The organism is Bacillus sp. FSL H7-0578 (genome assembly GCF_038630855.1).
GTDB lineage: Bacteria > Bacillota > Bacilli > Bacillales > Bacillaceae > Bacillus > Bacillus safensis.
The window spans coordinates 229,634-287,304 of the sequence record NZ_CP152045.1 but is presented as its reverse complement, the minus strand read 5'-3'; the positions used below and the strand labels follow the sequence as shown (position 1 = coordinate 287,304).

The 57,671-nt window shown below is 41.9% G+C and carries 55 protein-coding genes (2 of these 55 running past the window's edge); 27 read left to right on the top strand and 28 right to left on the bottom strand.

Going from position 1 to position 57,671, the window contains the following annotated elements:
- The 4 genes from MHB41_RS01590 to MHB41_RS01575 all read left to right on the top strand — a co-directional run.
- On the top strand, window positions 1-547 hold the 3' portion of the coding sequence (locus tag MHB41_RS01590; protein WP_024424362.1) for a DUF4352 domain-containing protein. The gene continues 515 nt to the left of window position 1, outside the view; only the last 547 of its 1,062 coding nucleotides appear in the window; its start codon lies off the left edge, out of view; the stop codon is at window positions 545-547.
- 845 nt (window positions 548-1,392) lie between these two features.
- Window positions 1,393-2,280 carry a S8 family serine peptidase gene (locus MHB41_RS01585; RefSeq protein WP_340899424.1) on the top strand — a complete coding sequence of 296 codons (888 nt, stop codon included), beginning with the start codon at window positions 1,393-1,395 and terminating at the stop codon, window positions 2,278-2,280.
- 15 nt (window positions 2,281-2,295) lie between these two features.
- Window positions 2,296-3,162, top strand: a complete 867-nt coding sequence (locus MHB41_RS01580; protein ID WP_073978645.1) for an SAR2788 family putative toxin — start codon at window positions 2,296-2,298, stop codon at window positions 3,160-3,162.
- Between the two features lie 16 nt (window positions 3,163-3,178).
- Window positions 3,179-3,730, top strand: coding sequence for a hypothetical protein (locus tag MHB41_RS01575; RefSeq protein ID WP_073203664.1), 552 nt, complete (start codon window positions 3,179-3,181; stop codon window positions 3,728-3,730).
- Between the two features lie 56 nt (window positions 3,731-3,786).
- Here the strand turns inward: MHB41_RS01575 and MHB41_RS01570 are convergent, their stop codons facing one another.
- Both MHB41_RS01570 and MHB41_RS01565 read right to left on the bottom strand, forming a co-directional pair.
- Window positions 3,787-4,962: an ABC transporter permease gene (locus MHB41_RS01570; protein ID WP_340899426.1), complete on the bottom strand. Its 1,176-nt coding sequence runs from the start codon at window positions 4,960-4,962 to the stop codon at window positions 3,787-3,789.
- A complete protein-coding gene (locus MHB41_RS01565) occupies window positions 4,962-5,702 on the bottom strand; it encodes an ATP-binding cassette domain-containing protein (protein WP_041116533.1) in 741 nt (246 codons plus the stop codon). Before MHB41_RS01565 ends, MHB41_RS01570 begins: the two co-directional genes overlap by 1 nt.
- A gap of 166 nt (window positions 5,703-5,868) precedes the next feature.
- Between MHB41_RS01565 and MHB41_RS01560 the strand changes: the two genes are divergently transcribed.
- Window positions 5,869-6,570, top strand: a complete 702-nt coding sequence (locus tag MHB41_RS01560) for a LytTR family DNA-binding domain-containing protein (RefSeq protein WP_025092773.1) — start codon at window positions 5,869-5,871, stop codon at window positions 6,568-6,570.
- Window positions 6,571-6,581: 11 nt separating this feature from the next.
- Window positions 6,582-7,547, top strand: a complete 966-nt coding sequence (locus MHB41_RS01555) for a GHKL domain-containing protein (protein WP_046313731.1) — start codon at window positions 6,582-6,584, stop codon at window positions 7,545-7,547.
- Window positions 7,548-7,580: 33 nt separating this feature from the next.
- Here the strand turns inward: MHB41_RS01555 and MHB41_RS01550 are convergent, their stop codons facing one another.
- A complete protein-coding gene (locus tag MHB41_RS01550) occupies window positions 7,581-8,510 on the bottom strand; it encodes an aldo/keto reductase (RefSeq protein WP_340899429.1) in 930 nt (309 codons plus the stop codon).
- 159 nt (window positions 8,511-8,669) lie between these two features.
- Here MHB41_RS01550 and MHB41_RS01545 point away from each other — a divergent pair, with 159 nt between their 5' ends.
- The 4 genes from MHB41_RS01545 to MHB41_RS01530 all read left to right on the top strand — a co-directional run bounded on the left by MHB41_RS01545 (window position 8,670) and on the right by MHB41_RS01530 (window position 12,374).
- Window positions 8,670-9,134 (top strand): DUF1453 domain-containing protein, encoded by a 465-nt coding sequence (locus MHB41_RS01545; RefSeq protein ID WP_231293948.1) that lies wholly within the window; start codon window positions 8,670-8,672, stop codon window positions 9,132-9,134.
- A gap of 18 nt (window positions 9,135-9,152) precedes the next feature.
- Window positions 9,153-10,367: a sensor histidine kinase gene (locus tag MHB41_RS01540; RefSeq protein ID WP_327827477.1), complete on the top strand. Its 1,215-nt coding sequence runs from the start codon at window positions 9,153-9,155 to the stop codon at window positions 10,365-10,367.
- Window positions 10,364-11,020 carry a response regulator transcription factor gene (locus MHB41_RS01535; RefSeq protein WP_176967356.1) on the top strand — a complete coding sequence of 219 codons (657 nt, stop codon included), beginning with the start codon at window positions 10,364-10,366 and terminating at the stop codon, window positions 11,018-11,020. Before MHB41_RS01540 ends, MHB41_RS01535 begins: the two co-directional genes overlap by 4 nt.
- Window positions 11,021-11,333: 313 nt before the next feature.
- Window positions 11,334-12,374, top strand: a complete 1,041-nt coding sequence (locus MHB41_RS01530; RefSeq protein WP_034283192.1) for a DUF4352 domain-containing protein — start codon at window positions 11,334-11,336, stop codon at window positions 12,372-12,374.
- A gap of 46 nt (window positions 12,375-12,420) precedes the next feature.
- Here the strand turns inward: MHB41_RS01530 and MHB41_RS01525 are convergent, their stop codons facing one another.
- The 3 genes from MHB41_RS01525 to MHB41_RS01515 all read right to left on the bottom strand — a co-directional run bounded on the left by MHB41_RS01525 (window position 12,421) and on the right by MHB41_RS01515 (window position 15,927).
- Window positions 12,421-13,506: an SEC-C metal-binding domain-containing protein gene (locus tag MHB41_RS01525; RefSeq protein WP_305933825.1), complete on the bottom strand. Its 1,086-nt coding sequence runs from the start codon at window positions 13,504-13,506 to the stop codon at window positions 12,421-12,423.
- A 191-nt stretch (window positions 13,507-13,697) separates the two neighbouring features.
- Window positions 13,698-14,636: a response regulator gene (locus tag MHB41_RS01520; protein WP_034283187.1), complete on the bottom strand. Its 939-nt coding sequence runs from the start codon at window positions 14,634-14,636 to the stop codon at window positions 13,698-13,700.
- A gap of 4 nt (window positions 14,637-14,640) precedes the next feature.
- On the bottom strand, window positions 14,641-15,927 hold the full coding sequence (locus tag MHB41_RS01515) for a sensor histidine kinase (RefSeq protein WP_034283184.1): 1,287 nt from the start codon (window positions 15,925-15,927) through the stop codon (window positions 14,641-14,643).
- 496 nt (window positions 15,928-16,423) lie between these two features.
- On the opposite strand from MHB41_RS01515, the gene MHB41_RS01510 reads away from it, so the two are divergent.
- Entirely contained in the window at window positions 16,424-17,404 is a 981-nt protein-coding gene (locus tag MHB41_RS01510) for a glutaminase (RefSeq protein WP_024427212.1), read from the top strand.
- Window positions 17,405-17,437: 33 nt separating this feature from the next.
- Window positions 17,438-18,865, top strand: a complete 1,428-nt coding sequence (locus MHB41_RS01505) for an alanine/glycine:cation symporter family protein (protein WP_070326641.1) — start codon at window positions 17,438-17,440, stop codon at window positions 18,863-18,865.
- Between the two features lie 39 nt (window positions 18,866-18,904).
- On the opposite strand, the gene MHB41_RS01500 is transcribed toward MHB41_RS01505, so the two are convergent.
- The 4 genes from MHB41_RS01500 to MHB41_RS01485 form a co-directional block, all read right to left on the bottom strand.
- Window positions 18,905-19,765 carry an alpha/beta hydrolase gene (locus MHB41_RS01500; RefSeq protein WP_254001547.1) on the bottom strand — a complete coding sequence of 287 codons (861 nt, stop codon included), beginning with the start codon at window positions 19,763-19,765 and terminating at the stop codon, window positions 18,905-18,907.
- 307 nt (window positions 19,766-20,072) lie between these two features.
- The gene (locus tag MHB41_RS01495) at window positions 20,073-20,438 is read right to left on the bottom strand and encodes a VOC family protein (protein WP_025092526.1); all 366 of its coding nucleotides are present in this window, start codon (window positions 20,436-20,438) and stop codon (window positions 20,073-20,075) included.
- Between the two features lie 100 nt (window positions 20,439-20,538).
- Window positions 20,539-21,921 (bottom strand): amino acid permease, encoded by a 1,383-nt coding sequence (locus tag MHB41_RS01490; RefSeq protein WP_034283178.1) that lies wholly within the window; start codon window positions 21,919-21,921, stop codon window positions 20,539-20,541.
- Between the two features lie 66 nt (window positions 21,922-21,987).
- Window positions 21,988-23,496: an AMP-binding protein gene (locus tag MHB41_RS01485; protein ID WP_041116520.1), complete on the bottom strand. Its 1,509-nt coding sequence runs from the start codon at window positions 23,494-23,496 to the stop codon at window positions 21,988-21,990.
- Window positions 23,497-23,757: 261 nt separating this feature from the next.
- Between MHB41_RS01485 and MHB41_RS01480 the strand changes: the two genes are divergently transcribed.
- Complete coding sequence (locus MHB41_RS01480; RefSeq protein ID WP_012008812.1) at window positions 23,758-24,195, top strand: MarR family transcriptional regulator; 438 nt, start codon at window positions 23,758-23,760, stop codon at window positions 24,193-24,195.
- A 23-nt stretch (window positions 24,196-24,218) separates the two neighbouring features.
- Here the strand turns inward: MHB41_RS01480 and MHB41_RS01475 are convergent, their stop codons facing one another.
- From MHB41_RS01475 to MHB41_RS01460, 4 genes are all read right to left on the bottom strand, one after another.
- Window positions 24,219-25,352 (bottom strand): zinc-dependent alcohol dehydrogenase, encoded by a 1,134-nt coding sequence (locus tag MHB41_RS01475; protein WP_098677766.1) that lies wholly within the window; start codon window positions 25,350-25,352, stop codon window positions 24,219-24,221.
- 158 nt (window positions 25,353-25,510) lie between these two features.
- A complete protein-coding gene (locus MHB41_RS01470) occupies window positions 25,511-26,533 on the bottom strand; it encodes a quercetin 2,3-dioxygenase (protein WP_340899445.1) in 1,023 nt (340 codons plus the stop codon).
- 80 nt (window positions 26,534-26,613) lie between these two features.
- Window positions 26,614-27,186 (bottom strand): TetR/AcrR family transcriptional regulator, encoded by a 573-nt coding sequence (locus MHB41_RS01465; protein WP_240491084.1) that lies wholly within the window; start codon window positions 27,184-27,186, stop codon window positions 26,614-26,616.
- Between the two features lie 37 nt (window positions 27,187-27,223).
- Window positions 27,224-28,705: an amidase gene (locus MHB41_RS01460; RefSeq protein WP_070326736.1), complete on the bottom strand. Its 1,482-nt coding sequence runs from the start codon at window positions 28,703-28,705 to the stop codon at window positions 27,224-27,226.
- Window positions 28,706-28,892: 187 nt separating this feature from the next.
- On the opposite strand from MHB41_RS01460, the gene MHB41_RS01455 reads away from it, so the two are divergent.
- The gene (locus MHB41_RS01455) at window positions 28,893-30,506 is read left to right on the top strand and encodes a S8 family serine peptidase (RefSeq protein WP_340899449.1); all 1,614 of its coding nucleotides are present in this window, start codon (window positions 28,893-28,895) and stop codon (window positions 30,504-30,506) included.
- A 39-nt stretch (window positions 30,507-30,545) separates the two neighbouring features.
- Here MHB41_RS01455 and MHB41_RS01450 read toward each other — a convergent pair whose 3' ends face one another.
- A complete protein-coding gene (locus MHB41_RS01450) occupies window positions 30,546-31,085 on the bottom strand; it encodes a DUF402 domain-containing protein (RefSeq protein ID WP_340899451.1) in 540 nt (179 codons plus the stop codon).
- A gap of 111 nt (window positions 31,086-31,196) precedes the next feature.
- On the opposite strand from MHB41_RS01450, the gene MHB41_RS01445 reads away from it, so the two are divergent.
- Window positions 31,197-31,400: a hypothetical protein gene (locus tag MHB41_RS01445; RefSeq protein WP_034621634.1), complete on the top strand. Its 204-nt coding sequence runs from the start codon at window positions 31,197-31,199 to the stop codon at window positions 31,398-31,400.
- Between the two features lie 47 nt (window positions 31,401-31,447).
- Here the strand turns inward: MHB41_RS01445 and MHB41_RS01440 are convergent, their stop codons facing one another.
- Window positions 31,448-31,996 carry a GNAT family N-acetyltransferase gene (locus MHB41_RS01440; protein ID WP_034283161.1) on the bottom strand — a complete coding sequence of 183 codons (549 nt, stop codon included), beginning with the start codon at window positions 31,994-31,996 and terminating at the stop codon, window positions 31,448-31,450.
- A gap of 213 nt (window positions 31,997-32,209) precedes the next feature.
- Here MHB41_RS01440 and MHB41_RS01435 point away from each other — a divergent pair, with 213 nt between their 5' ends.
- The 3 genes from MHB41_RS01435 (at window position 32,210) to MHB41_RS01425 (ending at window position 34,968) form a co-directional block, all read left to right on the top strand.
- Window positions 32,210-33,427, top strand: a complete 1,218-nt coding sequence (locus MHB41_RS01435) for a multidrug effflux MFS transporter (protein WP_340899453.1) — start codon at window positions 32,210-32,212, stop codon at window positions 33,425-33,427.
- 628 nt (window positions 33,428-34,055) lie between these two features.
- Window positions 34,056-34,748, top strand: coding sequence for a hypothetical protein (locus MHB41_RS01430; protein WP_197172481.1), 693 nt, complete (start codon window positions 34,056-34,058; stop codon window positions 34,746-34,748).
- Window positions 34,749-34,764: 16 nt separating this feature from the next.
- Window positions 34,765-34,968 (top strand): hypothetical protein, encoded by a 204-nt coding sequence (locus tag MHB41_RS01425; RefSeq protein WP_034283153.1) that lies wholly within the window; start codon window positions 34,765-34,767, stop codon window positions 34,966-34,968.
- A gap of 276 nt (window positions 34,969-35,244) precedes the next feature.
- On the opposite strand, the gene MHB41_RS01420 is transcribed toward MHB41_RS01425, so the two are convergent.
- The 5 genes from MHB41_RS01420 to MHB41_RS01400 all read right to left on the bottom strand — a co-directional run bounded on the left by MHB41_RS01420 (window position 35,245) and on the right by MHB41_RS01400 (window position 38,357).
- A complete protein-coding gene (locus MHB41_RS01420; RefSeq protein WP_098677762.1) occupies window positions 35,245-36,024 on the bottom strand; it encodes a hypothetical protein in 780 nt (259 codons plus the stop codon).
- A gap of 338 nt (window positions 36,025-36,362) precedes the next feature.
- A complete protein-coding gene (locus MHB41_RS01415; RefSeq protein ID WP_167364606.1) occupies window positions 36,363-36,533 on the bottom strand; it encodes a hypothetical protein in 171 nt (56 codons plus the stop codon).
- On the bottom strand, window positions 36,530-37,117 hold the full coding sequence (locus MHB41_RS01410; RefSeq protein ID WP_070326637.1) for a DUF1700 domain-containing protein: 588 nt from the start codon (window positions 37,115-37,117) through the stop codon (window positions 36,530-36,532). Before MHB41_RS01410 ends, MHB41_RS01415 begins: the two co-directional genes overlap by 4 nt.
- Entirely contained in the window at window positions 37,110-37,427 is a 318-nt protein-coding gene (locus MHB41_RS01405; protein ID WP_024424392.1) for a PadR family transcriptional regulator, read from the bottom strand. Before MHB41_RS01405 ends, MHB41_RS01410 begins: the two co-directional genes overlap by 8 nt.
- A gap of 99 nt (window positions 37,428-37,526) precedes the next feature.
- On the bottom strand, window positions 37,527-38,357 hold the full coding sequence (locus MHB41_RS01400) for a YitT family protein (RefSeq protein ID WP_034283328.1): 831 nt from the start codon (window positions 38,355-38,357) through the stop codon (window positions 37,527-37,529).
- Between the two features lie 336 nt (window positions 38,358-38,693).
- Here MHB41_RS01400 and mmuM point away from each other — a divergent pair, with 336 nt between their 5' ends.
- The 3 genes from mmuM (at window position 38,694) to MHB41_RS01385 (ending at window position 41,815) form a co-directional block, all read left to right on the top strand.
- Window positions 38,694-39,632 (top strand): homocysteine S-methyltransferase, encoded by a 939-nt coding sequence (gene mmuM, locus MHB41_RS01395; RefSeq protein WP_070326735.1) that lies wholly within the window; start codon window positions 38,694-38,696, stop codon window positions 39,630-39,632.
- A gap of 46 nt (window positions 39,633-39,678) precedes the next feature.
- Complete coding sequence (mmuP, locus tag MHB41_RS01390) at window positions 39,679-41,082, top strand: S-methylmethionine permease (RefSeq protein WP_070326636.1); 1,404 nt, start codon at window positions 39,679-39,681, stop codon at window positions 41,080-41,082.
- Window positions 41,083-41,194: 112 nt separating this feature from the next.
- Window positions 41,195-41,815 (top strand): hypothetical protein, encoded by a 621-nt coding sequence (locus tag MHB41_RS01385; RefSeq protein WP_070326635.1) that lies wholly within the window; start codon window positions 41,195-41,197, stop codon window positions 41,813-41,815.
- 308 nt (window positions 41,816-42,123) lie between these two features.
- Here the strand turns inward: MHB41_RS01385 and MHB41_RS01380 are convergent, their stop codons facing one another.
- A complete protein-coding gene (locus MHB41_RS01380; protein ID WP_061110437.1) occupies window positions 42,124-42,606 on the bottom strand; it encodes an Ig-like domain-containing protein in 483 nt (160 codons plus the stop codon).
- Between the two features lie 108 nt (window positions 42,607-42,714).
- Complete coding sequence (locus MHB41_RS01375; protein ID WP_217008863.1) at window positions 42,715-45,381, bottom strand: S8 family peptidase; 2,667 nt, start codon at window positions 45,379-45,381, stop codon at window positions 42,715-42,717.
- 242 nt (window positions 45,382-45,623) lie between these two features.
- Here MHB41_RS01375 and MHB41_RS01370 point away from each other — a divergent pair, with 242 nt between their 5' ends.
- The 6 genes from MHB41_RS01370 to MHB41_RS01345 are packed head-to-tail and all read left to right on the top strand — an operon-like array spanning window position 45,624 to window position 53,111.
- Window positions 45,624-46,082 (top strand): PTS sugar transporter subunit IIA, encoded by a 459-nt coding sequence (locus tag MHB41_RS01370; RefSeq protein WP_217008862.1) that lies wholly within the window; start codon window positions 45,624-45,626, stop codon window positions 46,080-46,082.
- Window positions 46,079-46,408: a fructose PTS transporter subunit IIB gene (locus tag MHB41_RS01365; protein WP_024424400.1), complete on the top strand. Its 330-nt coding sequence runs from the start codon at window positions 46,079-46,081 to the stop codon at window positions 46,406-46,408. The genes MHB41_RS01370 and MHB41_RS01365 overlap by 4 nt, the downstream gene beginning before the upstream one ends.
- A gap of 35 nt (window positions 46,409-46,443) precedes the next feature.
- Window positions 46,444-47,562, top strand: coding sequence for a PTS fructose transporter subunit IIC (locus MHB41_RS01360; RefSeq protein ID WP_065215390.1), 1,119 nt, complete (start codon window positions 46,444-46,446; stop codon window positions 47,560-47,562).
- A 28-nt stretch (window positions 47,563-47,590) separates the two neighbouring features.
- Window positions 47,591-50,254, top strand: coding sequence for a mannosylglycerate hydrolase (mngB, locus tag MHB41_RS01355; protein WP_340899467.1), 2,664 nt, complete (start codon window positions 47,591-47,593; stop codon window positions 50,252-50,254).
- A gap of 56 nt (window positions 50,255-50,310) precedes the next feature.
- Entirely contained in the window at window positions 50,311-51,195 is an 885-nt protein-coding gene (locus MHB41_RS01350) for an ROK family protein (RefSeq protein ID WP_098677757.1), read from the top strand.
- Window positions 51,192-53,111, top strand: coding sequence for a PTS sugar transporter subunit IIA (locus MHB41_RS01345; RefSeq protein WP_217008859.1), 1,920 nt, complete (start codon window positions 51,192-51,194; stop codon window positions 53,109-53,111). The genes MHB41_RS01350 and MHB41_RS01345 overlap by 4 nt, the downstream gene beginning before the upstream one ends.
- A gap of 57 nt (window positions 53,112-53,168) precedes the next feature.
- Here the strand turns inward: MHB41_RS01345 and arr are convergent, their stop codons facing one another.
- The 5 genes from arr to MHB41_RS01320 form a co-directional block, all read right to left on the bottom strand.
- Window positions 53,169-53,585: an NAD(+)--rifampin ADP-ribosyltransferase gene (gene arr, locus MHB41_RS01340; protein ID WP_217008858.1), complete on the bottom strand. Its 417-nt coding sequence runs from the start codon at window positions 53,583-53,585 to the stop codon at window positions 53,169-53,171.
- A 111-nt stretch (window positions 53,586-53,696) separates the two neighbouring features.
- Window positions 53,697-53,909, bottom strand: coding sequence for a hypothetical protein (locus MHB41_RS01335; RefSeq protein WP_326133447.1), 213 nt, complete (start codon window positions 53,907-53,909; stop codon window positions 53,697-53,699).
- 155 nt (window positions 53,910-54,064) lie between these two features.
- Window positions 54,065-55,486, bottom strand: coding sequence for a glycoside hydrolase family 1 protein (locus tag MHB41_RS01330; RefSeq protein ID WP_044333462.1), 1,422 nt, complete (start codon window positions 55,484-55,486; stop codon window positions 54,065-54,067).
- A 19-nt stretch (window positions 55,487-55,505) separates the two neighbouring features.
- The gene (locus MHB41_RS01325; RefSeq protein WP_340899469.1) at window positions 55,506-57,362 is read right to left on the bottom strand and encodes a beta-glucoside-specific PTS transporter subunit IIABC; all 1,857 of its coding nucleotides are present in this window, start codon (window positions 57,360-57,362) and stop codon (window positions 55,506-55,508) included.
- 235 nt (window positions 57,363-57,597) lie between these two features.
- Window positions 57,598-57,671: the 3' end of a PRD domain-containing protein gene (locus MHB41_RS01320; protein ID WP_024424409.1), read on the bottom strand. It continues 763 nt past the right edge of the window; only the last 74 of its 837 coding nucleotides appear in the window; its start codon lies off the right edge, out of view; the stop codon is at window positions 57,598-57,600.

Below are 57,671 nucleotides of genomic sequence, written 5' to 3'. Positions count from 1 at the left end.
ATCTGCAAAAGCTCTTTCTTCTTATATTGATGTGATGATTTTTGGTAAGAAAAACGATGATTTCGAAAAACTAACAGGTGATAACAAATCAACTGTTGTGAACGAATTTGATAAATCATTCAAACAAGGTTACATCACTTCATCAGGTATTTCTTCTAGCTCAGCGAAGGACGAAAACCTTGATAAGCTACTGAAAGCTGTGAAAGAAACATTAGCTGAAAAATCAAAAGTTTCAACAAAAACAAAATCCATCAGTGGTGATAAAGCTGTCGTGACTGTGACTCTTACACCAATCGATGCAAGTCCGCTTGTCGATCGTTTGAAAGAGAAAGCAACTGAGTTCTACAGCAAAAACCGTTCAGCTTCTTATGATGAAGCGCAAAAATACTTACTATCAATTTACCCAGATGAGTTTAAAAAATTAGGACCATCGTCTTCTGAAGAAACAGTAGAAGTCAACATGAAGAAAAATGATATCGACCAATGGAAACTTGATTTGAACGACTACAAAACAAGCTCATTAGTTGAGAAATTCATCAAGAACTAAAGGAAAACCCCCGATTCCGGGGGTTTTTTGTTATGATTTATCACCTGGTTTGGTGATCGTGAACCCCCTCTATCATCAAAAACCAGAATATAGTCAAGTTATCTTACCCTTGACAACATTTCTTTCTATAATCAGTGTTCCATTTCTTTAGCTTGATCACTATGAGATATTCAATCCTGATTATTCTTTTTTGTACTTAAGATTTTTTTCTGCTTATTTGTGTTAAATATGACATGTAAACTCAAAATAAAAAAAGGTTCTCCTCACTCTTTATTTCTATTGAACTATATTATAAATCTAGCCACTCATTATAAAAGTAAACCATCATTTTCATTCACCCACTCTTTTTCTATTTAAGTTATTCCTTAATAAAACTCTTCGAGATATAAATAATTTCATTTTTATAATGTATTCAAAAAAAGGTTCTTTATACTCATTTTTAAGGTAATTTTAAACTTTTTATCATTATTATTATGCTAGAATTAGTAACCACATCAAAGAGAAAATTTACCATGGAAAATGATTTTGTCTAATAAAATGTCTTAGCTTCTGAAACCTTCGAATGTATAGATACTAATGTGAACTCAATAATATTGTTTATCCAACAATTCAAATCTCAAAATATTATTAGACTACTATAAGTTAGTTGACAAAAGAGAAAAAAGTTATGTTATCAAATACTCGATTTACAAAAAGAGTTATCTGATGTTGTCGAAAAAATCTTATTTAGAGATACATTAGTGATATCTTTCATGAAAATTCAGAAACATACCAAGACTTATTGGGGGTACGATCGATTATTAAAAAAGGCTAGGAGGAAATGATTATTGAAAGAGTGAGAAGATATGATTGATAAAATTCTAAAGTTAAAGAAATGGTTGATTTTATTTGTTTTTATAATGGTGATTTTATTCTTTGGAGTGTTTAGTTTTTTGCTAAAAGATAATTTAAAAAATGAAACTATTAGTACGAGAGAATTAAATGAAAAAATTAAAGTCGCGGTTTTAGATAGTGGAATAAATAAGAATCATAAAGATTTAAAAGGTAAGATTGTAAAAGAATTTAATCCGATAGATTCATCCATTGAGACTGAAAATAAATTAAGTCATGGTACATCAATCGCAGGAATAATTACAGCAAACAACACTAACAGTGAAGTTACTGGCGTTACACAAAATGTCGAACTATATTCTGTTAAAGTGATCAAAAATGATGGAAAGATTGAAAGACAGGGTTTTATAGATGGTTTTAAGTGGGCTATATCTCAAAATGTAGATATTATTAATTTAAGTTTAGGTTTTCAAAAGGATTTCCCCGAATTAAGGGAGTTAGTGGACGATGCCGTAAAAAAAGGAATTATTATTGTTGCTGCTAGTGGTAATACTTATGGTTTAAATAGTCAATTTCCAGCTCGCTACGATAATGTTATTTCTGTCGGGGCAATTGATTCAAAGAATAAAGTACCACAATTCTCTGCTATAGGAAAAGTTGATTTTTTTGCCCCCGGTGTTAATGTTTTATCGTTAAATAATAAAGGAGGAAATTCTGTTTATACAGGATCTTCTTATTCGACAGCTTACATAACGGGCGTAATTGCCGATTATCTTTATAAAGAGAAAATTAATAAAGATGAAAAGAGCTTTTCACAGGTTTATACCTATCTGGAGAGTTCATCTACGGAAATGCTGGATAATAAAAGTAAGATTATTCAGGATTTCAATTTTAAAAAATAACGGAGGAATTGTTATATGTGGTTAAAAGTTAAAAGTAAAATTATAATATTACTGGTGTTTTTCTTAGTTGCTAGTCTATTTCCAAACAATCATACCAAGGCAGAAGAAATTGATAATAATATGATTGTTGATGAAGAAGTTGTTTCAGAGATGTTAGAAGATAGTTTGTCTGAAGAAAATATTTCTGTTGATAATTTTGAAATATCAAATGATGAATTGGTTTTAGATACTTCAATGAATGACGCGGAAGGAAATAAGGTTGAAGCTACTCTCAATGTAGAACCTGGTGCAGATAGTTTTAATTTAACTACAAGAGAATTCAATGAAGTTGGTGAAGAAATATCAAAGGAATATGAAATAAAAATTAACCAATTTAAAGACGATGAGTTTGAAGCGACTTTTGAAGATGTTGAAACAGAGGAAATTTTCACCTATAATTCAGAGGAAGGTACAGCTTCATTCGCCTTTTTAATACCGGTGGGAATAGCAATAACACCTGCAGTTATGACTGCTTTATTTCATACTGGTGCAGTGATTGTTGTTGCAGGAGCTGGTTATGTAATTGCTACAGAAGCCAACAAGCACAGGTCTAAAAGCAAAAAAAAATATAATCATTATGAAGCTGTTATCCGAGGCGGAGTATATGTTGGAAAAGGACTAAGTAAATCGCAAGCAATCGCTAGAATGAAGTCAAAAAAGGATATTTGGTCTATTTCTTCTAGTCAAGCAGAAGTTGTTGCAGCTGGAGCTAATACAAAAGGTAAACCATTTAAAGAAGTAGATAGATACAAAGGTAAGCCGAAGAAAGGTTATTATTATCACTGGCATCCCTATAAAAGAACTCCAAAGGCTCATTCATTCTACGGAGGTCCTGTTAAATAGTTAATAGAGGTGAATAATGTATAATTACGAAAAGCTATATAAACAATATTTATATAAAAAAGATCAATTGATTTTTACTAAAGAACAAGTCGTTGAAATGATAACGTCTAAATTTCAAGCTAGAGAATTTTCAAAAACAAAGATTTTAGATTTAGTAAATGATGATCACTTTGAATATACTAAGATATATAAATGTTTTGTCATTGATGATCCGAGTATATTGATTCAATTGTTTTCGAATGAGGAAAAAAAGGATCATCGTGAACAAGTACTTCATAATCGTCTTCATCCGTTAAACCCTAAAAGAGTAAAAGAATGGGAGTATAATCACTTATTGCTTGATGAACAAGAAGGTAGAAGAATTGATATCATTTTAGAAAGTAAAGATGGATTATATGTTTCAGAATTTACCGTAAGAGATAGTTGCGAAAAGCTTAATAGGTATATAAATGCTTTAATTGAAGGTGCACTTATCGAAAATGGGTTAGAAGAATATCCTGATGGTATTCATGACGAGTATTTTCAATTTTATTTAGAGAACTTGGATCAATTCGGTTTCTTAAACTGAAAAATACGATGATCGGCATTCACTTGAAAACGCCCTCTATCAAAGAGGGCGTTTCTTTATTTCGCAAGCATCCATTTCTCTTTCATAAACAAGCTTCTGACGATGACAAACAGGATGACGACTGCCAAGGCTGAGGAGCCGAGTGTCAGGGTGATTGACATTGGATCGATGATACCAAACATCAATTGCTTACACAGCGCATGAATATTGAGGAATGGGATGGCAAAGTAATACGTATCTAGCTGCGTAGCACCTGCTCTCATGGTAAAGAACATTGGGAGCACACCTAGTGTAATGATCATGGACATGTACGACTGCGCTTCTTTGACTGAGCCCGATATCACGCTGAGCAGCAATTCAATCATGGATACCATGAAGGAGAAAATGATTAACGCCGCAAACATGACGCCGATAATGCTCCACATTTGATCACCAAAGTTCAGAGCTTGCTTCAGCTTTTCTGTAAAGAGCAAAGTGGATAGAAGCAGCATGCCGATCGCCACAATCCCACTTAAAATACCGAACATAGAGACAGCGAGCCATTTTCCGATGAGAATCTGGAGTCTGCTGGCCGGTGTCAGGAATAAGGCTTCAATTGATTTTCGGTCTTTTTCACCTGCTACAATATCAAGCGCTGCCGGCAAAGCTCCTGAGATCACGGAGGTCACCAAAATCATTGGAAGGAGAATCGACAACAGCATAGCGGTCACTCCGTTTTCCCCTTCATCACCTTCTTCTACATCAACGGACTGCACTTCAAACGGATGTATAACGGACGTGTCGATTTGATCCGCTGCTAAACGCTTCTCGACTACTTGGTTTTGATACTGCTCCAGCAATGATTGCAGCATTTGAACCGTGATCACCGAATCATCATCTGTCGTATATCCATGAATTTTAATGGCGAATGGCTTTTGATGCTTGAGCATATCACCTGCTTCTTTCGGCATTTCCAGGTAAGCATTTGCCTCCCCATCCTTGACGGCTTGCTGCGGATCATCAAATGTTTCAAGGTTTAGGTTTTTGACCTCTTTGATCATTTGGTTCATTTCGGCTGGAAGCTGTTCATTGATGGCGACTGTATAGGCTTTATCCCCTGGATCTGCAATCATGCTTTCATAAAAGAACACCAGCCCAAGCATCGTCAAAAGAGGAATCAGTACAGTTAAGAGCAACGTTTTTCGATCCCTCAGCGCATCTGTCATTTCTTTTAAAAAGACGGTTTTCCACATTATGAAATCCCCCTAGCGAGCTTCGACATAAAGATATAGTTCAAGTCTTCACTTTGTTCCTGTGCATATAATTCTGGAAGTGTCCCTTTGTACACAAGCTCTCCTTGATGAATCATCATCACACTGTCGCAAAGCTGGCTGACTTCTTCCATGATGTGGCTTGAAAAGAGGATCGTTTTATTTTGCTGTTTGAGCTGATGAATAAAATCTCTGAAAATATTACTCGACGTGATATCTAAGCCTGTTGTCGGCTCATCAAATAAGATAATGTCAGGATCATGAATTAACGTTCTGGCAATCGCCACCTTTTGTTTCATTCCTCTTGAGAATCCTTTCACCTTGCGATCCATATATTGTCTCATTCCAAAACGCTTTGCCAAATCCTCTATTCTTGCTTTGATTTCATGCTGATCTAAGCCATATAATTTGCCAAAGTATTCAAGATTTTCTCTTGCCGTCAAACGGTCGTAAAGTCCCGTCTCTCCGCCAAACAAAACACCAATTCGTTTTTTCACTTCTGTTGCTTCTTTCACTGTATCAAAGCCTGCGACAGTGACTGATCCGTGTGTAGGCTCTAATAATGTGGCTACGGCGCGCAATAATGTCGTTTTTCCTGCACCATTTTCTCCTAAGATACCAACGACTTCCCCTTCCTTCACGGAGAACGTCATATGTTTCATCGCTTTCACGACTTTTTTCTTATCTTTAAACCAGCAGCTGCAATCGCTGAGAGTAATCATTTGGTTCGCCCCTTTCAACTTTACTTTCTAAGTCTATGATAGAAAAAATAATGCCTGCCTGATATAAAAATGTCGCGAAACGTCCTTTTTCTGTCTTGAAATGATCTATTTCAAAAAAACAAATGGTAAAATAGACAAATAATAAGAACAGTCATAGGTGATTTTTATGATAAAAGTAGGTCTCGTCGACGATTACCGAGTAGATTTAGAAAAGCTGCACGCCATTGTAGGCAGGATGGAGGCTGTGGACATTGTCTTTGTCACGCAGTCAGCAGAGGATGCATATGAGAAGGTCAAAAAAGGAGACATTGATCTGTTGTTTGCTGACATTGAAATGCCTGGAATGTCCGGCTATGAATTAGCGGACCTCATTCACTCTCACGCACTGAATGTCGATGTGGTCTTTGTGACAGGAAACAGTGGATATGCGGTCCATGCGTTTGATTTGAATGTACATGATTATATTATGAAGCCCTACCAAGCTGATCGAATTGCCAAATGCTTAGAGCGTTATATGTCCACCAAGCAGGAGAAAAGCATTCATGGACGGCTTCTCATTAAACAGCAGTCAGATATTCATGTGCTGCAGAAAAAGGATGTCATTTTTGTTGAACGAACGGGCCGCTCAACAACTATCGTGACAACGACAGGAGATATTCAGACCTATCAGACATTAAACGAGTTAAAGGGCGATCTGGCTGAAAAGGATTTTATCCGCTCCCACCGATCGTTTATCATCAATATTCATTACATTAAGAATTTCTCGGCGTATGCTAAAAATTCGTATATCGTGTCTTTTGAAGGTACAGATAAAAAAGCCATGATGACCAAGCAGCAATTAGAATTCTTTAAGAAATACTATTTTTAAGGAGAACGAACGTGAACGCTTTCTATCTTGGATTTCGCATTTATGCCCTCATATGGTTAGGTCTTGCGTTTCATGCAGCTGCTGAAGCCTTTCTGCCGTTAACATCCATTGTGTTGTGGCTTCTTACCTTTTGCGCGATGTGTGTTTATACATTTTTCATGTACAAAAGATTTTTGCCTCATACGAGTGGTGATGTGATATTAGGCGCTTTTCTACTCATCACCTGCGCAGGTCTTTTGCTGTTTGTAACGCAACCGAATGGGCTGACCTATCTTTTGGCGCTCATCATGATGGTGACAGTTGATATCCTCTCATTGAAGGTGATGCAGACAGAAAAACAGTTAAATGGACGGCTTCAAGAGCTCATAAAAGCAGAATCAAGAACCAACGAATTACTTCTTGAGATGCGCAGTAAACATCATGAAACAGCCAGACATTTAAATGCCTTTTCCTCGTCGAACGACGAGCGTGAGATCAAAGATTTGATTCAGCAATACGTCAAACATTTCCCATGGATGAAAGGCGAAAATGCTTATTTGGCCTCTACCCTACACTCCTTTTTGGAGCGGGCTGAGAAAGAGGACATTGCACTTTCACTAGACCTTCAAGCACCCTTTTCATCGCTTCCCTTTTCAAAGGCGGATCAGGTTAGTTTTACTGGCAACCTGCTTGATAATGCCCTAGATGCAGCGATTGAAGCGAAGCAAGCCGGAAAAGAGGGCAGCATCTCGGTCACGACCTCTATTCGGAGCGGACTATTTTTAATCCATTGTGAAAACAGCACAAAAGGTATGGAAAAACACGTGCTAGATCATTTATTCAAAACTTTTGGCCGTTCGACAAAAGGCGGCGATCATCAAGGCATGGGGACGTATATCATTCAACAGCTTGTTGAAAAGGCAGACGGTACACTTGATTTCACTTACCGTTCTCCAAATTTGCGGCTCGTCATCAAAATCCCTCTCACCATGTCATAAAAAAAAGGTGCATAGCTGCACCTTTTTTTAGTGTTAAGAGAAGATTTTATCAATTTGATTGATTTCTTCTTCTGTTAATTGAACATCGTTTGTTTTTAGGTTTTGCAGCACTTGGTCTGCTCGTTTTGCCCCTGGAATAATAGCATCAATGCCATCCTGCGCTAAGAGCCAAGCGAGTGCGACGTGTGCTGTTTCTGCATTCTTTGATTGGGCAATGGCTTTCAGCTTGTCTACTTTTTCGAGATTTGAAAGGAATGCATCGCCTTGGAAAAGCGGGTCCTTTGCTCGAATATCTTCAAATGTCGCATCCTTTGTAAATTTCCCGGTCAACAAGCCTGATGCCAATGGGAAATAAGGAATAAAGGAGATCCCATGCTCGACGCAGTATGGAAGAAGATCCTGCTCTGCCTGACGTTTCAGCAGAGAATACTCCGATTGAAGCACGTCTAAGTAGCCATCTCGGTTAAAGGCTTGAAGCTGTTCAAAATCAAGGTTTGATGCACCGATTGCCCTGATTTTCCCTTCATTCTTCAATTCCTTTAATGTGCCTGCTACTTCTTCGAGCGGCGTGCGTCCGTCCGGGAAATGCATATAGTACAAGTCAATATAATCAGTTTGCAGCCGTTTCAGGCTATTTTCGACCTGCCCTCTTAAGAAATCACGGCTGTTATCAAGTTCAATTTGGCCGTTTACTTCTTTATGAGCCCCTTTTGTCGCAAGGACAAGCTTTTCTCTGCCGCCTCTTTTGGCAATGATCTCACCGATTAATTCCTCTGAACGGCCCAGCCCATAAATAAAAGCAGAATCTAGGAAATTGACACCTTGATCAAGAGCCGTCTCCACAAGCTCCCGTCCAGCATCCTCACTTAGATTCGGGAATAAATTATGCCCCCCTACTGCATTCGTACCAAGCCCTATCGGATTTACCTGCAAATCAGTTCGTCCAAGCGTTACCTTTTTCAAAAGCTCATCTCCCTTATCTACATAATCATCCTTATTTTCCCACGAATCATTTCCAACATTCAAGTATACCGCTCTCTAAAAATCAACCTGCAGGTGGACGCTGCGAAAATAGAAGATGCGTATGATGAAGATAGACTAAAATGAAAAGGAGATCTTCTCATGACCATTCAAATTGTCATCATTATGATTATTCTGCTTTTAAGAACGGGCAAGGAAAAAGAAATCCGCCCCATCAGGCTTCTCATAGGACCGCTCATTTTATTAGGCACACTCTCTTATTCCTTTACCCAGCATATTGAAATTACGGCGATGAGCCTGCTTGCAATGATTGTCTTTGCACTCACAGGTTTTGCAATCGGGCTATGGAGAGGTAAACTATACAAAGTAACATATGATCAACAGTCGGGGCGTATCACCGCCGCCAGCTCACTCTATGGAACACTTTTTTTCATCGGAATCATCCTTATCCGGATGACAGTAGGTTCAATTGTACAGGATGGCGGTCATTCCCTGATTATTTTCGCAAATGGCCTGACCTTCCTTCCAATCGGCAGTATGATCGGATTACGTTTTATTCTTTTAAAAAAATATATGAACATCAAGGCATCTGCTGCTATTAACTGACAGACAGGAGTTTTTGATATGAACCTTCAGCAGCCACTCAAGCTTTTAGGTCAAATAAGGCGAAAATTCGTATTAGGCCTTGTATTGATCTATATGTATATTCAAATGTATGAGCCCCTTTCAATAGGCGAATTGGTGTTTCGAACCTTCGTCTATTTGGTGTTTCTCCTTTGTCTTTTTCCAAAAAGCAAGCTGTCACCTAAAAAGCAATTTTCTATGCTCTTCTTAATGTGGATTCTGACACATCTCTTGTGGCTGGTGACAGGTCAGATTCAAGACAGTATTGGGCTGACCTTTTTTATGATTGGCTTTATCGCTTTTCGTTTTTCAGAGGCGCATCACCCCTATCTATTTGCCATCATCTTTTTCACTAGTGGGATCAGCTATTATGTAAACGATTTTTCTTGGAACATGGTGATCACTCTCCCGCTATTCCAGCTGCTTGTGTATACACTTGTTTTGATTTCTAGAATGCGGCGGCGTGAACAGGAATTAAAGGAAGAACACTTCGGAGAATTGCAATTGGTTCACAAGGAATTATCAGAAGCCCATGAACAATTGAAAAAGGCGCATATGGAGCTTGAAGAAGCGACCGTTCAATCTCTCCAATTTGCAGTGCTGGAGGAGCGAAGCAGAATTGCACGTGACCTGCATGACAGCATCGGACACCAATTAACCTCGATGATTGTCCAGCTGCAGTCTTTGCCCTACCGTTTAAAGCAGGAAGAACCAGAGCAGATGGAGCAGACGTTTCAGGAGCTGATCAATATTTCCAAAAATTGTCTCACCGAGGTTCGTTCTGTGGTTCATCATATGGCGTCAGATGATGCAGGTCTCGGACTTGCCGGACTTCGCAGCCTCATCAAGCAAGGAGAGATATCGGGTGAGCTTGACATTCACTTTCATACAGAGCAGCTTACGTATAAAAAATGGCCGCTCTCCGTTTCTGAACTGCTTTACCGCATTTTACAAGAAGCCATCACCAATACAATTCGCCATGCCAAGGCGACCGCGATGACCATTACACTATATAACCACCAGCATGAGCTGATGATGAACATTGAAGACGATGGATATTTGACCAGCGAAAAAGATCTTTCATTTGGCTTTGGGCTGTCAGGCATGAAGGCACGGTGTGACGCAGCAGGCGGTTCCCTCAAGACGTCCATACGCGAGCCGCACGGCTTCTGTATTCATATTCAAATTCCTATCAAGGAGGACTCCAAGGCATGACAAACCCTATTAAGATTGGCATTATTGATGATCAGCCGCTGATCCGCCAAGGATTTCGTTATATTGCAAGCGCTCAAGAGGATATTAACGTCATATGGGAGGCGTCAGACGGTCAGGAGGCGGTTACGCTTTGCTCGACCAACACTCCAGACGTACTGCTGATGGATGTACAAATGCCTGGAATGGATGGCATCACAGCAACAGAGCACATTTTAAAAAAGCATCCAGATGTAAAAGTTGTGATTCTCACGACCTTTGATACGGAAGAATACGTCTTTGACGGAATTCGTGCAGGGGCAGTCGGTTATTTGCTGAAGGATACAATGCCTGAGGAATTAATTGAGGCCATCCGCACCGCCTTTGCTGGTGAATCTGTCTTTCGAACGGCAGCCTCTGAGCACATGATGGCACGAGCTCTTCAGCAGGCAAATGATACACATCACACTCATCTGCTTCACGAATCATTCACAGAACGTGAACGCGATGTATTACAGCAAATGGCCTATGGCTTAAAGAATGAAGACATTGCTGATCAATTATTTATCAGCAAAAGTACGGTAAAAACGCATGTGCACCGTATTTTACAAAAGCTCAATGCACAAGACCGTACACAGGCTGTCGTCTTCGCCATCCGGCACCGCCTCGTGAAATAAAAACTACCTTCACTTCAAGATTTTTATACAAAAAACATTTAAAACCTAAAATAAATCTATAAATCAATACTTATTAACTAGTATATTGTGCTTATTTAATTCCTTGTTTTATAGATGATTGTGTTAAAAATGATCAAAAATAGGGACTAAAACCTATTCCTCATCATGAATGAATTTCGATAGAATGAATAGTGCAAATCGTCATTAGGATATTTTCCCCTTTAACACCCGAATATACCATTCTATCTGTTTCTTTTTTCTTAGTCAGATAGCGGGAATGAAATGACGAAAGAAAAGCAAAGGAGCATCAACTGTGAATCTTAAAAAAATAAGTGCACTCCTCATGATTTCATTCGTGATGATCATCTCTGCAGCCTGCCAGAGCTCAGCCAAATCAACCGACGCTGATCAAAAGTCAACGAAAACAGCAGAGGTAAAAGTTAATAGCTACGAATATACGTTACCAGAAGACTCAACAACTACCCTGAGAGACAATGAATTGGTACTAAAAGTCAATCTGACGATCACAAATAAAGGTGACAAAGCCCTTTCATTATATAACTCTGACTTCTCCCTTTATCAGGACGATGCCAAAGTATCTGATTTAAAATTCTACGGCAGCAAAGACCGTCTTGACCTTGGTTCATTGAACAAAGGCAAGTCACTTTCAGGAGCACTTTATTTCCTAGTAGACAAAGGGAAAAAATATCAGTTTGTTTATCAGGACAGCATCAAGAAAAACAGTGATTCCATCCAAATCGACCTAGATGGAAACAAAATACTAGATTCAGCAAAAAAGCTGGATAACCCAGCAAAAGCGTTATCCGCTTATACCGATATTATTGTTTTTGATAAAAAGAACGATGAATTCGCAGATTTAACGGGTGACAACCAATCGGATGTCGTCAATAAATACCATGAGATGTTTGTAAAAGACTTCAAAAGAAGTGCAGGAATATACGGAAATGAAGTGAGTGACCGAGATATTCTGTCGATGTACAAACGCATTCAAAACACCATGAAGGATAAAGCCAAAGTAGAAACAAGTGTGAAAACCATCTCTGATGACGAAGCAAAGGTTGTCGCTCAAGTAACAGGCATTGATGCTTCTAACTTAAAAGACAAGCTAGACAAGCAAAGAGACGAGTTTTACAACGGGAAAATCCGTTCTAAAGAAGAATTGTATAAAAAAAGCTTAAACATGTACGCATCTGAATTCGAAAAACTTCCTCCCGTTTCCAGCCCAGCTGAATATGAAGTGAAAATGAAACGTAATGGGGAGGGTCAATGGAAAATTGACCTCAATGATTATAATACAGAGCAGTACATGAGTGGTTTTATTAAAACGAGATAATCTAAAAAAGACGCTGGCCTCTGAAGGAGCCGCGTCTTTTTTTAGATTATACTGTCGCCTCTTGCTCTTCTTTCACCGCTTTTTCGATATCTTTAAAACGGCTCGATACAGTCGACGCACTAATACCATACTTTTTCGCTACTTGTGCTTGAGATAGCGGGGCATCGCTTGCAAGTGAATGAATGTAGTATTCGATTCCGGCAGCAAATGACGCTGCTTTACGGATCACAGGTGATTTCTGATCACAGTAGGCTTTCCAAACCGTTAAAGCACCATCTGTCAGGCTTTGGTCACCGTGCTCCTTCATTCCGTCTTCAATCAGCTTAGCAGTTTCCAGCTGGACGTCATTTGCCCAGTCCATACGATCTGCTGATAGACCTGCATCGCCTTCTGTTTGAGCAGGTGTCTCTGATTCTTCTACTTCTTGCTTCGCAAACATACACTTCAGCACATCAGGAAATGATTCTCTCATAAATGTGCTGCGCGCTCCTCCATTTGCTTCATATGCGTCAACAAGCTGGCGGACCTGAAGAAGAAGAGTATCTGTAAACTCTTTCGCAAACATCGTATATTGAATGAAAAACTCTGCCTTTTCTTCAAATTGAACAGGAAAACCGAGCACGAGACTTCCTTTTTCAGGCAGTACCGTTTGATCAGGTTTTACATCTACTTCAACCTTCTCCGCTGTTATCATATTCTCAAAGTAAAGAGACTCGTCCGTTTTTTCATTTAATAAAAGCAATGATGGCTCCATGTCTGTCCAAGACTGGACCACTTGTCTTGTTTTCGGACGGGTAATATCCTCTGCCTTCTTCGTCAGGAATTCTTGGAAAATGGTCTCTTTCTGATCAGTTAATGGACGGAAGAAGATGCCCCATACACTCAAATGGAAAACTGAGATTTGTTGCGTTTCTTTATCCATATCTGCAAGGAAAGAAAACTCATTAATGAATTGATTGATCGCTCTTTGATGCTTAGAAAAAGCATAATTCATTAAATCCTTTTGAACTTGTACAGCTTCCTTAAACACAAGCTCAGACGTTTGTTCTCCGCCTGATTTTTGACCACAGCAATGTTTATATTTTTTTCCGCTTCCGCAAGGGCAGAGCGCATTTCGTTTAATTTTTCCCAAAATAAAACCTCCGACATTCTAGTCTAACCTCACTATTTTAACAAACGATTGCACAGGAGGGTTTTATTTTCAAGAAAAAAGAAAAATCAGAATGATCAGTTAAATTATAAAAACACCTGCAGATCACGATAGATCATAGGATAGACAGACTTCCTCTGTTTATTTTCTCCAATCATACCAACAGATTTTCCTCAGCTCATTCCTTCGAATAACTGCTTTGCCTCAAAATAAAAGATTTGTACGAATTTCTTTGTATTGACTCTGCCCGTCGATCCTGCGGGAGAAGATGTCTTCTGCATTTCTTTCATTCTTTGGCTGACATCGGTAAAATCGAAAAACTTCGACGCGTAGTGCTCAAACTTAGGATTTGAGAAATCTGTTAATCCTAGTGAGGCAAAATGATTCAAGGAATGATGAATAGCTCGTCTAATCCGCTGCTCCGCCGCTTTCACTTCCCGCATCACCTCTACATCGGTTGCATCATGAGCCAGTTTTCTTTCTGCTGTTTTGATAAACAGCTGCTTTAGCGGCGGGAAATTGACCTCATGAGAATTGGCTGACTGTGTTTCATGTAAGTAGATGAGTATCTCCAGTAAATCCTTAGAGCCGCTCTCGCCGACAATTCCCAGCTCAGATAAGAGGAATTCCCCAGCTTCTTTCATCGTCCTTCTCTTCGCCTCAGCGCCCGCACCTTGAGAAATCACAGGCTCTAATGGCAGCACGTGGCGAAGAGAGGCTTGTATATCGTAAATCGATTTTTCCAGCTTGATACGCTCCATGACTTTTCGAATCACACTGACGATTTCAATGCGATTGACAGGCTTATGGATATAATATTCAATCCCTAGTTCATAGGCTTCTGCCATCATCTCTTTCGCCTCTACTTGGGAAATCATAATGACCTTGCCTTTGAATTCAGGGTGGATATGGCGGATGGTTTGAATGCCATCTCTAGCAGGCATTAAAAGATCAATCAAAAGGATGTCTACTTTCTTGAGGTTCAGTGAATGTGCCTCTAATCCAACTCCGTCACCCGCTTCATCTACGACCTCTCCCAAATCCTCATCCTCAATGATTTGACCTAAAATCGAGCGTATTGCACGATCATCATCTGCAATGAAGAATCGCATACACTCACCCTCTCTGTATTAAATTTTGTATAGGAAGGACAAGCAGAAATGCTGTACCTTTTGTTTCTTTTGGTTCGATTTGAATATGACCGCCAAGCTCTTGTACCAGCTCTCTCACATAGGATAAGCCAATCCCAGTAGACGGTGTTCCAAATGCATCAAATTTGGAGGTATACCCTGGATCAAACACAATCTCTCTCATTTTTTTAGGAATCCCTGGTCCATCATCTTCAATCCGAATCTCTATTTTATCATGACTTCCTTTCAATTCGAGTGAGATCATCCCGGTATCTTTTATTGCTTCGACTGCATTGGCCATTAAATTATTAATCAGCGATAAGAAAATAAACACATGATAATCATGCAGATGAATGCCCTTTATATCAGATGTAAAGGAGATGTTTTTCCCAAGAGATAAAGCATACTTCTCTTGAATGCGGATCACAATTTGAACGAGCTCTTCCGCCTTCATATAGTCTTGCATATTTTCCTTCGAAATCAGCTTTGAAAGCCCAGCATAAATACGCTGATTATCCTTTTTCACTTCATGAATTTCTCCTGCAAGCTTTAACAGCTCCTGACTCAATTTTTTCCCTGCTTCGTGTTCATGCAGCAGACGGTAAAGCCGGTATGATTCCTGTGTAATATGCTCTGTATGTTTTAACGTTTTCTTTAAATGCACCGTTTCTTCGTATAAATTCGAAATGACCATCATCATATGCTCATTTTGTTTCATGATCTGCTTTTCTCTTGATTGCGCCTCATACAGCTTCATCATATTAAAAAAACTGATCACCACAAAGCTGTGAGCAAACGCAATGAGGAACATATCGCTCAGCTTTGATAAGGTCATCGTTGTATCAAACACTAAAAATTGTACAAACAGCTCGACAAAATCAGCAACTAATTCGATCATCAAACCGATGATCCCAATGAAAATAGAGCGCTGTTTAAAGCGTCCCGTACGGACGGCAAAAAACAGGAAAGCATAAGTGAAATAGAAAAAGAAGCTTGGGAATTGCTGATAAAATGAAGAAGCTAGATCAGCATTCTGCTGAATCAAATCTAAGCCTACCCGAAAAAGTACAATAGCTGCGCCTGTTAAAAATCCCGGCAATAGCGGTCTAGATTTTCTTAAGAGTAATAAGCAAAAGAAAAACGCAGGTGCGCCAAAGCTGATGCGAAACGTCTCATTCACAGGATAAAACTTCAGCTCTCCTGCAAGCGGCACAATGACCATCATAAAAATTAAAATGAATGCGTCCTTTTTGACAAGCTGATTTAAACTCAAATGACTGACATCCCTTCCCCTGTTTGCATAGCCACAGTATACAAGGAGTCTCTTTTCTCCACAATGTACAAAAAAATAATTTTCACTGCTCCTTTTATCCTCAAAACCCTTTTTTATGACTATTCTCCGGGGCAGCAAGGTGACCTTTCAGCTATTCAGTGTTTTGAGCATTGACGACAATAATCGACAGACTGATTTTTATTTGTAAGTTTTTCTGTAGATTTACGTCAGATTGTGTAGTTTCCAAGATAAATTGAATGAACAATTTTAGTGAAACTATATGTAAGCGTTTTCTGAATTTTCACTAAAAACCCTTTTTGTTTTTCCGCCGACAATGCCTTCATTTGTACATATATTTAGGTGTAAAGGAGTGGTGCAAGCAGCGCATGACAAGTTCTTTGAAGATGTGTAACATGTTTTCGTGCCTATTTGATCGCATTTTTTGTCATCCGCCAATTCAATAGGGTACTTTTTGATTTTTGATTGGAGGAATCGTATGAAAACAGCAATTTCTAAAAATACACAACACGCATGCCAGTCTTCTGTTGATCAATGGGCAGAAGAAATACGTCCGTATTACACAAACGGGCAGAATGCTGGCTACATTCCAGCACTTGGAAAAGTGAATTCCTCTCAACTTGGTATCAGCGTGATAGGCCCAGATGGATCATCTGTACGATATGGTGATTGGGACGTTCCCTTTACCCTGCAAAGTATCTCAAAAGTCATCAGCTTTATAGCTGCCTGTTTAGGAAGAGGCGTACCTTACGTCTTGGATCGGGTAGATGTAGAGCCAACTGGTGATGCATTTAATTCCATCTACCGTCTTGAGATGCACAAACCAGGGAAGCCCTTTAATCCAATGATTAATGCTGGAGCTATTACCGTATCCTCCATCCTTCCCGGAAAGACTTCTACAGAAAAGCTAGCATATATTTTCGATTTAATCGAAAACTTAATAGGTAAGCGTCCTTCTGTTAATGAAGAGGTTTATCAATCAGAATGGGCAACTGCACATCGAAATCGGGCACTTGCTTATTATTTAAAGGAAACCAATTATTTAGAATCGGATGTCGAGGACACGTTAGAAGTGTATTTAAAGCAATGTTCCATCGAGGTCACAACAGAGGACATCGCCTTGATTGGACTGATTATATCAAGTGATGGCTACCATCCCTTTAAACAAGTCCAAGTCATCCCAAAGGATATCGCCAGACTAACAAAGGCATTGATGCTGACATGCGGCATGTATAATGCGTCTGGGAATTTTGCTGCTTTCGTAGGCGTTCCAGCCAAAAGTGGCGTGTCTGGAGGCATTATGGCTTGCGTTCCGCCAAGCGCAAGAAGAGAGTTCCCGTTTCAGACAGGCTGTGGAATTGGCATTTACGGTCCCGCCATTGACGATTGCGGAAATAGTATTACCGGTGTCATGATGCTGAAAAAGCTCGCCAAAGAGTGGGATCTCAGTATTTTTTAAAAAGAACAGTGATGAATTCGAAGAGGTGATGTTATGAACGAAAAAGCTTTGCTATCTTATTTAACACATACAAATGATTTTATTTGGACTTATATTGTGATTGCTCTGTTACTTGGTGTTGGGGTGTACTTCACATATAGAACACGCTTCCTGCAAGTGAGAATGATCAAAGAAATGTTGCGTGTCCTGAAGGAAGGAAGAAAAGAAAAAGAGGGAATATCACCGTTCCAAGCATTTGCCATCAGTATGGCAGCACGTGTGGGGACAGGGAATATCACAGGGATTGCTATCGCTATTGCCATTGGCGGCCCTGGCGCAATTTTTTGGATGTGGATCGTAGCCATTATTGGATCTGCCTCAAGTTTCGTTGAAAGTACACTAGCTCAAGTATATAAAGTAAAAGACAAAACAGGCTTCCGCGGTGGACCTGCTTATTACATGGAAAAAGGGTTAAACAAGCGCTGGATGGGGATTTTATTTGCGATCCTGATTACGATTTCTTTTGGAATCGTCTTTAATGCGGTTCAATCAAATACGATCACTGTCGCTTTTAAAAACTCCTTTGGTTTAGACCGTTTAACCGTCGGTATTGTGATGGCTGTCATTTTTGCAGCGATCATTTTCAAAGGAATCCAAGCGATCGCAAAGGCTTCTGAATACATTGTCGTTGTGCTTGCGGTTGCTTATATCGGAATTGCGTTCTTTGTCATTGTCACAAATATCACGGAACTTCCTGGTGTCATCAGCACGATTGTGAAACACGCCTTCGGTTTTGAACAGTTCGCTGGCGGTACGCTAGGCGGTGCCTTATTACAAGGAATTAAACGCGGTCTTTTCTCGAATGAAGCCGGTATGGGTAGTGCACCTAACGCAGCAGCAACAGCTGTCACCAGCCACCCTGTTAAACAAGGATTAATCCAAGCATTCGGCGTGTTAACAGATACGTTAATTATTTGTACAAGCACTGCCTTCCTTGTTCTGTTTTCTGATGCGTATAAAACAACAAACCTGCAAGGAATTGAATTAACGCAGGCTTCTCTTAGTCAGCACATTGGACCATGGGCCTCTGGCTTCCTTGCCATCATGATTTTCCTATTCGCGTTCAGTACATTGATCGGTAACTATTACTATGGGGAAACGAACATTGAATTCCTTGGAGCGAATAAAATTTGGCTGAACATCTATCGAATTGCTGTTATTGGAATGGTTCTGTTCGGTGCGGTTGCCACTGTTCCTCTCGTTTGGGGTCTAGCCGATCTCTTCATGGGACTCATGGTCATCGTCAACCTCATCGCCATTACCATGCTGTCTAAGGTTGCCTTCGCAGCACTGAAGGACTACACGAGACAGAAAAAAGAAGGCAAAGATCCTGTTTTCTATAAAAATGCCGTTCCAAACAATGAGAAAATTGAATGCTGGGACGACGAACCTGCTACATTGAAAAAGAATCAAATCGGATAAATCAAAAAAGCTCTGGTCAACTGATCAGAGCTTTTTTCTTTATGTCAAAAATTCAAGTATGAGTTTGTTGACGACCTCTGGTTTCTCATGATTGATCCAATGAGAGGCATCATCGACAAAGATCAGCTGGCCATTTGGACAGATCTTGATCGTTTCCTTCGCCAGCTTTCTGCTTAAAAATTTGTCCTCCATCCCCCAGATCATGCGAACAGGGACGAGAATTCGTTTGGAAATCGGCTTTTCAAAGCCGCCTTTTTTGATGGCTCGGTACCAATTCAGCATGGAGGTCAAGGCGCCTGGCTGCGTCCAAGCGAGCTTGTAGCTTGAGACATCTTCCTTCGTGAACAAATGCGGTCTTGCCGTCAACCCAATGGCTTCATCCAGCTTTTGAAAGTGATTTTCTTGAAGTGCTGCCTCTGGAACATTCGGAAGCTGAAAAAAAGCGATATAGGAGCTTTTCTTCCACTGCGGCGGATAAAAAGGAAGAACCTTCATCATCACCCGTGGATGCGGCATATTGACAATGATTAATTTCTCGACATATTGAGAACGGGTTGAAGCCAAATGCCAAGCAACAGCTCCGCCCCAGTCATGTCCGCCGACAATCGCCTTTTGGTTCGGGCTCAGCGTCTTGATCAAATCCACAATATCATCTCTCAGTTTATCTAATACGTAAGATTCGACTCCTCCTGGCTTGTCACTTAGATGGTAGCCTCTTTGATCAGGAACAACAACACGATAGCCTGCCTCAGCCAAGGGGATGATTTGATTTTTCCAGCCGTACCAAAACTCAGGAAACCCGTGGAGCAGCACAAGCAGCGGGCCATTTTCCGGTCCAGCCATTGCTGTATGAAGTGTTACACCATTTGTTTGGATTGATTGAAACTCAATTTGTTCCATTCCTTTGCCACCCTTCTCCTTGTCCTTATTCTTCCAACATAGCATATTTTCCATTTTTCAGAAAATAAAAACACTCACAAAAAAACCTTCACACTCGTGAAGGTACAGATTGTTGACAAAGGGCTAAAATGATCTTGATTTTAGCCCTTTGTCTTCTTTTCAGCGTGATAGAAAACCTTTGCAGTCTAGGAAGGGCGAGTACCGGAGCGGAGCGAATTGGACATTCGTGAGCACCGGAGCGCAGACCTGACACCGAATGCGAGGGTTTGTCTACACGCTGAAACTTCACACTCGTGAAGGTCTTCGTCTATTTCATATAATTCAGAACCCAGATCAACCCATTTTTCCGGTCCTGTACTTGTCCGTGAAGTGCGCCAAAGAAGGTATCCTGTAATTCGACCAGTACATCTCCATCAGCTTCCAGTGCTTCATAGACAGCCTTTAGTTCTTCTTCATTGTCAAACTGCATGATCAATCTGAGATTCTCTGGCTTTGGCGTGCGTCCAAATGTATCTGAAAAATGAAGCAGTGATTCCCCAAGATGCAATTCAGCATGCAGGACACGGTCCTGGTGTTCATTTAAGATCTGAATATCCCCACCAAAAATCCCTTGATAATATTGAAGAGATTCTTTCACATCTTCTACAACAATATAAGGACTAACACTAATCATATCCCTCATCCTCCTCTTGTTCCGTCCATTATCTCTTTTATAGCTTATCCCAAATCGTATGAAAAAAGGCACAAATCGTCAACGGATTTGCACCTTTTTCTCATGAAGATTTCGCTAATTCACTGTGTTTGTTTGAATACGCTGCATACATGACGACACCGATTAACAGCCAAACCCCAAAGTAAAGCCATGTCCGGCCTGGTAAGTTGAGCATAAGGAACAAGCAGCAGCCCATTGATATAATCGGCAAAACCGGCACAAAAGGAACCCTGAAGCCCCTCTCAAGCTGCTGATGTGTCTTTCTCAAAATAAGCACAGATAAACTGACCATGGCAAACGTTAATAACGCACCGATATTCGCTAAGTTGGACAGATCCTTCAAATCAATAAAGCCTGAAATAACAGCTGTCATTCCGCCAATCATCCATATGCTAGCAACAGGCGTATCACTTTTGTTTGTTTTTGAAAACACTTTAGGCAAAAGTCCGTCTCGGCCCATCGCATAGGCAATTCGAGTTGCCGCATAATTATTGGCGAAAATCACAGCCATCAATCCAATGACCGCACCAACCGAAATAATACCAGCCACACTATTTTGATGTACACTTTGCAGAACATATGACATAGCCTCTGTGACATTCAGCTGTGTATAGTGCACCATGCCTGTCATGACCAAACAAACGACAATGTAAATGATCGTACAAATAAGTAATGAACCTATGATCCCAATTGGCAGGTTCCGCTGCGGATTTTTCACCTCTTCTGCTGAAGCAGAAATTGCATCAAACCCTAAAAAGGCAAAAAACACAGCAGCAGCACCGGCAATGACACCTTCTGCGCCAAACGGCATAAACGGCTGCCAATTGGATGGCTGTACATAAAAGCCGCCTACTACAATGAAAAGAACAATAATACCGAGTTTCACAAACACCATGATATTATTAAATTTTTTACTTTCCTTCGTTCCTCTAGATAAGATCCACGCAATCAGTAAAGCAATGATAATCGCCGGCAGATTCATATATCCGCCTTGCTCCGGCCCCGCTAAAAATTGATGCGGAATCGAAATTCCAAATCCCTCGAGCAGGCTGTTGAAATAACTCGACCAGCCGCTGGCAACAGCTGAAGCAGTCAGCATATAGACGGATAATAAGGTCCATCCCATTAAATGGCCTACAAGCTCGCCCATGGTCGTATATGAATAAATGTATGCACTGCCGAATACAGGAAGCGCTGAAGCCATTTCTGCATAACAAAGTGCTGCCAAACTGCACACAATGGCTGCAATCGCAAAGGAGAAAATGACAGCTGGTCCTGCATCCTTAGCCGCTGTAATTCCAGTTAACACCATAACCCCTGTACCAATCACTGCCCCTATACCAAGAAGCGTGAGATCGAGCCCGCCCAGCGTTTTCTTTACCTTTTGCTGTCTGCTCTGTTCCAACAAATCGTGAATGTGTTTCTTACGAAGAATATGTCGCAAACCCTTTCCCTCCAAAACGTTAGAAAAACAAAAAATCATTCAAATTTCATTATAGCAGAATAGGTACTAAGCATTCACAACCAATTCACGTAAATCTTTCTTCATGATTTTACCAAGCTTGTTTTTTGGCAGCTCACTGATGAAATGAATGGATGGCACTTTGTAATCTGCCAAGCGTTCCTGACAATAGTTCACCACATCTTCTTCGCAGAAATCGGCGGATTCGTCTTTTACGATATATGCACTTGGCACTTCACCATACAATTCGTCCGGCACCCCGATGACAGCTGATTCAATCACACCTGGAATTTGTTCAATGACTTCTTCTACTTGATCAGGATAGATATTATCTCCACCGTATAAAATCACATCTTTGTATCTGCCTGTGATAAATAGAAACCCGTCTTTATCTAGATAGCCTGCATCTCCCATATGGAACCAGCCATCTTTGAGCACCTTCGCAGTAGCATCAGGCTGATGATAATAGCCTAAGAAATAAAATGGGCTTCTCATGACGACTTCGCCAATTTCTCCAGCTGGCAGTGTTTCCTCAGTCTCAGGATGAACGATTTTCACTTCTACATCTGGATCCACTTTACCAGCAGAGCCCATTTTATCCTCGCCCATCGCAGGATGCCACGCACTGACAACCCATGCTTCCGTGCTTCCGTAGCCATGCATCATCTGAATGCCTGCTTCTTTGTAGTCCTTAATCAAACGGACCGGCACCTTCGTACCGCCAGAAATCGCAATTTCAAAGGATGAAAGGTCATACGAACCGCGTTTCATTTCTTCCAGCATGTACGTATAAGCTGATGGGAAAGCCATCATGAACGTTATTCTTTCTTTTTCGATCGTTTCTAAAATGCGCTTCGGTGTTGCATCATGTAAGAAAACTAGCGTATACCCCTCAATGGCAGCGGCGATCAGATGATTAATTGAACTCATATGATAGAGAGGGTGACTCGCCAAGTACCGTTTCCCTTTCAAGTCAAATCCTCGATTCCCGCGTCTTGTTAAAAATTGATAGATTCGTCCATGTCCGACCATACAGCCTTTTGGATTCCCCGTTGTCCCAGAGGTAAATAAGATCATCGCTAGATCCTCTTCTGTTACCTCTTCCGCAAGATCACTGCCATCATTTGAAGCCAATATGTCTTCAAACAGCTGCGTTGTTTTCGCATTTACACCAGATTCCACCATGAGACAGTTGTCTAAAGACACATTCACCGCAGCAATCATGTCACGGAATTCTCGGTCAAAAAATAAAGCCTTTGGCTCTGCTTTTTTCAAAATACCTTCCAGCTCAAAAGAAGTAAGCTGCCAGCTAAGCGGAACTGCGACTGCACCTGCTTTAATGGCTGCCAGCATAATCGTTGAAAAGTGATGATGGTTTTGACAAATAAAGCAAACGCGGTCACCTTTTCGAATTCCTTTTTGATGTAAGTAATGAGCAAGCTGGTCGATGCGTTTTGCATATTCTTCAAATGTATAAGACACCCCTCCGCCAGTTACCGCCTCAATTTGTGAAGAGCGTTCCATTCTGTCGTTGAGTAATGCCTGTAAAGTATTCAATATCTTCATCTCCAAACGTTTGATTTCCAATAGCCAATTTCCAGCGAATTGGGTTGGCAGATTTTATCTCATTCACATTCTAAAATAAAAACAGCTGAAAGTAAAATCATTTCATTTTGGAATTGTTCTTTATATTAATTGATAATATAGGTAATTTTATAGCCGTCTTCCATTTTGGTTTAAATCATGTTGATTATTATGATAAGATAGACCTAGTAATTGATCGGAAATGCGAATGCAATAGGAAAAGAGGTATGGAGAATGCAACATTTCGAGCTAGAGGCAAGTTTGTTAGACCATGCACTGACAAAGTATTTAAAAGCGACGAAACAAATAGATGAAGAAAATATTCCGAAAAACGTCACGAATGTTAAAGGGTTTATTTTACGTATCATCTACCGCCATCAATCATGTACTGTGAAAAATATTCTGCAGGAAGTTTCATTATCTCCCTCTGCAACAACAACCGCTCTCAATCACTTAGAAGACGAAGGGCTGATCATCCGCTCTCGAAATAATAATGACCGCCGTACTGTGTGGATTGAACTCTCTGAATCGGGTGAACAAATTGCTAAACAAATGATCGACAATCGCCAGCTGCTTGTGAATCAATTGTTCAACCACCTTTCAGAGGAAGATAAAAAAACATTTTTTGAATTAATCGAAAAAATGATGGACGAGCACACATTAAAGGCTTAGGAATACTCCTAAGCCTTCTTTTTTTATGGCTTTAAAACGACCTTTATACAATCATCCTGTTTGTCATTGAAGATGTGGTACGCATGAGCAGCTTCATCTAATGGCAATTTGTGAGTAATAATCGCTCTAGGATCAATTTCACCGCTTGTCACTTTTTGATAGAGCTTTGACATGTATCCTCTCGCCGGGGCTTGGCCCATTTTCAGGGTGACGTTTCTTGCGAAAAAAGCGCCTAATGGAAACATGTTGTACAGGCCGCCGTATACACCCGTCATCTGCACTGTTCCACATTTGCGAACGGCTTTTGTGGCAATTTGAATGGGTCCGATCGTTCCGCCTTGGAGTTTGAGCTTTTGCTCAATTTTTTCAAGCGGCGACTTCTTTCCATCCATTCCCACACAATCAATCACAACATCAGCCCCGCCCTTGGTAAGCTCCTTTAACGTTTCTCCCATGTCGGGATCTTCTGTAAAGTCAAAGACCTCAACGCCGCTCATTCGTTTTGCATGCCGCAGGCGGTAATCAATGTAATCGACGGCAATCACACGTTCTGCTCCTTTTTGCCAAGCAAATTGCTGCGCCATTAACCCAACAGGTCCGCAGCCTAGCACAATGACCGTATCGCCTTTTTTCACACCTGCGTGCTCTACGCTCCAATAGGCGGTTGGCAGGACATCTGATAAGAAGAGCAATTGTTCATCCTCCAGCTCACAATCCTCCGGAATCTTAAACGGGGTGTAGTTGCCAAAAGGTACGCGTAAATACTCTGCCTGTCCTCCGGGGTAATTCCCATATTTCTCACTATAGCCAAAGAGTCCACCCGAATCGTAGTGCGGGTTTGAGTTGTCACATTGGCTTTCTAAGTGATGATCGCAATATTGGCATTTACCACATGCAACTGTAAATGGAATGACGACACGGTCTCCCTTTTTTACGGCTGTGACATCCGGGCCAACTTCCTCCACAACCCCCATTGGTTCATGCCCAATCACATAGCCGATTGGAAGCGGGAAATTCCCCTGATACAAATGTAAATCTGATCCACAAATTGCTGTTGATGTAATACGTATGATCACATCTTCCCGATCTTGAATCGACGGTGCATCTACTTTCTTCACTGCAATGCTATTTTTCCCTTGATAAGTAACAGCTCTCACATGCACTTCCTCCTTTAGCTCAAATCATCTTTACATAGCTTCACCTTGAATGAATGGTTCATTCATCAAAGGAACAATTTATGTGGAGGAGGCAAAAAACAAAAAAAGCCTGTCGATTGTTTCGACAGACTCATGACGTTGTGTAACGCGTTACACACTTATTCCTTTTCGACAAAAAACAAATCATATTGAGTTGAAGTCTCCCGATCGAACATGAAGTTCCCTTCTTGAATAAAATAAGGACATATACTTGGGCTTGGAGATTCTTCAAACTGTTCATACACCTGCTCAATTTCTCCTGGAAGCAGCAAAACCAACATTTTATTTGAATGAGACACAAATTCATAAGAATGAATCGTATCCGGCGGTATATAGGCAAAGTCACCCGGCATCAAGCAAATATCCTCTCCGTTCAAATGAAGGTTCATCTTCCCTTCAACACAATAGATTGCTTCTGTATGAACTTGATGATAATGCGGCGGGAAATATTTCTTCTTCGCTCCTTCAACCACAAAATGACTGAATCCGCCTCCTGTTGTTTCTACTGTTGCAATCAGCTCATGAATCTGACCATCAATGATGTATTGCTTCCCTTCACCAGCCTCTAATACATAAGGCTGTACCTCGTGAGGAAGCTGACTATGAAATAAAACGGAGGGCCTCGTTGTATTAGACAGTTCTCTGATTCCATGCATCAGGATGATATCGCTTTCTTTTTCAGCCTGCTGAAAACTGGCTGCATCGAAAGCATGATGAGTCATAGACCATTCATTCTGAAAAAGCCTCTTTCCAATTTGCTGATAGACATCTGTCATTTTTCCGCCCAGCGTATATGAAATAAATCTTGTTTTATGACTATGCATTCTGTAGCCATGAATCGTTTTGGGCGGGATATGAATATAATCAAAGGCTGTGGCCATGTATTTTTTACCGTCCAGCATCACTTCAAGCTTTCCTTCCAGTACAAAAATAGTTTCAAATAAGTGCTCATGACAGTGCAGCGGGAAATAAGCTCCTTTCCCCCCTGTGATTAAGGCAAGCTCAAACAGCTGATTCGTTTGATTTGCTTCTGCCAGCATATGAACAAGCTGATTCTCCAGCCCATACAGCTTTCCGGAACCAGACACGGTATAAAAAGAGGTACCTTTGGATTGCTTCATCGATTGCGGTTGCTCCGACATCCCATCACTCCTCGTGACAAATTGACTATCTATATTATATAGACCAATTGATATAATAGATAGACAATATGCGAGAGATTTTACTCATCTCGCATAAATAAATGTCTAAGGTAACTTTTTACGTGTTCTAAAGGGGTCGTTTGTTTGAGTGCAGTGGTCATCGATAAACCCCCGATGACCATTGAGTGAAGGAGAGAAGCCAGCTCATCCGCTTTGTTTTCTTCATACCCGCTGTTCATTAGCTTTTCTTTTACAAGCTCCTGCCAGCGGATCATTTCTTGTTTGCATGCAGCATGAAGCTGCGCGTTTTCAGGCTTGGACTCTGCCGCCAGCAAGACAATTGGAATCCCTCTTTCACTTTCTTTCTCCATAAATCCTCGAATGATCTTTGTCATAAAACGATCGATGGCGATATATGGGTCATCCGAATAGGCAAAGCCTTCTTCAATTTGATTAATGACCTTTTGACTAATGTGTTCAACAGATGCAATAGCCAGCTCTTCTTTTCCATTTGGAAAGTAATAATAAAGAGAGCCTTTAGGTGTGCCGCTCTCTCTGATAATTTGATTCAATCCTGTCGCATGGTATCCCTGTTTACGTAAAAGAAGTGCTGCCGTTTGAATGATTTTGTCCTTCGTACTCACGTGTGACACTCTTTTCCCTCCATAGACCAAAGTCGCTTATCATGCGTTATCGATTTAATTGACTAGTTCCTTTCCAAATCGAGGATGTCTCCATTTCCGCCGCAAGCCTGAGCAGCCAGTCCTCTTTTCCTTTAGGTGCTGTCACCTGTACCCCTAAAGGCATGCCCGCGCTAGTCAGATGAACAGGAACACTCATTGATGGCTGACCTGTTAAGTTGGCAAGCTGTGTAAATGGGGTGTAGGTCAAGCTCTTGAGGAACATGTCATAAATAAGATCCTGCTGTGCTTGCATTGAAAGGGATGACACACGTAAAAGTGCGGCTGTTTCCTGATCTGAATGCATAAGCTCACCTACCTTTGGAGCTGAATAGGCAGTAGCTGGTGTCACATAGAGATCGTAGGTTTGATGAAATGATGCCATTTGTGCAGCAGCCCGATCCCACGCATCAAGACTTTCTGTATAAGCAGCAGCGGTCACATTCTTGCCAGCCTCCGCCAGCACCCATGCCACGATGTCCGTTTCCTCCGGCTTTACTGGACGCCCTAACGAACGAGCCAAGGAAGTGAATAACGCAGACATTTCTCCGCTGTTCATCACGTAATATTGCTGCATGAGATGAACCCCATCAATTTCTGGCTTGGCTTCTTCTACTTGATGACCCTGCTCACTCAACCATTTCACTGTTTGCTGAACCGCCCGCTTCGCCTCCTCACTGACCTTCGTGCCAACTGGAGATTCTACGCTGTAAGCAATTCGCATAGAAGATGTACGTTTCGCCAGATCCTCTTGGTAACTGCCATCGTATAACGGAGTTTGGAAAGCAGCTTCAGGTTGAATGACTTGAAGTAGATCAAGAAGGGCTGCACTGTCCCGTACTGTTTTTGTGAGTGTAAAGTCGATGGAAGCCCCTTGCCACTGCCTTCCTGCGCCTGGGCCTACCGGCGTTCTTCCCCGCGTGGGCTTAAGGCCGAACAAACCGGTAAAGGATGCTGGGATCCGGATGGAACCACCGCCATCACTTGCTCCGCCAGCAGGTACAATGCCGCTTGCAACAGCTGCTGCTGTCCCGCCGCTTGAGCCGCCCGGAGAATAGTCCGTATTCCAAGGATTTCTCGTTGGACCATGTAAAGCAGGCTCTGTCACATTTCTTAAACCGAATTCCGGTGTATTTGTATGTCCGATCATGAGAAAACCAGCCTGCTTCAACCGATCAACAAAGTGCGAATCCGAATTTGCTTTTACATCCTTTAACAGCAAAGCTCCTGCTGTCAGCGATTCATTTTTAATCCCTTGCGATATATTTTTCAGCACAAACGGAACACCAGCAAATGGCTGATACTCATGTAACTCCTTGATGTCTTTTAAAACTTGTTCTTGTCTCGTCCGTATCACAGCGTTTAGTTCTGGATTGACCTCATTCAATCTATCAAATGCAGCCTGCATAAGCTCCTCGGGCTTTACCTGCTTATTCTGCACAAGTGCTGCCAAGCCAGCCGCATCATACGTCATATACTCTTTTACGTTCATCAGCATGTCCTTCTTTCTCTTATCATGATGTCTCTATTGTCTACTAGAATTCTATGAATTTCAATTTCAGGTTACTTGTAAAAATAACTTTCTGAACAAGACGACAATTCTACTATCCCATCCCTCTGCTTTCTCCGATATAATAGAGAAAAAAAGACCGAGATCATCGGATGAGAGGAGCCACGCATTGAAAAGGAAATTACTTATCGTCATTGCGTTTCTTCTTGCGTTGACGACTGCTTTGCCCTTCCATTCGCAGGCAGCTGCACCGCCAAAAGAAACAGATGTCATCATCGTCTATAAAAATCAAAAAGGAAAACAAACAGCGATTGAGGAAAGTGAGAAAGTGAACGCACAGTACATACATCTTCCCGCTGTCGCTGTGACAGCAGATGAACAAGCGGTCACCTCACTCAAAAAAGACCCAAACATCGCTTACGTCTCAAAAAACGTAAAGGTTAAACTCGCGGCTTCTACTGTGAAGAAAACAGCCGCTGCTACTAATCAGGATGCATTGGTACAAAAATCTTACAATCTGCAAAAACTAAATATCAAGCAAGCAATAAAAGAAGGCGTCACTGGTAAAAATGTAAAAGTAGCCGTTTTAGATACTGGCATTTTCTCACACGAGGATTTAAAGGTATCCGGCGGTAAATCATTCGTGAACTACACATCCTCTTATAAAGATGATGAAGGACATGGCACACATGTCGCCGGCACGATTGGTGCGCTTAATAACGATTATGGAACAGTCGGCGTTGCTTCTGGTGTGAAGCTGTATGCTGTGAAAGTGTTAGATAAAAAGGGAGAAGGCGACCTGTATAGTCTGCTTCGAGGCATCGATTGGGCGATTACCAACAAGATGGACATTATTAATTTAAGTTTAGGCTTTGAAGACAATATCCCCATCTTGCGTTCAGCAGTAGATGAAGCCTATAAAAAAGGACTGCTCGTGGTTGCTGCAAGCGGAAATGATGGAAAAAAGAATCATATTAGCTACCCTGCCGCTTACAATAGTGTCATTGCCGTATCTGCAACGACTGACAAAGACAAACTTGCGTCTATCTCGAATACAGGGAAAGGGATTGAATTTTCTGCCCCTGGCGAGAACGTCATCAGCACTTATTTAAAAAATGAATATTGGTATGCAACGGGGACATCACAAGCTGCACCGCATGTCACAGGAATGCTGGCACTGTTAAAGCAGCTTCATCCGAAGAAAACAAATGCACAGCTTCGCACTTTATTGCGCAGCTATACAGTGGATCTTGGTGCAAAAGGGAAGGATCCGCAATTCGGCTATGGCCGCGTGCAATATGTGCCGCAATCCACCTTTTTAAAGGCTGCGGCAAGTGCTGTCAAAAAAGCCGAAACATCTAAAAAGCAGGCAGATGTCAATCAAGCCAAAACGAGAATTGGCCGGCTCACTGCAAGCAAGCAAAAAACAGCACTCACAGAACGGGTGAAGAAAGTCCAAGCAGCCATTGATATCCGCTCGGCACGTGCAAAGGTCAAAGCAGCCGAAAAGAACAAAACACAGAGCGCTATTAAAAGTGCTCAAACGGCCATCAAAAAACTAAACAAAGGCAAAGAAAAAACAAGCCTGCAAAACCGGCTTGACAAAGTAAAAAAACAAGTCGCTTATCAAAAGAAAGTGACAGATGCTAAACAAAAGGTCAAAAAAGCGGAAACCAAACGAACAAAGAAAACAAAAGCAGCGGCTCAAAGCGCTGTCAAACAGCTAAAAGCCTCCAAAACAAAAACCAATTTACAAAAACGATTAAACCGTATTAAGGTCTAACAGAAAAAACGATTCCTTTCAGCGAGGAATCGTTTTTTTCTATTTCAACATTGGCTCAAACAAGCTGTGATGATATTTCCCTTCGGCATCTGCCCTCACTTGATCGAGAATGCTTTCTAACGAAGCCGTCACGCCTTCTAATGCCCGCCGTACTGCGCCGTTCTCAAAATCCACTAAACTCTCCGGCAATTCATCTTCATCCAGCACAAAGACATCACCATTCGGAAGAACGAGAAGATCAATAATGAGGTCTTCAAACATGACCAGCTGCCCGTTGAACTGTGTATCTCCCACCATATTCAAATAAGATCCTAGTTCCTTTCCTTGATCATCTCTCCAGAAATATATGTTATAAGGACGATCCTTCCAATAATAGGCGGTCGTATAGCTCCCTTTTGGAATGGTCAGAAAACCAGCACCTGCCCTCATCGTAAATGGGTCTTCAATCTTGTGAAACAGCACAGCCTGCTGTCCCTGTGCATCTAACAGCTGACAGGTATGTTCCACAACTTTCTGATCGTATTTGATTTTTCTCTCGATGACTTCATCCCAACGATCCGCATGCAGCGAAAACAACATGTCACAACTCCCTCTAAACATCTCGTTTCTTTCCAGTATACACCGATTTTTTCTGAAGAAATAAAGGATTGCCGTATTTACTTATGGAAGACCTATGATGAGGTGAAAGAAATGAACGGAATCACGATTCTTGAAAACTTTACACAGCTTGGACAAATCATCCTCATGATTTGCGGCTATGTCCTTTATTGGCAGCTGGTGAAAACGAAGAGAGAACGAAAGCTGTCTCCTTACGAGCGCATGTTAAAATTCTTTGTCATGTTCGGTTTCATCTCGTGGGTGGTATCCTATTGGGCGCTGGCACTGTGGGCGTAAATTGAAAAAAGGAAGAGCTTCCCGTGCAGGACTTGCTCTTCCTTTTTTTACGCGTGATTTGATGAACCTGCCGGCTGTTCTTTCTTGATCACATATTGATAGCTCTTGACATGTGTCCCATTTTGGTTCACAAATTCTTTATCAAGCGCACGCTCAAAGCCCATTCGTTCATATAAGCGAATGGCGGCCTGCATTTTATCAGATGTATGAAGATACAGGACATTTTCGCCCCATGATTGCGTCAGTTCAATACTTTTACGCAGCAATGACTCTGCAATGCCTTTTCCCCTCACATCGGGATCTACTCCTAAAAACCGGACGATGGCTGATGTAATGCCCATTTCGGGTTTATCATACGCTTGCTCTGATGAGCGGAACATTTGAAGCGTCCCTACGACTTTGCCGCCAAGCTCCGCCACAAGCATCAGCTCCATGTTCGGATTATCTACAGCTGCTGCAAGCGCGGCAGAATAATTTTGCCAGCCTTCCTCTGTAAATTGAGGCTCATACTGTGCATAGGATTTGATCAGCACGCGTGTGATAGCCTCATGATCTTCTTTGACTGCTTGACGAATGATCAGCTCTTGCTGCTTCATGTCAGCACCTCCTGCTCTCTATTAGTGGATATACGTATCATGCAATCACTGCATGCGATCACCTTACTCTTTTCTCTACTCATTCAATGTAAAGAGTCTCATTCGAAAGATCAATCATTTTGCACGAAATCATCTTTGAAAAATTTTCATTGAAAAGGAACGCTTGATTCATTATGCTGTGTTGAGGAAGTATACGAGGAGTGTTGTCATCATATGAGTTCTTTATCTTATCCCCAAGAATCGAAAAAAAATCGATTTCTCCTTGCCGCATTGCTCGGATCTTTAACCGCCCTTGCTCCGCTGGCAATGGATATGTATTTACCTGCTTTACCTAATATCGCCCGTGACTTTGAAGCAAGCACGGCGTTGTCTCAATTAAGTCTGATGGCTTGTCTCATTGGACTGGCGCTTGGCCAGCTGATTGCAGGCCCGATCAGCGATACGATCGGCAGAAGAAAACCGCTGATGATTGGCTTGACCATCTTTATTGCGGCATCCCTTCTTTGTACAGTGGTCACATCGATTTGGACGTTCATTCTTCTTAGATTGATTCAAGGACTTGCTGGATCAGCAGGCATTGTCATTGCACGAGCCATCGTACGAGATCATTATGAAGGATCAGAAATGACGAAATTCTTTGCATTGCTGATGTTAGTCAATGGGGTTGCTCCGGCAGCGGCACCTATCGTGGGCGGACAAATGTTACGGTTCACGACGTGGCAGGGTGTGTTTGTTCTTCTAGGAATCCTCGGAGCGCTAATGCTCCTAAGATCAATGTTTTCATTGAAAGAAAGCTTACCTGCGGAACGCAGACAGACTGGGGGCTTCAAACAGATCCTAGGTGCGATGAAAATTCTAGCGAGCGATCGTCTCTTTGTTGGATATGCCCTATCACAAGGTCTAGTCTTCGCAGCGATGTTTGCCTATATTTCTGGTTCACCGTTTGTGCTTCAAGATATTTTCAACCTTTCTCCACAAGGATTTAGTGCGGCCTTTGCGGTAAATAGTCTTGGGATCATCACGGCTGGACAAGTATTTGCCCGAGTTGCTGCGAAAATTGGTGAAGAGAAAGTCCTTCGCATTGGATTGCTGACAGCTGCATTAGGGGGAGTCACTTTATTTTTCATGATCTCAATTGATGCAGGATTGTACGGTATTCTGATTCCACTGTTTTTTGTTGTCTCAAGCGTTGGAATTGTCGGCACCTCTGCCCCGTCTCTTGCGATGCAGCATCACGGAGCGCATGCAGGAAGTGCAGCTGCACTGATCGGTGTGGCGCAAATGCTGCTAGGCGCCTGCATGACACCTCTTGTCGGACTAGCCGGAAGCCAAACAGCCTTTCCAATGGGTCTGATCATTATGCTTTGTGATCTAGGCGCACTTTGCTGTTATTTCTTCTTTGTGGCCCGAGCGAAAAAAAGACCCGAATAAGCGGGTTTAAAGACTATTGACAAAGGGCTAAAATGATCTTGATTTTAGCTCTTTGTCTTCTTTTCAGCGTGATAGAAAACCTTTGAAGTCTAGGAAGGACGAGCATCGGAGCGCAGAACTGACAAAGAATGCGAAACACCATATATCATATACGGATACTGAGTTTCTACTGGCAAATCAATAGCTATCTCGCTAATTTAGGTCGCAATTTAAAATTGCGTCTGAAGAAAGAATATAGCGAGTTTTGATCTCCATTTTGCAGCTGTGAAGTTTAAAAGTCTCCTTTTACTTCTCTTTAAAGAAATATCATGGTATTTATCGATACACCCCTAACATGTCTAAGTACTTCATAAACATGTCTTTTTTTACAGCGCTCTTTTCTCTTTCCACAACTCTTCTGAATCATTACAAATTATATTCCCCACATAATTTTTGTGACCTCTACACCTTTTACTAGTGATTTAGAATTATTCTCTTAAAAGCAAAAACTATTAATAATGTCGATTGTACGGACAATAATTAGGTGTTATTACTCATTTTTGCAAAAATACCAAATAAGGAAGGTAAATGTAATATTTACATATAAATAGTTAAATGCAACAAAAATATTAAAGAGGAGGAAATTTTTATGTCTAAGAAGAAAAAATCATTCTTGCAATTAATATTGATTTTTTCCCTGATTTGTTTTAGTTTTTCTTCAACTGCAGGGGTTTCTGCGAAAGAAGGTGATTCTTCAATTGTTCCAATCAAGGGAGATGCTGCCGCTGAAATGGTCAATATAGCGCTTGATACTATAGAGAACGGGGGAGTTAAAGCTATAGCACCTGTAGATACATACGGATTGAAAAAATCCAGTGTTTATAAAGTGGGTGGTGGAGTTACAGCTGTTACAGTTCCTATAAATGGAGATTATAGCCTTCCTAGTAATATCACTCTTTTCATTGATGAGGATCATACCGTCTTACAGGCAAATGAAATGTTGGTGACAAAGAATGATAAGGGTAATTTCAAGGTTGAGACTTATGTGGATGGTTCTCTTGTAAAGTCAGTTGATACTGAGCTATCTTATATGTCAGATGAAGAATTACTTGCAGAAAATCCTCCTGAAATTCAAACACAGGGCGTAAAAGCAAAAGCAGCTTGCATTGCATCAGTGCTTGGAATTGGTAGTGGTGCGGCTTATTTAATTGCGGTTGGTTGTGCTGGTTCATGTGCAGCTCCAACGCCGGTTACTGCTCCAATATGTGCAGCATGTATTGGCGCATATGCAGTTCTTGGAGCTGGTGGGATGGGTGCAGTAGTTGCTTGTTTCAAATTGTGAGTCTGAGGGTGTTTCTATGAATAAATTATTAGCGATGTCAATATTAGGATTAGGAATTAGTGGTGCGGCTTTAGTTCTCTCGGTCTCTTTGTTATTCAAAGACCCAAACGAAAACTTTGTGCTGATGTTTGCTGCTGGTTCAGCTGGCGCATTCACAGTTTTCACTGTCTCATCCCTAGTTCTTCGAAAACGTTTGAATCACTTAAGTGATAAAAAGTAAATCCTCTCTAAGGGATAAATATACCTTTATAAAAACAGCCAGTTGTCGAAAATCTTTCGATGACTGGCTGTTTAGTTTCAATTGAATTCAGGTATTGTACAGTGACCTGTATTTCAATAACATTTTTACAATAAAAAAAGACACCAGAGGGATCATTCAACGGTAACACATTATAATGTTAGTACTTGACCTTCTTTCACACTTCAAGTGATTAGTTTGTCGGCCACTTCTTTCATTTTCGATTCTACTTCCTAAATACCATTTTTCTCGTTTAATTTAATAAAAACCCTTTTTCCCCATGAACTTGCATACATAAGGATAAGCCTTGGGTGTACCCGAAGAATATCTTTCATTACTAATCAAGTTATACTCGATTAGCATGTCAGTAATGATTTTTGGACTTTCTATTCCCTTTCCCATATAAGCCAGGATATTCTCCTTTTGGATTGTCGTTAGCTCACCAGTTTCAATGACTGAATCAAAGCTGAACAGATCTCGATCAAAATTAGTTTTATATTGATCATTCTCTTTGTACTGATGTTTCTGTTCCATTTCCAGTTTAATTTTTTTCATTTGCTTGTTGGAAAGAGATAAACCCAGTTTGACTTGTTTCTTCATATCTTCACTCATGCTTGGAACATAACCCAATTCATTCACCAAGGACCAAGTTAATTGTGTTCTTCTATTAGAAATTTCTTCAACCTCTTTTTGTATGGAAGCAAACTCTTTCTTAATTCGATTGACAACAGCTTTCTTCAATCCAATATGATCTTCAAAATGTTTTATTCCTAGCCTTTTGCTTTTACCAGTCTGGTTGTGTTTTACAATGTACTGATACCTTAATGGTCTTCCACATTCACACCGGGTATCTGAATTGACAAAACCATTGTCAATGTAATCAATGAGTACCCATCTGCCTATTAGTGATTCAAGCTTTAAACTAGAGTTCCCTTCGAACTCTTCCCCAGCCTGCACACTGTTAAAGGCTAATAATCTCTTTTCTCTTTCGTAGCTCTTAAGATATAGTATCTGTTCACTATTCAATTCCTCACTCATCACTATTCCCCTCCTCCCATGACTGCCTATCTTGGAATTCACAAAGTGTTTTATTTTGATAAATTCGTCGTCAAATTCAACTATCCCTTCTTGGTATTTAATCCTAACACCAGCAATACTAAAGTAAGTAAACAAACAAAAAAAGACAGGTTATCTGCCTTCAGTCAAGGCAGAATAAAAAAGAGCTTATGCAAGCTCTTTTTTTGTTGTCTTCATATTCTATAATTTCACTTTACAAGATCCATCATGAACACAGATTTGTTCACCTTAAATGTATTGGCAATCTTGCCAGGGTTTGTCTACACGCTGAGACCCGCATAAGCGGGTTTTTTCATTTATTATGGCTTGCTCCAATTGATGGTGCGGAACACGTTACTCTGGTCATTGTTGTGATATGCATCTAAATCAAAGCCTGATAGTCCAAAACCAATTGTCATGACAATTCCTCCGGCAACGGTGAAGATGATCCCCCATTTGATGCATTGCTTTTTTAAATCATTCACGTTCATACTCTCACGACCTTCTTTTTAAACATTCCCATGAATGCCTTAGTTGTTTGAATAGTCATTTGCACAAATAGCTTTGTCAAATACGCCGTGGCTATGCCGCTTAATAATCCGACACCTAATAGAAGAATACCAACGCCAACCTGCGTCACCACCACATGCAAACCGTCCTGAAAAATAAATGGAGAACCAATGATGCTCCAAAAACCGCCGAGCAGACCAGTAAGCGTCAATGCACCTGTCACGAGTGGAATGCACCAAATCACCATATACACAGAAAGAATCAGCAGGAAGACTGTTGCTAGAATACTGCCCCATAACGGAAAGCCTAAAATGAGAATGGAGAGTCTTGTGGCTTTTTCTCCAAACGTCGGCACCTGAACGGTTTTTATACCTTGTTCCTTCATAATCCCTTCAGCGATCATAGCAGGCTGTCCGACTTGCTGAACCGCTTCCTGTTCACTATAGCCATCTTCCTGATAATCCTCAATCATTTCATCGTAGTATTCGATAAACCGATCACTGTCTTTTTCGCCTAGAAGATGCAGATGCTTCTTTAGGCTGCTCAAAAATTCTTTTTTATTCATTGCCCTGTCCTCCAGAAATAAAGTCGTAAATCGCCATCACCTGATCCCATTCCTCTAAAAACTGCGCCATATGCTCCCGCCCGCTTTCTGTCATGCGGTAGTATTTTCTTAATCGACTGTTATGTTCCTGGGAATAGGTCTCCACATAATTGTTTTGCTCTAAACGCTTTAAAATCGGATACAATGTCGATTCTGAAATCTCAATACAATGGGACATATCTTTAATGATTTGATAACCATAGGAATCGCCTTTCTTTAATACCGCCAGTACACAAAATTCCAGTAATCCTTTTTTTAATTGTGCATTCATGTTTACAACTCCTAACTATTTATACTATACATTACATAGTATTGTGTGACAAGAGGTATAGAGAATAAAAAAAAGACCCTTTTTAGGGTCTTTTCATTTTTATATATTCACAAATCCTTCTCCGAACACATCGCGTACGTCATGGACAACAACGAATGCGTCTCGATCTATTTTCTTAATAATTTTCTTAAGGCGCATGAGCTCCTGCTTTTGAATGACCGCGTAAAGAATTTCCTTCGATTCCTTTGAATAATGACCGCGTCCGTTTAAAATCGTTACGCCTCGATCTAAGGTGTGATTGATTTCTTCCGCAATATCATCTTTGCATGAAGAAATAATCGTCACTGCCTTTTTCGTGTTAAGTCCTTCTATCACGAAGTCCATCACCTTTGTCGCCACGTACAGCATCACAATGGTAAACATTAATTTTTCCGCACCAATAATAAAATAGGAAGCAAATACAACGATCAGATCAAAGAACAAAATGGCATAGCTCACGTTCCAGTCTAAATACTTGTTGGCAATTCTTCCGAGAATGGCAGAACCCGCCGTTGTTCCACCTGCTCTGAGCACAAGACCAATCCCAATTCCGATGATAATTCCTGCAAAAATCGCTCCAATGATCAATTCATGAACATTCACGACCCATGTTGTGGTCAGGTGCAAAAATAGAGAGTTACTTGCGACGGCAACCACAGTATAAATCGTGGTCTTCTTGTCTAAATACTTATAGCCGACAAGCAGTAAGATGGCATTAAACACGAGGTTCGTCAGCCACGGTGCAATCTCAAACAAATAATAAAAAATAATGGACAGCCCCGTGACGCCGCCTTCACCAAATTCAAGCGGAATGACAAACATGTTCACTGCTGCGGCAAATAAAAAAGAACCAACTAGAATCATCGCTATATCTTTTACACATTTTTTCAATTTCTTCTTTCCTCCTTTTTTAAGCATATAAAAAACCCTCTTTCTGCACGAAAGAAGACAGTCGTTGGACAACATAAAAATCAAAAGACGGCGCCTTTTGATGAAGCTTTCTGAAATCAATCTTTCCATAATATATATCTCTTTTCAGAGGCTGTCAATGACTTGGTTTTCTATTATTTTGACTGCATTTTTATGCATCAAAACCCGCATGTTTTCAGGGTTTTTCCGCCCTATGATGCTTTTTCCTCTCCTTGACAAAAACACTTTAGTCATTTAAACTACTGCCTCATATCATATCCATCATTTCCGATCTAAAAAGGAGGCTGTTTGATTCCGATGAATCCTATTCAAAGCCGTTTACAGGCTCACGCACCTTTGATTTTAGACGGTGCATTAGCAACAGAGCTTGAACGAAAGGGCTGTAACTTAAACGATCGTTTATGGTCAGCCAAAATACTTATTGAACAGCCACAATTGATTCAGCAAGTACACTTGGACTACTTCCAAGCAGGTGCTGACTGCGCAACAACCGCCAGCTACCAAACAACGATTGAAGGCTTTGCTGAAAAAGGCTATACAAAAGAAGAAGCGATTGAACTCATGAAACGCTCTGTCACTCTTGCGAAAGAGGCACGCGATCTTTTTTGGCAGGATGAAGCGCGTCGTGAAGGACGGACAAAACCATTTGTCGCTGGATCTGTGGGGCCATTCGGCGCTTATTTATCTGATGGTTCAGAATATAAAGGAAATTATGGACTCTCAGAGCAGGCTCTTATTGATTTTCACAGACCAAGAATTCAGGCATTAGTAGAAGCGGGTGCAGATATTCTTGCATGCGAAACGATTCCTTGTCTGATTGAAGCAACTGCCATTGCAAAGCTGCTGCAGGATGAATTCAGCGGGGTATCTGCTTGGATCACATTCAGCGCAAAGGATGGCCTGCACATTAGTGAAGGTGATTCCATTCGAGAATGTGTACAAGCGCTTGAGCCTTATGAACAAATCGCTGCCGTCGGCGTGAACTGTACGCCGCCGCAATTTATTACTTCTCTTATTCAAGAAATGAAAAAGGGAACGAGCAAACCGATTGTGGTATATCCAAACTCAGGTGAAATATATGATCCTGAAGAAAAAGTATGGAACGGAGATACGTCTCATCTTACTTTTGGGGAATGTGCGCATCAATGGTACAAAGACGGCGCGAATATCATCGGCGGCTGCTGCCGGACGACCCCAGAAGATATCAATGACATCTTAAAACGAACCACATCGTAGCATCATGAATCATCACACATACTTCTAAGCAAAAGGGCGGGAAGACATGGAACAAGCAAAAGATCAGTCACAACAATATCAACGAAAAATGACGAGCCGGCACCTGTTCATGCTTTCTCTAGGCGGCGTCATTGGAACAGGGCTCTTTTTAAGCTCTGGGTATACCATCAATCAGGCCGGACCTGCGGGGACCATTCTTGCCTATCTTGTCGGGGCTTTAATTGTCTACCTCGTGATGCTTTGTTTAGGTGAGCTGTCTGTCGCAATGCCGGTCACAGGGGCTTTTCATACGTATGCAACAAAATACATTGGACCTGGTACAGGCTATACGGTTGCTTGGCTATACTGGCTGACATGGACAGTGGCACTCGGTTCGGAATTTACAGCCGCAGGACTATTAATGCAGCGCTGGTTTCCAGACACTTCAGTTTGGATGTGGAGTGGTGTTTTTGCTCTTCTCATCTTTTTACTGAATGCATTTACAGTCAAGTTTTTTGCAGAATCAGAGTTTTGGTTTTCCAGTATTAAAGTGATGGCTATTATTCTCTTTATTATTCTTGGCGGAGCTGCCATGTTTGGTTTGATCCCATTAAAGGGCGGTGAGGCCGCTCCGTTGTTTTCTAATTTCACTGGCGAAGGCGGACTTTTCCCAAACGGCTTTTTACCAATTTTAATGACGATGCTTGCGGTCAACTTTGCTTTTTCAGGTACGGAGTTGATTGGGATTGCTGCGGGTGAAAGCGTCAATCCTGACGAGACCATTCCAAGAGCAATTCGCACAACCGTCCTGCGTCTCGTCCTGTTTTTCGTTGGAACGATTGTTGTGTTGGCTGGCTTGATTCCAGTAGAAGAAGCCGGGGTGATCAAAAGCCCATTTGTCGTGGTATTTGATCGTATCGGGATTCCTTATGCCGCAGATTTCATGAATTTTGTCATCCTGACCGCGATCTTATCTGCCGCAAACTCAGGATTATACGCATCATCTCGTATGCTTTGGTCGCTTTCTGAGGAACGGACACTTCCTAAAAAACTGGCGAAGCTGACGTCAAAAGGCATTCCTTTGAATGCACTCATTTTAAGTATGATCGGTGGTATTCTTTCTTTGCTATCGAGCGTGATCGCACCAGAAACGGTATACCTTGTCCTAGTGTCAATCTCTGGACTGGCCGTTGTGGTTGTATGGATGGGGATTGCTGCCTCACAGTTTATGTTCCGGAAAAGATTTTTACAGGAAGGCGGACAGCTTCATGATTTATCCTTTCGAACACCGCTCTATCCAGTAGTTCCGATTGCAGCCTTCCTCCTATGTCTTGCATCTGTCATCGGCATTGCCTTTGATCCAAATCAGCGGATTGCCCTCATCTGCGGCATTCCTTTCATTGCGCTCTGCTATGCTGCCTATTACGTGACAGCTTGGATTCAGAAAAAACGAGAAAAACCTGGTGTATAAACATCAGGGTTTTTTCATCTGACAAAAAAGGATATCGCTAGTAAAAGAAGCACACTTTGGTATATGATAGGAATCTATGATTTCAGGATGAACCAAGGGAGTTGTCGTGAATATGGAAATGACCATTACAAGAGCATTAAGTGAACTGAAAATGTTAGATAAAAGAATCAACCGAACCGTTGATGAAGCCGTACTCGGTGGATTGATGATCGGGAAACATATACAGCACGGATTTCAGAATCAAGAAGAGATTGAAAAAAAGGCAAAGGCTGATGATCAATCGATTCGAGCTTTAATCAAACGCCGGAATGCCATCAAATCAGCCATCGTTGTATCAAATGCAACCACAATGATTGATGTGGCGGGTGTCCGTATGACGGTGGCAGAGGCGATTGAACGAAAGACGTCGATAGACTACGATATTCGTTATTTACGGAAAATGAAACAGGTGTACAAAGAGCTGGTCGACAAAGCTGAACAAACGAATGAAGATGTGAAAATGAGACTTGATCAGCATTTAGAGACCTTGTTTGGGAAAGATGGAAAGACACAAGCGGCCGCCAACCAAGAGATCGTGAAGTCTTTTCTAGCTGAAAATGAGGCGGTGATCATCGATCCGCTTCGCCTTCGAGTGAAAATTGAACAGCTTTCGAAAGAAATTGAAGATTTCCAAATGGAAGTTGATTTTTCCTTGTCTGAAAGCAATACACTAACGAAAATACAGATGGATTAATTGATTTTGTTAGTGAGCCGAAAATCGATAGGACTAAACACCTCCGAGGGAAAGGTCATTCCCTCCTCATCTGATGATCATCTTAGGATGATCCTTGATAAAAGCTCAAAGCTGAACGTTCAAGGATCAAAGTTCAAGTGTGAAAGTTCTTATCTATCAAAGCTCAAGGTTAAAAGTTAAATGCTCGATCGAATCTGGGAATAACGGCTGATGAGTGTTTGTTTATCGACTCATTCGGTTGCCGCCCAGCAGGTTTGCTAACAAAAAGAAAAGGATGTCACCTGATGACATCCTTTTTTTCTATGAGATTAATAACGTGAAGTATATGCCAAATGGTACACACTTGTGACATTTGAAGATAGTTTGATGTCGTTTGACGTGAACGTCACTGGAACGATATCGTAGTAATGTGTTGACCAGCCTGCATTATTGTATGATTGGTAGCCTGCACCTGCAGGAACTTGAAACGTCAGTGAAAACTGTCCATTCTCGTCTGTTGTGCCTGTCGCTGTTTGAGCATAAGATTTGATGGCTGCTTCAAAATAAAGCTTGATCGGCTGATTAGGCATGAGGTTTCCGCTTGCATCTTTGAGTGTCCCTTTAAACGTAGCTGGATAATAAGAACCCACGCGATATTTACTGCCATAGCCGTAATTCACTATTCCACTATCGGCTGCTGTGACACTTGTTACTTGAACGGATGCTGGTACTGCACCTGTTTCTTCAGCATGTGCAAAGCTTGGGAATACGAGAAGCAATGATAGAAAGAAAGCAAACATGATTTTTTTCATCGATAAATCCTCCTTTTTTTTCCTACTATATTACTATCGACATTAATTGGTATTTTTCCAGTTAAAAACAAAAAAACCTCCCTTTTTTTAGAAAGGGAAGTCCTTTTTTTATTTTTTCACAACCACTTTTACCGCTTTGCTTTCTCTTTTTCTCACATCTGATGCGGTCACATACAAAACTGTTTTGGCTTTTTGCGGCTTGATTTGGGCAGTAAATGCACCCTTGCCATTGGTTTTGACTGTTTTGATGACTTTCTTTGATTTGTTTTTCACTTTAATGGTCAAGCCTGCACCCGCAGTCCCTTTGACCGCTTTACTTTTAATGGTTACTTTGCTCACTTTCGGCTTAGCTGGTGCTTTGCCTTTTTTCACGACGGTTTTGAGCGTCGTAGCGGCCTTTCCTTTTGACATTTTAATGTGAAGGACCTTGTTTTTGTTCTGATGCTTAATCTTCACACTAAAGGTTCCTTTTTTGCCTGCTGTGCCTTTTCCAAGCAGCGTTTTGCCTCTATACACAGAAATAGCAGCACCGGCTTTTGCTTTACCTGTCACCTTTTGATGCTGATCTTCCACTTTGTTCACTGATGCATTCAATTCGACAGCACTTAATGCAGCAAATGCATTCAGTCTGCCATGTCCTGTCATCCAATCAATTCCTGGGATTTTCGGATCGACAATTGGCTCCTCGTTTTCATCATAGAAAACGTCGTCTTTTCCATCAATCGATTTAAATGAGATGTCATCTGCTGTACTTTGCAAAAGATTTCTCACTTGATTTGGCTTTAAGGATGGATTTTTAGAAAGCAGTAACCCTGCTGCTGCTGCTACATATGGTGTCGCCATTGATGTCCCGCTCAGGTATGAGACATTCCCATCAGGCATGAGGCTCGGAATATCCGACCCTGGTGCTGACATGCTCAGTCCTTTGCCATAGCTTGAAAACTCAGCGGCAATATCCATACGGTTGCTTGCGCCAACCGCCATTGCGTATTTTGACGTCGCAGGGTAGCCCATTTCTGGTACGCCATCATTTCCACTTGCCACGACCACTAGTACATTTCTTTGTGCAGCATAATTCATTGCATATTCAATCACTCTGCTGTAATAGCCGCCAAGGCTCATGTTGATCACCTTTGCGCCTTTGTCCACTGCATGTTTGATCCCAAGTGCAATATGCTCTGTATCGCCAAAGCCATAGGCATCCAGCACCTTCACCGGAATGATGCCCGTATGTTGGTTAAGGCCTGCCATTGAATAATGATTATCGGATTTTGCGGCAATGATGCCTGCCACATGCGTACCGTGTCCATTGTCATCAATCGCATCTTTGTTTCGTCCAATGAGATTCGCACCTAAGTCTGTACGAACAGTCCCGTTTAAATCTGTCAAACGGCTGTCTACACCTGTATCCACAACAGCAATTAATGTCTGCTTCATTTTGCTTGTGCCAATCAGTGTATTCATTTGTTCAAATTTGACGTCAGCGCCTTTTTTCCCGCTGTTTTGCGCACTGTTTTTCAGCGGCCACTGATAACCATACTGCGCGTCGCTGCTTAGCGCACGATAGGTTTGAACAGGCTCTGCAAATTCAACATTCGGCATGCTGGAAAGCTTTCTTGCCGTGCTTTTGATGACCGCTTTGCCTGCTTTTAGTGTCTTTCCAGCTGATTCTTGCCCTGCTGGCACATCATAGACATACATTCCTTTGAATAAAGGACTAACTGACTGTGAGGTCACACGGTTTTCTTGGATGCCGTAGCTTTTCATTTTCTTTTTCGCAGATTGAAGTGTTTGGCCATCCTTTAATTTAAAAATGATCTTATTCGTTTTAACCTTCTCTTCTTTTACAAGCTTTTGTTTCTCTAATACATAACCAACTGACTTTCCTTCAAGCTGATCGATGCCCATTTTTTGACTGACGGCTTCTAATTCCTTTTTTAAATATGCCGGACTTGCTTCTTTGAGCATATCAAAAAGGGACCCGATCGCCTGTTGTTCTTTTTCTGTTACGATATGACCACTAAATGCACCATTTTTCTCTACGTCACTTAGCAGTGTTTTTAATGTGAGCAGATGGTTGTATACCTTTTGCTGCTCTTTTTGATGTTTGATGAGCTTTGATTTGAGAAACGGCTTTGTCTTTTGGAGCAGACGCGAAAGCTTTTGACCTTCTGCTGTTTCATTGAATCGTTTATCTTCGATTGTACGAATCGATTGAAGAATTTCACGCCCGTACTTTTTCTCAATAATAATGATTTCAGGCTCATCTTCTTCAGGAAAAACAGGTTCAGAAGGCGGAAGGTTAGCTCCTTTATATCCGATTTTATATGCCGCATCCTCTTCCTCATCACGGCTGTCTTCCTCAGACCCTAAATAGAGCACTTTGACATAATAGGGACCTGACCATGCATGCGGGAAGTTGATCTCTGTCTCTCCGCTTGCTGTGTCCACGCGATATCTTGAATATGTGTCATCCTTCATCGCTCTGTCCTTGCTTGGATAGACCGATACGGACAGCACTTGTTTACTTTTCACAGAAATTTGCATGTGTGTATGTTTTGCCACCTCTTGTGCAGATGGCGTGATTTGATACCACGACTCTTCCTTTTCGTTCTGTAATGTACCGGAGATGACTTCACCATTTTTTAACCCAATGGCTTCATTGACACTTGTTCCTTGAGTGGCAGCTGCTGCCTCGTATCCAGGTAATGCTGCCATACATAGAATGATGGCCATGAGTACGATCACACAGGATTTGACCTGCTTTTTGAACATGAAAAGACCCCCTTATCTTTTATGATACCTTGGAAGAATATCACAGAAATACATTTAGTAGAATCTGTTTTTTACATAATTAAACTCGTTTTAAGCTAGGATTTGAGATATTCAGTCAGCAAGACGGATAGCTTCATAAACTTTTTGCCATTTCAAACGGAAAATGATGCTATTTAACCATGCGGAAAAGTACATTACAATCAACTTGTAAGCGCTTAACAAACAAGAGAGAAGGGATCAGCTTGTTCCAAAAAGATCATGTTTTCACACAAGTAAACGAACGATCAAAGAATGAGATTTTACAATACATTTCCGAGAAAGCTGAAGACCTTCAGATTACAAACAATCAGGCGGGGCTATTAGCAGATTTGTTGACACGCGAAGACGAAGTCTCAACAGGACTTCAGCAAGGCTTCGCCATTCCACATACAAAAAGCTCCGCTGTACAAACGGCTTCACTTCTTTTTTTAGAACTTGAACAACCCATTGAATGGGGAAGCTTCGACGATTTGCCCACAAGCTATTTATTTACACTGCTCGTTCCACTAGAAGAAGCTAATGTCACACATCTGAAATTACTGTCAGGTATTGCGACCAGTCTAATGGAACCTGCTTTTATCGAGAAGATTCAACCAGGTCAAACAGCTGATTACTATTACGACGTCATTGAACAACAATTGAAAGAGGGGATTACACAATGAAAATTGTCGGTGTCACTTCATGTCCAGCAGGGTTAGCTCATACTCCAATGGCAGCCAAAGCGTTAGAAAATGCAGGTAAACAACTCGGACACGAGATCAAAATCGAACAGCAGGGGATTATGGGACAGGTGAACGGCATTACAGCAGAGGAAGCACAGCAGGCAGACCTATGCATCATTGCCTCAAATCAGCATATCAACGATGCGGAACGCTTCTCAGGCATTCCCACTGTACGTGTCGAGATCGGACGTGCCTTAAAAAATGCCGAGCAAATTATCACCAAAGCTGTAGCACTTGTTGAAAAGAAAAAGTCTGAATCTCAATAAACATGAGCAATGCCATATAGAAAGGAGCAAAGAAAATGAAAGCAAAATTAAAAGTCATTGAAGGCCATCTTATGACCGGTATTTCTTATATTCTTCCTGTAATCATCGGCGCCTCACTAATCGTTGGTTTAGCAAAACTGGTCGGATTAGGGTTTGGCGTTTCAGATTTAAACCCCTATAAGGATGCTGGCGGCATACTGCACGGCGCCTATTTAATGGAGCAGGTCGGCTGGACAGGTATTGGCTTAATGAACGTCCTGCTTGCTGGATTTATCGCCTATTCCATAGCGGATAAATCAGGCCTTGCAGCCGGTTTTATCGGCGGTGCCCTCGCCAGCTCAACCAATGCTGGATTTATTGGTGCCGTCATTGCAGGCTTCTTCGCAGGATATGTTGCTCTTTTTGTAAAAAGAAAAATTCAAATTCAAGGATCTGCAGCCGGGCTCGTCCCTCTGCTCATCCTGCCGCTCATTACCGTTGGCTTAACCGGACTTCTTATGTCAGTTCTGCTGGGCGGACCATTAGGCGCTTTGAACACGGCATTAATTGAATGGATTAAAGGTATGGTCGCTGATGGAACAAGCACACTCGCGCTCGCTCTCATTTTAGGGGCGATGATTGGATTCGATCTTGGCGGACCGGTGAATAAATCAGCGTGGATGGCTGGTAACGCCCTCTTCCTATCAGGTGTCTACCTCCCTGCCATTCTCGTCAATATTGCGATTGTCATTCCACCGCTTGGATACGGGCTTGCGACATTGATTCGAAAACGCAACTTCTCCCCAACCTTTAGAGAAGCCGGACGAGGCGGCCTTGTCATGGGGATTATCGGTATTACGGAAGGGGCGATCCCTTTTACCCTCGTCAATCCTTTGAAATTGATTCCGCTCAATGTTGTCGCATGTGCTGCTGGAAGCGGGGTCGCTGCATTATTAGGAGTTCATGACATCATGCCGCCAATTGGCGGGCTATACGGCTTCTTCTCAGTCGGAAACTGGTGGGCTTATTTAATCGGAGCCCTTACTGGCGCACTTGTCATCGGTATTGGCGCCAACCTGCTTGTGAATTTCTCTGAGAAAAAAGAGCCAAAAACGCCGGAACATGATCAGAAGCAGAAAGAAGAAGACGATTTTGACCTTGTGCTAGAAGGATAATTTGAACGAAGAAAGGTGTCGTTGATCAATGACTGTCAATGTACATGTGATTCCACATACTCACTGGGACCGGGAATGGTATTTCACCACCTCCCGCTCCCGTATTTACTTAATGAAAAGCGTAATGGACATCTTAGATACCCTTGAAACAGATGAAAGGTTCCATTACTTCATGCTCGATGCCCAAGCTTCCTTATTAGATGATTATTTGAAATGGCGTCCAGAGGATGAGAATCGAATCAAAAAGCTTGTCACAGCGAAACGTCTCATCATCGGCCCATGGTATACCCAAACCGACCAGCTCGTCATTTCAGGTGAATCGATTGTGCGGAACCTGCAATATGGGATTGAACGCTGTCAGCAGTTCGGCCACGTGATGAAAGTCGGCTATGTCCCTGATTCCTTCGGTCAATCCGCACAAATGCCTCAAATTTATCGCGGCTTCGGCATTGTCGATACGGCATTTTGGCGCGGCGTTTCTGACCATATGACGAACCATACTGAATTCAATTGGCGCGGTGCTGACGGCAGTGAAGTCTTTGCTGTGAATCTGCCATTCGGCTACTACTACGGTGGAAATATCCCTGAGAAAGATGAGGACTTACAAGCCTTTTTATCTGAAAAGATTGGTGCGCTGCAAGCAAAGGCAACCACAAAGAATGTCTATTTCCCGAATGGCTTTGACCAAGCACCCATCCGTAAAAACCTGCCTGACTTATTAGAAAAAGCCAATGAACTTGACAAGCACCACTATCAAATCAGCAGCTTAGAAGATTATATTGCAGCAGTAAAAAAAGAGCGGACATCTTTCGAGACATTACACGGAGAGCTCATTCATGCGAAGCATATGCGGATTCATAAATCTATCTTTTCAACACGAGCGGATTTAAAAATCTTAAACAACCAAATTGAAAACTATCTCGTGAATGTGATGGAGCCCATCCTCACGATTAGCTATTCGCTTGGACACGACTATCCGCATGATACGGTTCGTGATATTTGGTACCTCATGTTTGAAAATGCAGCGCATGACAGCATTGGCGGCTGTAATAGTGACACGACAAACCAAGATGTCTTCTTCCGCTACAAGCAGGCAAAGGAAATCGCCGAGAATCTTGTGGACTTGCACATGCGTCTCATCACAATTCGACTGCAAACAGAGCAAGAAATCACATTCACGTTGTTCAATACACTGCCTTCAAAGCGTTCTGAAGTCATTGAAGTCGAAACCTTTATCACGGAACGTCCATTTACGCTAAAGGATGCAAATGGACGAACGCTTCAGTACACAGTGAAAAGCAAAACCGATGTCACAGATTATGTGCTGGCACAGCAAATTTCTCTTAACCCAAGTAAAGAAGTGTACATGCCAAAGCAAGTATGGAAAGCCATTCTGCTGATTGAAGCCATCAACTTACCGTCAGTTGGTTATACACAGGTCAGCATGGTCTTCGATGAATCAAGCGAATCGGCATGGGAACAAACTGAAGGACGAGTGATTGAAAATACGTATTACCGCATTGCGGCAAATGGCAACGGATCACTGGACATCACAGATAAGCAAACTGGCCGGACATTCTCTGAGCAAATGATCTTTGAAGACAACGGAGATGATGGGGATTCCTACAACTATTCCCCCCCTCGTGAGGACCTGTATGTGTCATCCAAGGATCTTTCATCAGCAGACATCTCAGTGGCTAAAAGCGGCCTGCAGCAAGAGCTGACCATCAAGCTTCAGCTCACTGTCCCTTACGACCTAGAGGAGCGCTCTAAGCAATTGGCTGGGACTTCACTTCAGATCACAGCGAAGGTGGCATTAAACAAAGACGATGCTGTCATCCGTTTTCATGTAGATGTGGACAACCATGCGTTAGATCATCGCCTGCGCGTTCTTTTTGATACAGGCATCGCATCAAACGTATCACTGAGCGATCAACAGTTTGGTACAATCGAACGCCCAACAGAGCTAACACAAGAGCTTGAATGGTGGAACAATGAACATTGGGAAGAAAAACCGATCACCATTGAACCGATGCAATCCTTTGTCGCACTTCGTGATGAAGCATATGGTGCCGCTCTGTTGACCGACTGCGTGAGAGAATATCAGATCACAGGAGAAGGCTATACAACGATTGCATATACGCTCTTCCGCTGTTTCGGGAAAATGGGGAAAGAAAACCTTCTTTACCGTCCAGGACGCGCATCTGGGGAAAAAATTGTGGATACGCCTGACGCTCAGCTGCAAGGTGCACTGTCATTCACATTTGGTATGCACTATAGCAAGGATGCAGTCAGCGAGGGACACCTAGCGCAGCTTGCCAAACGGTATACCACACCTGTTCAATGCTACGAGCGGGCAGACTTTTTAAACGGTCGTTTAATTTTCTCTTTCCGAGATGAAAAAGAAGACTTACAATCTACTTATAGCCTGCTTGACATCGAGACAGATGGAGCCATTCTAAGCGCTCTGAAAAAAGAAGAGCACGGAACAGGCATTGTCATTCGTCTCTTCAATCCATATTTAACGCGTCAAACAGCCGCTTCAATCAATAGTTCATCTCTACAACACGGAGAAACAGCGAATTTAGGAGAAACACCTGAAGGACATATACTCAAAGCACAACATGGATCATTACACATTGAACCGCTTACACCTTGTCAGGTACAAACCTACATTGTAAAGAAAAAATGAACATGTAGGGGCGGGATCCAATGGATTCCGCCCCTCTTTAATGGAGGGCATTGATCATGCGAATTGGAGGCATTGAAGCAGGCGGAACGAAATTTGTCTGCGGCTACGGAACTACAGACGGAACGATTGAACACATGACTTCCTTTGCAACAGGGAATCCAGATGAAACATGCCGGCAAGTGATCGATTACTTTACAAAGCATCGTGTCGATGCCATTGGAATTGGGGCATTCGGGCCTGTCGATGTGAAAGAGCAAAGCCCAAGCTACGGGACGATTTTAGACACACCAAAAACAGCCTGGCGCCAATTCCCTTTCCTCTCTACCTTAAAACAAGCCCTCGGAACCCCGATGAAGCTTGATACCGATGTAAACTGTGCAGCACTCGGAGAAGCCCGTTTTTCAACTGAAGCAGAAAAGCCTGCCTCCTTGGTCTATATTACTGTTGGGACTGGAATAGGCGGCGGTGCCTATATTGAACATCGCCTGATTCACGGATTGCTGCATCCAGAAATGGGTCATATCACCGTTCAGCGGCATCCTCATGACACTTACGGAGGCTGCTGCCCTATACATCATGACTGTTTAGAGGGACTGGCATCTGGACCTGCCATAGAAGGACGCTATCATACACTGGCACCCATGCTGCCAGAGGATCATCCTGCTTGGTCACTTCATGCTTACTATCTCGGGCAAATGACCGCTAACCTGCTGCTCACCCTTTCACCAGAACGCATCATTCTAGGTGGAGGTGTGATGAAACAGCCGGCTATGCTGCCGCTTATTCTTGATGAAACAGACAAGCGGCTTCGCGGCTATTTGCAGCTGCCAAAGCCTTTACAAGAAATTATCACAAAACCATCCTTTGATGGATTATCTGGTTTAATGGGCGCCATCGCTCTTGGAACTGATGCCTTGCAGGCGCAAGGAGCCGCGCAATGATGATGACGGCAGATCCTCGAACCTATCAGCTGATTCAGCGGCTTTTTGAAACGAAGGGGTTCGTGAAGCTGGAGGAGCTCACTTCCTCTTTTCGCTTATCTGACCGCTCTATCCGCAATTTAATCAAGGAAGCAAATGAGTATTTAAAGGAAGCAGGAGCCATGATTAAAACGATCCGAGGAAAGGGATATACTCTTTTAACGAGTGATCAAGACGCTTTCTTACTTTGGCTTCATCAGCAAAAGCTTCCTGCCCGCTCTCTTGTCCCCGTCATGCCAGAAGAGCGTGTACGATTTATGATGAGAAAGCTGCTGCTTCAATCAGATTACTTAAAAATTGACCAGCTGGCTGAAGAACTGTTTATCAGCCGCATGACGGTCAGCAGTGATTTAAAAAAAGGACGAGAGATGTTAGCCCGTTACGGCATGACCCTTGTGTCAAAGCCTGGATTTGGCTTAAAGATTGAAGGAGATGAGCTGCAAAAAAGAACGTGCTATGCAGACTTACTTCTTGAAGAAGAGCCTGCTCTCTCTCATATCACCGAGCGGGAGCAGCTCCATTTTCCTGATATATCTCTTGAAACCATTCGATCTATTGTGTTGACGAACCTGCATCAAGAGTCATTGCTCATTAAAGACATTGCCTTAAAAAATTTAGTCATTCACTTAGCCATTGCGATTCAGCAAACACGAAAAAACCAGCGGATATCCGCCAGTACCGTCCGCACACAAAGATTACCAGTTTTGATGAGAATTGCACAAAAAATCATACAGCAGTTGAGTGACACTTTTTATGTGACCTTATCAGAGGATGAAACAGATTACTTAGTCATGCATCTATTGGCGAACCAAACGTGGAAAGAAGCCGCCCAGCATCAGACGACAGTGGAAGTTCAACAGGCGGTTACAGTCTTTCTACAGCACATTGAAAAAACAAGCGGCCATCGTTTTGCTGATGACAGCATCCTGCAGCAAGACTTGATGCTTCATATGAAGCCGTTATTAAATCGCATCCAATATGGCGTATCATTACAAAATCCGCTTTTGCATGAGATCAAATCATCCTATCCTTACCCGTTTGATTTGGCTGTCAGCGGACTAAATGCCTTACAGCTGGTGCGGACGCCAAATGAAGATGAAGCGGCATATGTTGCCCTGCATATCGCTGCTTCAATTGAAAGAAGTCAGCTCGACACCTCGCAAAAAAAGAAAGCTATTATCGTATGCGGGTCTGGACTAGGGACGGCCAGACTGCTTGAAATTAAATTGAAGGCAGCCTTTCAGCACGAGCTTGACATCGTTGAGCTCTATTCCTATCAGGATTATCTCATGAGCACCTCTTTGCCGTGTGACGTCATCATCACAACCGTTCCACTCACATCAAAGGGGAAACCAGTCATTCAGGTCAGCGCCTTTTTTGAACATCATGATATACAGCGTGTGAATGAAGTCATTCATTTATTAAATGGGCACGGGGCACCCTCAAAAGAGCTGATGGCGTTTTTTCAAGAGCGATTGACTTTCATGAATACTGATCTAAGCAGCAAGGATGAGGTATTAGATATATTATGCAGCCGTTTAGAGGCGCATCAGCTAGTATCGTCTTCTTTTCGGCCCTCGGTGCTTGAGCGTGAGCAAATGTCGTCTACCTATCTTGGCAGCGGCATTGCAATGCCGCACCCGCTTATCACAAATGAAGGCACCTCCTCTGTAGCCATCGCACACTTAAAACAGCCAATTGACTGGCGTGGAGACCAAGTTTCACTTGTCTTTTTATTAGCGATTCATAAGGATGACGCTGCCTGCATGAACCAATTCTTTGAACAGGCCGTCGATTTACTAGACAATCCAGACCGCATTCACTCCCTCAAGCAAGCCAACACATTTGATGAGCTGATGGATGCGTTGTTCCAATAAGATCAAACAAAAGGCCGCCCAGTTCATGAGGCGGCCTTTTTATTTAGATATACATCATCAATCGTAGATGACATTTTTTCCTTCTTCACTTAATTTTTTTAGGGAGCTCAACATATGATTGATTTCTTCATCGGAATGTCTTTCCCAAGAACCTAATTCTGCGACTATTTTCAACGGAGATTTCGATCGATAAGAACGTGTTGGGTTGCCGGGAAATCTTTTATCAGTCACATTTGGATCATTTTCAAACTCGCCTAACGGTTCTACAATATAAATTCTTTCTTTCGCATCAGACCTAGCTAATTCAGCACCCCATTTGGCCGCGTTTAGTGTTCCGGTGAAATAGATATGGTTCGATTTTTTATCCTGATAATTGGATAAATAAAGCGGTTCAAGCAGATCTCCAATCTTCAATTCCGCTTTTGTCCCATGAAAAAACGGCCCGGGATCTAACACCTTTTGCTTGTCATTCATACAGCCACACCCCTTATCGTTTTTGACGTGCGTATAACAGTATACGGCCTGATCTGGGCGAGAAACAGTCTATAAATTTCATTAAATTCGGGGTATAATGATAGTAGAGAGTTAGATGTGAACAGACATAAGTACTGTAAATAAAAACGGAAATTTCGCATTCACACCAACAATGACGAAAACAAGAATACCTTCCACAGCTGACAGTATCACAATCAATCTATGGTTCATTGGATATTCCTTCGCAATTAATTTCTGTCCTATATAATTCAAACCATAAAAAATCAAAAACAATGTGAAGAACATAAAAAAAATCGTCATCATATAAACAATCCCTTTCTGATAATGGATTTTTATCCAATTTTTACAATATATCATCAGACTATCATGTTAGAACAACTCGAACAATATGATCTTGCCAATAAAGTGAACAGAAAAAAAGCCAACCACCCGCATAAGGTGATTGGCTTTTTCATCATTTACTTCCCGATGTTGTCTCCATTTTGCTGAATCAAGGTTTCATACCAATAAGAGCTCTTTTTGCGAATTCTTTTGAGGTCTTTTAGGTCAAATTCGTCGCGATTGACATAGATGAACCCGTAGCGCTTGGAGCATCCTTGGTGTGTGCTGATTAAGTCGATGGCTGACCACGGGCAGTATCCGAATACCTCGACGCCGTCTGTGATCGCCCATTTGATTTGCTCGATATGTTTTTCTAAATAATCAATTCGATAATCATCCTGAATTGATCCATCTTCTTCTAACTTGTCGAAAGCACCCAATCCGTTTTCCGTGATAATAAGCGGCAGCTGATAGCGGTCATAAATCTCGCGCATCGTTGAACGGAAGCCGACAGGGTCAATCTCCCAGCCAAACGCATTTTTGCTTAAGAATGGGTTGTTGCCGCCTTTGTAGACGCCATCTTCACCGGATTTCAAATGCTGATCTCCGCCGCGTGCAAATTCGTCGTTGCCATCTCCTTTACTCGCTTCAACCGTTTGAGAAGTGTAGTAGTTAAAGGCAATGAAGTCTGGCTTCGCGCTTTTCAATATATCCATATCTCCCTCTTCGATGACAGGAAGAATGTCTTTTTCTTTCATGTACGCCCAAGCAAGGTTGTTATAACGGCCGAACACCGCCATATCAAGATAAAGCCAGTTTCGGATCGCATTGTAATTCGCCGCAGCAAGCACATCTTCAGGCTTTGGAGAAGCCGGATAAATGAGCGCGATGTTTGGCGCTGGTCCAATTTTCGCTTCAGGCAGCATTTGATGACAAAGCGTCATGGCTTTTGCCTGTGCAACGAGCATATGATGATTCTGCTGATACAGTTCTTTTTTCGGATTTTCTAAATTTGGATCAAGTGTACCGAGCGCTGATCCATGTAAGATCATCATGTTTTGTTCATTAATGGTCAGCCAATAGTTTACCTTCTGACCATACTCCTTGAATAGCACCTCTGCATAGCGTTCAAACGCATCCACTGTCCCGCGGTTAGACCACCCGCCCTTTACTTGAAGCGCATGAGGCAGATCAAAATGATACATTGTCACGATTGGTTCAATGTCATAGCGGCGCAATTCATCGATGAGAGAATGATAGAATTCAATCCCCTTTTGATTGATCTCCCCATCTCCATCTGGAATGATCCGTGTCCACGCAATGGAAAAGCGATAAGCCTTCAAGCCCATTTCCGCAAACATCTTCACATCCTCTTTATAACGGTGATAGTGATCGCTTGCGACTTTAAAATCCGTTGTCCCTTCAGGATAACTTGCTCTCATGTCAATGACAGAAGGCCCCTTGCCATCCTCGTTCCACGCACCTTCTACCTGATAGGCGGAAGTAGATCCGCCCCAGAAAAAGTCTTTTGGAAATGATGCTAGTGTTGAATATCTCATGATTTCTTCCTCCTCTTGATTAAACTAGATGTAAAAATGATTGCCCTGGTGTGATTTGTTTCTCTTCTGTTTCAATGATATCGCTAAACTCACCTGAATTGGTAATAATCACTGGTGTTGTGACTGACAGGCCTGAAGCTTGGATGGCTTCTATGTCAAACTCAGCAAGCAGTTCGCCTTCTGTGATGGTTTGCCCCTGAACAACCTTCGGGGTAAAATGCTTTCCACCTAATTGTACGGTATCCAGTCCAATGTGAATGAGTACTTCTGCTCCGCTTTCAGAGGTTAGACCATACGCATGGCCTGTTGGGAAAACCGTTGTCACAACTCCTGATACTGGTGCAAACAGCTTGCCTTCTGATGGAATGATGGCTGCGCCCTTTCCTAGTGCACCAGATGAGAATGCTTTATCCTGCACTTCCTCCAGCTTGATGACCTCGCCCTTTAAAGGACTTTTCACATGAGCGGCTTTGACCCCATGTTCGTTTTCAATTACCGGTGCAGAAGCGGCCGGCGTTTCATCTTCATCTACTGGATCTTTAAATCCAATCAAATAAGTTAAGATGATAGAAAGGACAAACGAGACCGAAATTCCGATGATGAACCCTGTAAATCCTTGACCGTAGAAAATCGGCAGTGTCAGTAAACTTGGAAGGCCTGACGCAATTGCAATACTTTGTGAATAACCGATAATCGCACCGCCGACCCCAGCAGAGATAACGGCTGCAATAAATGGTTTTTTCAAACGAAGCGTGACCCCGTATACAGCTGGCTCTGTGATCCCAAACACAGCAGAAACTGCTGTCGATCCAGCCAGTGATTTCAGTTTTTTATTCTTTGTTTTCAGCATAACACCGATGGAAGCACCGGCTTGTGAAAATACAGCTGGCGCAGTGGCCGGCTTGATATGATCTTTCCCATGGACTGCGATATTATTTAAAATCACTGGCACAAGTCCCCAATGGATACCGAAGATGACAAGAATCTGCCAAGCCATCGCAATTAAAGCACCTGCAAGTGTAGGACTAAAGGAGAAGACTTTCAGCAAAACAGCTGCAATGCCATTTCCTGCATACACACCAAATGGTCCAAATACGATGAGTGTCAGCGGAACAACCGTGACAAGCAAAATCAGTGGAGTAATAAAGTTTTTGACACTTTCATGAATGACTTTATTAAAGAAACGTTCGATATATCCCATGACAAACACTGCCAAAATGATTGGGATGACCGTAGATGTATAAGACATTAAGACGACTGGAATCCCGAAGAATGTCACATCTCCGCCGCCTTTTGACAATTCTTGAATGGTTGGGTAAATCAGTGCACCTGCTATCGTCACAGCGACAAACGGATTCGCTTTAAACTTCCTAGCAGAAGTGAATGCGAGCAATAATGGCAGGAAGTAGAACAAGCTGTCAGATGCAGCAAATAAAATTTGATACGACGTATCTTCAGGAGATAACCATTTCGCATTGATACAGATGCCTAAGAGACCTTTTAAAATACCTGCACCCGCCATGACACCGAGAAGTGGTGTGAAAATCCCCGATACAATGTCGACGAATTTCCCGAAAAGGCTTGTGCTCTCTTCACCTGATTTTACAGATGAAGCAGCGGAATCCTCTAATAGATTCGTAAACTCTCCAATTTCTCGATATACCTCTGGTACGGTATTGCCAATGACCACTTGAAATTGGCCGCCGCTTTCCATAACGGTAACGACGCCATTTAATTTTTCAATGGCCGCTTTATCTGCTTTTGATCTGTCATTTAAGGTGAAACGAAGCCTTGTGGCGCAATGCACCAATGAATGAACGTTTTTCTCTGTGCCAATGTGTTTGATAATGTCTTCTGCTAACTGACGATAGCTCATGCAAAAACCCCCTTTTTTTCAAAAAAATACGTTTTTGGGCAAAATAAAAACCTAAACGGGCACCAAAAATAGTCGCAGCTTGCTGTTGCGCTTTTTCAGTGAACGTTTAGGTTTTGCCTGCCGAACAGTCACAATCCTCTAAGACGATCATTGTGAAACCGTATTCTTTTATGTTTATGAGCAAATAGTACCACTCACCTTTTCTCATGTCAACGCTTTCTTTTAAAATCTATCTTTATTTTTCTCGTTTGATCAGTCGATTCAAATGAATTGATAGATACAGCATCTCCTCTGATGTGAGATCCCGGT

What these genes read in the sequence shown, in the direction of transcription:
- MHB41_RS01585 (WP_340899424.1), top strand. Translation starts at nt 1,393, where the DNA reads ATGATTGATAAAATTCTAAAGTTAAAGAAATGGTTGATTTTATTTGTT.
- MHB41_RS01580 (WP_073978645.1), top strand. Translation starts at nt 2,296, where the DNA reads ATGTGGTTAAAAGTTAAAAGTAAAATTATAATATTACTGGTGTTTTTC.
- MHB41_RS01575 (WP_073203664.1), top strand. Translation starts at nt 3,179, where the DNA reads ATGTATAATTACGAAAAGCTATATAAACAATATTTATATAAAAAAGAT.
- MHB41_RS01570 (WP_340899426.1), bottom strand. Translation starts at nt 4,962, where the DNA reads ATGTGGAAAACCGTCTTTTTAAAAGAAATGACAGATGCGCTGAGGGAT.
- MHB41_RS01565 (WP_041116533.1), bottom strand. Translation starts at nt 5,702, where the DNA reads ATGATTACTCTCAGCGATTGCAGCTGCTGGTTTAAAGATAAGAAAAAA.
- MHB41_RS01560 (WP_025092773.1), top strand. Translation starts at nt 5,869, where the DNA reads ATGATAAAAGTAGGTCTCGTCGACGATTACCGAGTAGATTTAGAAAAG.
- MHB41_RS01545 (WP_231293948.1), top strand. Translation starts at nt 8,670, where the DNA reads ATGACCATTCAAATTGTCATCATTATGATTATTCTGCTTTTAAGAACG.
- MHB41_RS01540 (WP_327827477.1), top strand. Translation starts at nt 9,153, where the DNA reads ATGAACCTTCAGCAGCCACTCAAGCTTTTAGGTCAAATAAGGCGAAAA.
- MHB41_RS01535 (WP_176967356.1), top strand. Translation starts at nt 10,364, where the DNA reads ATGACAAACCCTATTAAGATTGGCATTATTGATGATCAGCCGCTGATC.
- MHB41_RS01520 (WP_034283187.1), bottom strand. Translation starts at nt 14,636, where the DNA reads ATGCGATTCTTCATTGCAGATGATGATCGTGCAATACGCTCGATTTTA.
- MHB41_RS01510 (WP_024427212.1), top strand. Translation starts at nt 16,424, where the DNA reads ATGAAAACAGCAATTTCTAAAAATACACAACACGCATGCCAGTCTTCT.
- MHB41_RS01505 (WP_070326641.1), top strand. Translation starts at nt 17,438, where the DNA reads ATGAACGAAAAAGCTTTGCTATCTTATTTAACACATACAAATGATTTT.
- MHB41_RS01500 (WP_254001547.1), bottom strand. Translation starts at nt 19,765, where the DNA reads ATGGAACAAATTGAGTTTCAATCAATCCAAACAAATGGTGTAACACTT.
- MHB41_RS01495 (WP_025092526.1), bottom strand. Translation starts at nt 20,438, where the DNA reads ATGATTAGTGTTAGTCCTTATATTGTTGTAGAAGATGTGAAAGAATCT.
- MHB41_RS01480 (WP_012008812.1), top strand. Translation starts at nt 23,758, where the DNA reads ATGCAACATTTCGAGCTAGAGGCAAGTTTGTTAGACCATGCACTGACA.
- MHB41_RS01470 (WP_340899445.1), bottom strand. Translation starts at nt 26,533, where the DNA reads ATGTCGGAGCAACCGCAATCGATGAAGCAATCCAAAGGTACCTCTTTT.
- MHB41_RS01460 (WP_070326736.1), bottom strand. Translation starts at nt 28,705, where the DNA reads ATGAACGTAAAAGAGTATATGACGTATGATGCGGCTGGCTTGGCAGCA.
- MHB41_RS01450 (WP_340899451.1), bottom strand. Translation starts at nt 31,085, where the DNA reads ATGTTGTTTTCGCTGCATGCGGATCGTTGGGATGAAGTCATCGAGAGA.
- MHB41_RS01445 (WP_034621634.1), top strand. Translation starts at nt 31,197, where the DNA reads ATGAACGGAATCACGATTCTTGAAAACTTTACACAGCTTGGACAAATC.
- MHB41_RS01440 (WP_034283161.1), bottom strand. Translation starts at nt 31,996, where the DNA reads ATGAAGCAGCAAGAGCTGATCATTCGTCAAGCAGTCAAAGAAGATCAT.
- MHB41_RS01435 (WP_340899453.1), top strand. Translation starts at nt 32,210, where the DNA reads ATGAGTTCTTTATCTTATCCCCAAGAATCGAAAAAAAATCGATTTCTC.
- MHB41_RS01430 (WP_197172481.1), top strand. Translation starts at nt 34,056, where the DNA reads ATGTCTAAGAAGAAAAAATCATTCTTGCAATTAATATTGATTTTTTCC.
- MHB41_RS01425 (WP_034283153.1), top strand. Translation starts at nt 34,765, where the DNA reads ATGAATAAATTATTAGCGATGTCAATATTAGGATTAGGAATTAGTGGT.
- MHB41_RS01420 (WP_098677762.1), bottom strand. Translation starts at nt 36,024, where the DNA reads ATGAGTGAGGAATTGAATAGTGAACAGATACTATATCTTAAGAGCTAC.
- MHB41_RS01415 (WP_167364606.1), bottom strand. Translation starts at nt 36,533, where the DNA reads ATGAACGTGAATGATTTAAAAAAGCAATGCATCAAATGGGGGATCATC.
- MHB41_RS01410 (WP_070326637.1), bottom strand. Translation starts at nt 37,117, where the DNA reads ATGAATAAAAAAGAATTTTTGAGCAGCCTAAAGAAGCATCTGCATCTT.
- MHB41_RS01405 (WP_024424392.1), bottom strand. Translation starts at nt 37,427, where the DNA reads ATGAATGCACAATTAAAAAAAGGATTACTGGAATTTTGTGTACTGGCG.
- mmuM (WP_070326735.1), top strand. Translation starts at nt 38,694, where the DNA reads ATGAATCCTATTCAAAGCCGTTTACAGGCTCACGCACCTTTGATTTTA.
- mmuP (WP_070326636.1), top strand. Translation starts at nt 39,679, where the DNA reads ATGGAACAAGCAAAAGATCAGTCACAACAATATCAACGAAAAATGACG.
- MHB41_RS01385 (WP_070326635.1), top strand. Translation starts at nt 41,195, where the DNA reads ATGGAAATGACCATTACAAGAGCATTAAGTGAACTGAAAATGTTAGAT.
- MHB41_RS01380 (WP_061110437.1), bottom strand. Translation starts at nt 42,606, where the DNA reads ATGAAAAAAATCATGTTTGCTTTCTTTCTATCATTGCTTCTCGTATTC.
- MHB41_RS01375 (WP_217008863.1), bottom strand. Translation starts at nt 45,381, where the DNA reads ATGTTCAAAAAGCAGGTCAAATCCTGTGTGATCGTACTCATGGCCATC.
- MHB41_RS01365 (WP_024424400.1), top strand. Translation starts at nt 46,079, where the DNA reads ATGAAAATTGTCGGTGTCACTTCATGTCCAGCAGGGTTAGCTCATACT.
- MHB41_RS01360 (WP_065215390.1), top strand. Translation starts at nt 46,444, where the DNA reads ATGAAAGCAAAATTAAAAGTCATTGAAGGCCATCTTATGACCGGTATT.
- mngB (WP_340899467.1), top strand. Translation starts at nt 47,591, where the DNA reads ATGACTGTCAATGTACATGTGATTCCACATACTCACTGGGACCGGGAA.
- MHB41_RS01350 (WP_098677757.1), top strand. Translation starts at nt 50,311, where the DNA reads ATGCGAATTGGAGGCATTGAAGCAGGCGGAACGAAATTTGTCTGCGGC.
- MHB41_RS01345 (WP_217008859.1), top strand. Translation starts at nt 51,192, where the DNA reads ATGATGATGACGGCAGATCCTCGAACCTATCAGCTGATTCAGCGGCTT.
- arr (WP_217008858.1), bottom strand. Translation starts at nt 53,585, where the DNA reads ATGAATGACAAGCAAAAGGTGTTAGATCCCGGGCCGTTTTTTCATGGG.
- MHB41_RS01335 (WP_326133447.1), bottom strand. Translation starts at nt 53,909, where the DNA reads ATGATGACGATTTTTTTTATGTTCTTCACATTGTTTTTGATTTTTTAT.
- MHB41_RS01330 (WP_044333462.1), bottom strand. Translation starts at nt 55,486, where the DNA reads ATGAGATATTCAACACTAGCATCATTTCCAAAAGACTTTTTCTGGGGC.
- MHB41_RS01325 (WP_340899469.1), bottom strand. Translation starts at nt 57,362, where the DNA reads ATGAGCTATCGTCAGTTAGCAGAAGACATTATCAAACACATTGGCACA.